At 61.5% G+C, this 48,623-nt stretch carries 43 protein-coding genes; 13 read left to right on the top strand and 30 right to left on the bottom strand.

Going from position 1 to position 48,623, the window contains the following annotated elements; genetic code table 11:
- Nucleotides 1-229 precede the first annotated feature (229 nt).
- The 6 genes from LAN70_02370 to LAN70_02345 all read right to left on the bottom strand — a co-directional run bounded on the left by LAN70_02370 (nucleotide 230) and on the right by LAN70_02345 (nucleotide 5,598).
- Nucleotides 230-460, bottom strand: a complete 231-nt coding sequence (locus tag LAN70_02370; protein MBZ5509992.1) for a hypothetical protein — start codon at nucleotides 458-460, stop codon at nucleotides 230-232.
- Between the two features lie 66 nt (nucleotides 461-526).
- The gene (locus LAN70_02365) at nucleotides 527-703 is read right to left on the bottom strand and encodes a hypothetical protein (protein ID MBZ5509991.1); all 177 of its coding nucleotides are present in this window, start codon (nucleotides 701-703) and stop codon (nucleotides 527-529) included.
- A 363-nt stretch (nucleotides 704-1,066) separates the two neighbouring features.
- The gene (locus tag LAN70_02360; GenBank protein MBZ5509990.1) at nucleotides 1,067-2,215 is read right to left on the bottom strand and encodes a hypothetical protein; all 1,149 of its coding nucleotides are present in this window, start codon (nucleotides 2,213-2,215) and stop codon (nucleotides 1,067-1,069) included.
- A 214-nt stretch (nucleotides 2,216-2,429) separates the two neighbouring features.
- Nucleotides 2,430-2,621 carry a hypothetical protein gene (locus LAN70_02355; GenBank protein MBZ5509989.1) on the bottom strand — a complete coding sequence of 64 codons (192 nt, stop codon included), beginning with the start codon at nucleotides 2,619-2,621 and terminating at the stop codon, nucleotides 2,430-2,432.
- A 755-nt stretch (nucleotides 2,622-3,376) separates the two neighbouring features.
- Complete coding sequence (locus tag LAN70_02350; protein MBZ5509988.1) at nucleotides 3,377-3,955, bottom strand: hypothetical protein; 579 nt, start codon at nucleotides 3,953-3,955, stop codon at nucleotides 3,377-3,379.
- A gap of 32 nt (nucleotides 3,956-3,987) precedes the next feature.
- Nucleotides 3,988-5,598 (bottom strand): RHS repeat-associated core domain-containing protein, encoded by a 1,611-nt coding sequence (locus LAN70_02345; GenBank protein ID MBZ5509987.1) that lies wholly within the window; start codon nucleotides 5,596-5,598, stop codon nucleotides 3,988-3,990.
- Between the two features lie 295 nt (nucleotides 5,599-5,893).
- Between LAN70_02345 and LAN70_02340 the strand changes: the two genes are divergently transcribed.
- From LAN70_02340 to LAN70_02330, 3 genes are all read left to right on the top strand, one after another.
- A complete protein-coding gene (locus tag LAN70_02340; protein ID MBZ5509986.1) occupies nucleotides 5,894-7,303 on the top strand; it encodes a B12-binding domain-containing radical SAM protein in 1,410 nt (469 codons plus the stop codon).
- 184 nt (nucleotides 7,304-7,487) lie between these two features.
- Nucleotides 7,488-7,823 carry a type II toxin-antitoxin system RelE/ParE family toxin gene (locus tag LAN70_02335; GenBank protein ID MBZ5509985.1) on the top strand — a complete coding sequence of 112 codons (336 nt, stop codon included), beginning with the start codon at nucleotides 7,488-7,490 and terminating at the stop codon, nucleotides 7,821-7,823.
- A gap of 106 nt (nucleotides 7,824-7,929) precedes the next feature.
- Nucleotides 7,930-8,223: a helix-turn-helix domain-containing protein gene (locus LAN70_02330; protein ID MBZ5509984.1), complete on the top strand. Its 294-nt coding sequence runs from the start codon at nucleotides 7,930-7,932 to the stop codon at nucleotides 8,221-8,223.
- A gap of 66 nt (nucleotides 8,224-8,289) precedes the next feature.
- Here the strand turns inward: LAN70_02330 and LAN70_02325 are convergent, their stop codons facing one another.
- The 3 genes from LAN70_02325 to LAN70_02315 all read right to left on the bottom strand — a co-directional run bounded on the left by LAN70_02325 (nucleotide 8,290) and on the right by LAN70_02315 (nucleotide 10,562).
- Nucleotides 8,290-9,054, bottom strand: coding sequence for a hypothetical protein (locus tag LAN70_02325; protein MBZ5509983.1), 765 nt, complete (start codon nucleotides 9,052-9,054; stop codon nucleotides 8,290-8,292).
- A 173-nt stretch (nucleotides 9,055-9,227) separates the two neighbouring features.
- On the bottom strand, nucleotides 9,228-10,121 hold the full coding sequence (locus LAN70_02320) for a tetratricopeptide repeat protein (GenBank protein MBZ5509982.1): 894 nt from the start codon (nucleotides 10,119-10,121) through the stop codon (nucleotides 9,228-9,230).
- A gap of 81 nt (nucleotides 10,122-10,202) precedes the next feature.
- Nucleotides 10,203-10,562: an STAS domain-containing protein gene (locus tag LAN70_02315; GenBank protein ID MBZ5509981.1), complete on the bottom strand. Its 360-nt coding sequence runs from the start codon at nucleotides 10,560-10,562 to the stop codon at nucleotides 10,203-10,205.
- A 210-nt stretch (nucleotides 10,563-10,772) separates the two neighbouring features.
- On the opposite strand from LAN70_02315, the gene LAN70_02310 reads away from it, so the two are divergent.
- Genes LAN70_02310 through LAN70_02300 form a run of 3 tightly spaced genes read left to right on the top strand, consistent with a single transcriptional unit; the run spans nucleotide 10,773 to nucleotide 16,236 of the window.
- Complete coding sequence (locus tag LAN70_02310; protein MBZ5509980.1) at nucleotides 10,773-13,157, top strand: efflux RND transporter periplasmic adaptor subunit; 2,385 nt, start codon at nucleotides 10,773-10,775, stop codon at nucleotides 13,155-13,157.
- Nucleotides 13,158-13,192: 35 nt separating this feature from the next.
- Nucleotides 13,193-14,095 carry an efflux RND transporter periplasmic adaptor subunit gene (locus LAN70_02305; GenBank protein ID MBZ5509979.1) on the top strand — a complete coding sequence of 301 codons (903 nt, stop codon included), beginning with the start codon at nucleotides 13,193-13,195 and terminating at the stop codon, nucleotides 14,093-14,095.
- Nucleotides 14,092-16,236, top strand: a complete 2,145-nt coding sequence (locus LAN70_02300; GenBank protein MBZ5509978.1) for an efflux RND transporter periplasmic adaptor subunit — start codon at nucleotides 14,092-14,094, stop codon at nucleotides 16,234-16,236. The genes LAN70_02305 and LAN70_02300 overlap by 4 nt, the downstream gene beginning before the upstream one ends.
- 85 nt (nucleotides 16,237-16,321) lie before the next feature.
- On the opposite strand, the gene LAN70_02295 is transcribed toward LAN70_02300, so the two are convergent.
- Entirely contained in the window at nucleotides 16,322-16,627 is a 306-nt protein-coding gene (locus LAN70_02295; GenBank protein MBZ5509977.1) for a hypothetical protein, read from the bottom strand.
- A 222-nt stretch (nucleotides 16,628-16,849) separates the two neighbouring features.
- Nucleotides 16,850-18,256 carry a sigma-54 dependent transcriptional regulator gene (locus LAN70_02290; protein ID MBZ5509976.1) on the bottom strand — a complete coding sequence of 469 codons (1,407 nt, stop codon included), beginning with the start codon at nucleotides 18,254-18,256 and terminating at the stop codon, nucleotides 16,850-16,852.
- A 227-nt stretch (nucleotides 18,257-18,483) separates the two neighbouring features.
- On the opposite strand from LAN70_02290, the gene LAN70_02285 reads away from it, so the two are divergent.
- Complete coding sequence (locus LAN70_02285) at nucleotides 18,484-19,230, top strand: PilZ domain-containing protein (GenBank protein ID MBZ5509975.1); 747 nt, start codon at nucleotides 18,484-18,486, stop codon at nucleotides 19,228-19,230.
- A 74-nt stretch (nucleotides 19,231-19,304) separates the two neighbouring features.
- Here the strand turns inward: LAN70_02285 and LAN70_02280 are convergent, their stop codons facing one another.
- The 6 genes from LAN70_02280 to LAN70_02255 all read right to left on the bottom strand — a co-directional run bounded on the left by LAN70_02280 (nucleotide 19,305) and on the right by LAN70_02255 (nucleotide 28,035).
- Nucleotides 19,305-20,759: a hypothetical protein gene (locus LAN70_02280; protein ID MBZ5509974.1), complete on the bottom strand. Its 1,455-nt coding sequence runs from the start codon at nucleotides 20,757-20,759 to the stop codon at nucleotides 19,305-19,307.
- A gap of 167 nt (nucleotides 20,760-20,926) precedes the next feature.
- A complete protein-coding gene (locus tag LAN70_02275) occupies nucleotides 20,927-22,108 on the bottom strand; it encodes an acyl-CoA dehydrogenase (GenBank protein MBZ5509973.1) in 1,182 nt (393 codons plus the stop codon).
- Nucleotides 22,109-22,240: 132 nt separating this feature from the next.
- Nucleotides 22,241-22,768 (bottom strand): L,D-transpeptidase family protein, encoded by a 528-nt coding sequence (locus LAN70_02270; protein ID MBZ5509972.1) that lies wholly within the window; start codon nucleotides 22,766-22,768, stop codon nucleotides 22,241-22,243.
- 36 nt (nucleotides 22,769-22,804) lie between these two features.
- Nucleotides 22,805-27,259: a DEAD/DEAH box helicase gene (locus tag LAN70_02265; GenBank protein MBZ5509971.1), complete on the bottom strand. Its 4,455-nt coding sequence runs from the start codon at nucleotides 27,257-27,259 to the stop codon at nucleotides 22,805-22,807.
- Nucleotides 27,260-27,407: 148 nt separating this feature from the next.
- Nucleotides 27,408-27,620 carry a helix-turn-helix transcriptional regulator gene (locus LAN70_02260; GenBank protein ID MBZ5509970.1) on the bottom strand — a complete coding sequence of 71 codons (213 nt, stop codon included), beginning with the start codon at nucleotides 27,618-27,620 and terminating at the stop codon, nucleotides 27,408-27,410.
- 1 nt (nucleotide 27,621) lies between these two features.
- Nucleotides 27,622-28,035, bottom strand: coding sequence for a hypothetical protein (locus LAN70_02255; GenBank protein ID MBZ5509969.1), 414 nt, complete (start codon nucleotides 28,033-28,035; stop codon nucleotides 27,622-27,624).
- Nucleotides 28,036-28,202: 167 nt separating this feature from the next.
- On the opposite strand from LAN70_02255, the gene LAN70_02250 reads away from it, so the two are divergent.
- Nucleotides 28,203-28,535 carry a hypothetical protein gene (locus LAN70_02250; protein ID MBZ5509968.1) on the top strand — a complete coding sequence of 111 codons (333 nt, stop codon included), beginning with the start codon at nucleotides 28,203-28,205 and terminating at the stop codon, nucleotides 28,533-28,535.
- Nucleotides 28,536-28,636: 101 nt separating this feature from the next.
- Nucleotides 28,637-29,272: an HAD hydrolase family protein gene (locus tag LAN70_02245; GenBank protein MBZ5509967.1), complete on the top strand. Its 636-nt coding sequence runs from the start codon at nucleotides 28,637-28,639 to the stop codon at nucleotides 29,270-29,272.
- Between the two features lie 174 nt (nucleotides 29,273-29,446).
- Here the strand turns inward: LAN70_02245 and LAN70_02240 are convergent, their stop codons facing one another.
- The 4 genes from LAN70_02240 to LAN70_02225 form a co-directional block, all read right to left on the bottom strand.
- A complete protein-coding gene (locus LAN70_02240; protein ID MBZ5509966.1) occupies nucleotides 29,447-30,328 on the bottom strand; it encodes a tetratricopeptide repeat protein in 882 nt (293 codons plus the stop codon).
- 49 nt (nucleotides 30,329-30,377) lie between these two features.
- Complete coding sequence (locus LAN70_02235) at nucleotides 30,378-33,020, bottom strand: PBP1A family penicillin-binding protein (protein MBZ5509965.1); 2,643 nt, start codon at nucleotides 33,018-33,020, stop codon at nucleotides 30,378-30,380.
- 264 nt (nucleotides 33,021-33,284) lie between these two features.
- Complete coding sequence (locus LAN70_02230) at nucleotides 33,285-33,626, bottom strand: DUF4845 domain-containing protein (protein ID MBZ5509964.1); 342 nt, start codon at nucleotides 33,624-33,626, stop codon at nucleotides 33,285-33,287.
- Between the two features lie 3 nt (nucleotides 33,627-33,629).
- Nucleotides 33,630-35,417, bottom strand: a complete 1,788-nt coding sequence (locus LAN70_02225; protein MBZ5509963.1) for a proline--tRNA ligase — start codon at nucleotides 35,415-35,417, stop codon at nucleotides 33,630-33,632.
- 83 nt (nucleotides 35,418-35,500) lie between these two features.
- Between LAN70_02225 and LAN70_02220 the strand changes: the two genes are divergently transcribed.
- The 3 genes from LAN70_02220 to LAN70_02210 are packed head-to-tail and all read left to right on the top strand — an operon-like array spanning nucleotide 35,501 to nucleotide 37,280.
- Nucleotides 35,501-36,190 (top strand): hypothetical protein, encoded by a 690-nt coding sequence (locus tag LAN70_02220; GenBank protein MBZ5509962.1) that lies wholly within the window; start codon nucleotides 35,501-35,503, stop codon nucleotides 36,188-36,190.
- On the top strand, nucleotides 36,187-36,921 hold the full coding sequence (locus LAN70_02215; protein ID MBZ5509961.1) for a hypothetical protein: 735 nt from the start codon (nucleotides 36,187-36,189) through the stop codon (nucleotides 36,919-36,921). The genes LAN70_02220 and LAN70_02215 overlap by 4 nt, the downstream gene beginning before the upstream one ends.
- 23 nt (nucleotides 36,922-36,944) lie before the next feature.
- Nucleotides 36,945-37,280, top strand: coding sequence for an MGMT family protein (locus LAN70_02210; GenBank protein ID MBZ5509960.1), 336 nt, complete (start codon nucleotides 36,945-36,947; stop codon nucleotides 37,278-37,280).
- Between the two features lie 94 nt (nucleotides 37,281-37,374).
- Here LAN70_02210 and LAN70_02205 read toward each other — a convergent pair whose 3' ends face one another.
- The 5 genes from LAN70_02205 to LAN70_02185 all read right to left on the bottom strand — a co-directional run bounded on the left by LAN70_02205 (nucleotide 37,375) and on the right by LAN70_02185 (nucleotide 42,192).
- Nucleotides 37,375-37,599 carry a hypothetical protein gene (locus LAN70_02205; GenBank protein ID MBZ5509959.1) on the bottom strand — a complete coding sequence of 75 codons (225 nt, stop codon included), beginning with the start codon at nucleotides 37,597-37,599 and terminating at the stop codon, nucleotides 37,375-37,377.
- Nucleotides 37,600-37,698: 99 nt separating this feature from the next.
- Complete coding sequence (locus tag LAN70_02200) at nucleotides 37,699-38,664, bottom strand: KpsF/GutQ family sugar-phosphate isomerase (GenBank protein MBZ5509958.1); 966 nt, start codon at nucleotides 38,662-38,664, stop codon at nucleotides 37,699-37,701.
- A 25-nt stretch (nucleotides 38,665-38,689) separates the two neighbouring features.
- Nucleotides 38,690-39,223: a thioredoxin family protein gene (locus LAN70_02195; protein MBZ5509957.1), complete on the bottom strand. Its 534-nt coding sequence runs from the start codon at nucleotides 39,221-39,223 to the stop codon at nucleotides 38,690-38,692.
- Nucleotides 39,224-39,583: 360 nt separating this feature from the next.
- Nucleotides 39,584-40,453, bottom strand: coding sequence for a 3-deoxy-8-phosphooctulonate synthase (gene kdsA / locus LAN70_02190; protein MBZ5509956.1), 870 nt, complete (start codon nucleotides 40,451-40,453; stop codon nucleotides 39,584-39,586).
- A 59-nt stretch (nucleotides 40,454-40,512) separates the two neighbouring features.
- Nucleotides 40,513-42,192 carry a CTP synthase gene (locus LAN70_02185; protein ID MBZ5509955.1) on the bottom strand — a complete coding sequence of 560 codons (1,680 nt, stop codon included), beginning with the start codon at nucleotides 42,190-42,192 and terminating at the stop codon, nucleotides 40,513-40,515.
- 221 nt (nucleotides 42,193-42,413) lie between these two features.
- Here LAN70_02185 and LAN70_02180 point away from each other — a divergent pair, with 221 nt between their 5' ends.
- A complete protein-coding gene (locus tag LAN70_02180) occupies nucleotides 42,414-43,466 on the top strand; it encodes a hypothetical protein (protein ID MBZ5509954.1) in 1,053 nt (350 codons plus the stop codon).
- 552 nt (nucleotides 43,467-44,018) lie between these two features.
- Here LAN70_02180 and LAN70_02175 read toward each other — a convergent pair.
- The 4 genes from LAN70_02175 to LAN70_02160 all read right to left on the bottom strand — a co-directional run bounded on the left by LAN70_02175 (nucleotide 44,019) and on the right by LAN70_02160 (nucleotide 48,614).
- The gene (locus tag LAN70_02175; GenBank protein ID MBZ5509953.1) at nucleotides 44,019-44,828 is read right to left on the bottom strand and encodes a hypothetical protein; all 810 of its coding nucleotides are present in this window, start codon (nucleotides 44,826-44,828) and stop codon (nucleotides 44,019-44,021) included.
- A gap of 152 nt (nucleotides 44,829-44,980) precedes the next feature.
- Nucleotides 44,981-45,523 carry a hypothetical protein gene (locus LAN70_02170; protein ID MBZ5509952.1) on the bottom strand — a complete coding sequence of 181 codons (543 nt, stop codon included), beginning with the start codon at nucleotides 45,521-45,523 and terminating at the stop codon, nucleotides 44,981-44,983.
- Nucleotides 45,524-45,533: 10 nt separating this feature from the next.
- Nucleotides 45,534-46,571: an ATP-binding protein gene (locus LAN70_02165; protein MBZ5509951.1), complete on the bottom strand. Its 1,038-nt coding sequence runs from the start codon at nucleotides 46,569-46,571 to the stop codon at nucleotides 45,534-45,536.
- A 3-nt stretch (nucleotides 46,572-46,574) separates the two neighbouring features.
- Entirely contained in the window at nucleotides 46,575-48,614 is a 2,040-nt protein-coding gene (locus tag LAN70_02160; GenBank protein MBZ5509950.1) for a hypothetical protein, read from the bottom strand.
- Nucleotides 48,615-48,623: the final 9 nt, after the last annotated feature.

Below are 48,623 nucleotides of genomic sequence, written 5' to 3'. Positions count from 1 at the left end.
GAGTAACGGCATCCTTCAACCCGGCGGGTTGTTCGCCAACGTGCGGCACGACCTTGACGATTAGTGCCGGCACTTCGGCTCCTTTAGGTACGGCACCAATTACGGTGACGGCGACTGCTGGTTCGGTCAGTCGCACGACTACATTTACGTTAAACGTTACAGCACCCCCGGACTTCTCGCTGAGCGCGATTCCGGCCAGCCAAACGGTAGTGCAAGGCGCGTCGGGGAGCTACCCCTTGACGATCAACCCGACGAACGGCTTCACCGGCGCGGTCACGTTGAGCGTGAGCGGCCTGCCGACGGGCGCGGGCGGCAGCTTCAACACCAACCCGGCGACATCGACCTCGACCCTTTCGGTAACCACGGACGCGGCGACCACGCCGGCCGGTTCATATACGCTGACCATCACTGGCGTCAGTGGCAGCCTGACGCACACCACGACCGTGACGCTTGTCGTCACCGCGCCAGACTTCACGCTGAGTCCCACGCCCGCAAGCCAGACCGTGGCTCGAGGGAACCCGACTAGCTACGGCGTCACGATCAACCCGACGAACGGCTTCGCGGGCCAGGTCACGCTGAGCGTGAGCGGCCTGCCGACCGGCGCGGGCGGCAGCTTCAACACCAACCCGGCGACATCGACCTCGACCCTTTCGGTAACCACGGACGCGACGACCACGCCGGCCGGTTCATATACGCTGACCATCACTGGCGTCAGTGGCAGCCTGACGCACACCACGACCGTGACGCTTGTCGTCACCGCGCCAGACTTCACGCTAACCGGTTCGCCCGCGAGCCAAACGGTTGTACCGGGCAGCCCGACCAGCTATACCGCCACAGTCACTCCGACGAATGGCTTCACCGGGCAAGTGACCCTCAGCGTGAGCGGCCTGCCGACCGGCGCCAACGGCAGCTTCTCGCCCAATCCGGCCACCTCGACGTCAACCCTGTCGGTGACGACCAGCGCCAGCACCCCGACCGGTACCTATACACTCACATTCACCGGCGTCAGCGGGAGCTTGACGCATACCGCCAACGTCACGCTGGTGGTTGCTACTGTTGTTTCAGTTCAGTCTCTGACGCTGAGTCCGGCCAGCGTAGTGGGAGGATCGGCGAATTCGACGGGAACAGTGACGTTGAATGCTCCTGCGGCGGTCACGACGACAGTAACACTGTCGAGCGGCAACACGGCTGCGGCTACGGTTCCGGCCAGCGTATCCGTGGCAGCGGGCGCGACCACGGCCACGTTCACGGTTACGTCCAAGGTGGTGAGCACGGCAACCAACTCGGTCATAACCGCGACATTGTTCGGATCGGCTACCGCGACGTTGGCTGTGAATCCGTTCTTGATTACCGCCCTTACCCTGAACCGGACGAGTGTTGTTGGCGGAACCACCAGTGCAACCGGGACGATAACGTTAAATGCTCCTTCGGCAGGAACGACTGCGCAAAGAACCGTAACGCTAGCGAGCGATAACACCGCGGCGGCGACCGTTCCGGCCAGCGTGACCTTTACGGCAGGGGCAACCACGAAAACCTTTACCGTGACCAGTCTGGCGGTCTTAGTACCTACTGTGGCGAATATCTCTGCAACGCTTAACGGAAGCAGCCTAAGTGTTGCGCTTACGGTTACGCCGCCCGCTGCAGTACAGTCTCTGAGCCTGAGCCCGGCCAGCGTGGTGGGGGGAAGCAATTCAATTGGAACCGTGACCTTGACGGTTCCTGCGGCGGGCTCGACGTCGCAAAGGACAGTAACGCTGACCAGCAGTAACACGGCTGCGGCCACCGTTCCGGCCAGCGTGACCGTGGCGTCGGGCGCAACCACGGCGACGTTCACGGTGAAGTCTCTCGTAGCGGCCACCGTGGCCAGTTCCGTGATTACCGCGACCTTGAACGGATCGGCTACCGCAACGCTGACGGTGAATCCGCTAATGGTAACCGCAATAACCCTGAACCCGTCCAGCGTGAAGGGAGGCTCGGCGAATTCGATCGCCACCATTACTCTGAATGGCGCCGCGGCGGGCACGACCGCGCAAAGAAAAGTGACACTGCTAAGTTCTAACACGGCTTGGGCCACAGTTCCGGCCAGCGTGACCGTGGCATCGGGCGCGACCACGGCCACCTTTACGGTGACCAGCAAGGTGGTCACAGCGATCCGAACGCCAAGCATCTCTGCATCCATCAACGGCGGGATGCAGAGTGCAACGCTGACGGTCACTCCGTGATTGCAGTTTAAGGCCGTAGCAAGCGCGAGGTTTGTTGGGCGCTCTTGCCGACAGAAAGGGCCGAGCTACGCGGCTCGGTCCTGGCGCGTGGCCCACCCTTCCATCCCTACCCGAATGTGGGTGGCCCACCCTTCGCGGTTTTCGAAGGGTGGGCAAAAGCGCTGCTTGCGCCCACATGCTTCACCGTAGTCGGCCAATCATTCACCTTCACCACACCGGCTTCCGCGCAAGCGTACCACCGAAAGCTGCTCCAAGCCCATAGCCCGGCGCGCTCACCAACCCGCGCCTCACCGGATTGCGGTGCATGTAGCGCAGCTTCTCGCTCTGCTTGCGCGCGCTCCATTGGTTGAAATCGTAGAACCGTCGCTGCCAGAAATGATCCACCGTCGCGTCGAACAATTCTCCTTGACCGGGCCGAGTTCGCTTTTTTCGCAACAGCCTCCTGGCCACCCGCCTCGGATGATGAGCACTTCACGTTATTCCGAACGTTTCAATCTTTCCCATGTAGACACAGGCTTCCCAAACAACACCAACTCCCCAGGCTTCGGCACTCCGGTATATCTAAAATGGTCGCGCGCACACTTGTTTGGTCCCACTACCCCGGTTTTCAAAATCTCAGCGATCGAAATCGTCATGATCGGCATGCACTGGTCGACATCCAGGATGTCGCCATAGTGGGGTACGATCCCTTCGGGAGCCGGTTGCGAGAGATTGAGGACTGCAACGCCATGAGCATCCGTCACGCCAGATGCAACCGCGGGGTTCTGCCCCCGGTAGCGTTCTCCAGCCCTAGTCAGCTTGTTTGGGTCGAGGAGATAGACGATTGTCCCTTTCAATGGCTTGCGATTCTTCGCATTTAGGACCCGGACGATAATCGTACTATTGGCCTGGCCAAAGCACGTTGATAATAGAGCGGCGGCCAACGCAGCTGCGAAAAGCTGACGCGCGAACTTTGTCGCCCTGAGTGGCTTGGCTAGAACCTGTGATTGGCTAAACGGAATATCTCTCGGTCCTAGCACACCGAACCGGTTACGTGTCACTTGACAACGCCTTCGCTCTTATCGAGGGCCAGCCCCCTACGGTACAAAAACCGCATTGACGAGGTGGAGCGGGAGTCTTCCTGTTCCGGCATTGTTGAGCCGGCCCATTGTCTACTACGGAAATTCCTTGCGAGTTTTGTCCCAGGCTGTGAGCTTTTTGTTCAATATAACGATTTGCCCCGGTGTGCGTGATCCGGACATAGGAGACATCGCAGCTTTGCCGTCCAACTGTGGAGCCGGTTGCCAGAAGCCTCCGACGTCAAGCACCTCACGCGGAGAAAAGCGTGGAGAAACGGCAGCGGCTAGATCACCTGCGAAAATGTTCAGATGGTCCGGCAGTGGCACAGTAAGACGGACAGTGACTGTTCCGCTCTTGTCCGTCTTCATGTTCATTTCGGATACGACCGTCTTCTCGGCATGCGCCACGCCGAGGTCGGTCCCGTTCCATAAGGTCACGACCACGCTCAAGTCCTTTATCGGCTTGCCTGTTTTGAAATCCACGAACAGGATTGTAATTGCCGGCTGGGGCTGCGGTGGTGCTGCCAAAGCTGTCACAGCGAGCAACAATAGTACGACGTGGACAACTCGTCTGACGCGCCGAAAATTTAAACTCGACAAGCTGGCACTCGCCCCCGCTGTAGCCAAGCAGTTCAGCCACCGAGCTCGCGCCTGAAATGGTTCAATTGGGATCATTCGCATCTCTCCCACCTACGCATCCCTCCCACCTAATGAATTGTGCAGCCGCTGTTGATAGAACACGTTGCGCCACGACTAGGGCCGGAGGGGAAAAGCATGGCAGGCATCTGAACCAAGTAATGCAGGGGGTTGAGAGGTCCGAATGGATCGATATGTGCATCCATGCTCTGACCGCCGACGAGGTGTGGCGTATCAAGAAAGAATCCCGAGTACCAAGACGGTCTCCCGTCTCCTGTCAATGGGTCTTTATGAAGGAAGGTTAAAGGGTCAGACCAGAAACCCTGGAGATTGCTCTGATTCACAGTGGCGTTCGAATCCTGTAACCACACAGAAGAGACAAGGGCTGAATTCATCCACCCAACTTCAAATGGATGATTGGGGTCGCACCCTTGATTGCGGCAGATAACTTCAAAGGCTGCAAACACTTGACTCTCGGGTAGAGCAGCAATCCCCGTTCTCCAATCGGCGTACTCATCCCAACTGGCAAACGGTGGTGGATCGTACTGCCTCCCATAGAGCGACCCCGAATACCTCCACTGGAATGGCGATGGTGGCATGAACGAAATGCTCGTCCCGCCGCCCGAATCGAAGCTCCAAGACAAGCCAGGCACCCTCCCCTGTATTGCGTCAAAAATGTCATAGCCGAAGATTACACAACCTGCACCGGCGCAAGAGGGAGCTTCCTCTTGGATCTTGACTCCATCGCGGCCTAAGGGATCGACCGAGCCGGTCGGGTTGTTCATCACATACGCATACCGGTTCAGGGACTGCGGATTGGACAAATCCACCGCCGCCAGCCCCGCTGGGTCCGGACTCATCCAGCGGCTCAGACCGCCCCGGTACTGCCGGAACCAGAAGTGATCCAACGCCGTCAGACTGTCGCCGGTCTCGGCATCGTGCTCCTGGCCGGTGAATTTGTAGTTGTTCGTGGTGGCCGTCGGGTTCCATTCAACGCCATAGGGCAGAAACGTTCCTGACCAAACCGGGGCGCCAGCCCACGCTGTCAGCAGCCGCGCTGAACCCAGGTGATCGCCGCTGTAAAAGTGCGCGTTCTCCACATAGGGCCCTGCCCCTCCCCAGGTATCGATCTGATAGCTCCGGCTCGACCCGGAGGTTCCCCAGACGTTCAGCGAGACGGTGTTCTGATTCGTGTAAATCGGACGCACCGTGCCCTCGGCGCTCACCAGGGCGATGTCCTTATACAAAATCTGCCAGCTGCTCCCCGGCGTGGTGTTGCCGTCGGCCAGCAAGCTGATGGATGATATCGCTTTCCCGGCGTACTGGCTCAGGTCAATCCGGCGCAGATGGTTGGTATTGCTGATGGTGTCGCTGTTCATCTGCTGGCCGTCCTGATCGTAGGTGTACCAATTGGTATTGGAAGCGTCAGAGAAGGTGATCATCATTCCGCCCTGCGCCCCGTTTTGCTGCCATTGCTGGAAGTACAGTTTGTCTCCGTTCTGGATGACGTACCCGGCATATCCTGCGGCGTTGGGAAAATCGAAGCCGGAATACTGCCAACCGCAGTTCGAGCAATTAGTGCCCAAAATCTCGATGCGGTAATGGTAGCTGTAGGCACGAATAATTTTACGCCCAGCGGCGTAAACGTAAGCGGTGATGCGTCCCCTTCCCCTGCACCCCATCCCCTCAAGGAACCGGAGCCAAAAGTGTCAAGCATGTCCCCGGTCTAAACTGTCAAGGATGTTCCCGGCTGTTCAATCTCTTGCGCGCTGCGCGCTGAGGGCACGCCGGCCACCTCACCGAAGTCGCCCGGGGCCAGAATTCTGCCGCGCGCCGCGCGCGGAGCACACTGAGGGCAGGGTCGAGATTGTCACCTCCAAGCAACGCACATCCCGGCTACAGTTGCAATGTGCCTGCCATACTCGATTCCTTCCGGCTGTGGCCGCGATTTTCGGCGTCGCACTCACTTACGCTGCTATGCCAAGACTTCTGCTGATCACCGCTTCCGCACCGGAGATTCGCGCGGTGCGCAAGGCGCGTTTCCTGAACTTTCAGCAGATCACCATGCCGTATCTAGCCGCCAGGGTCCCTCCAGGTTGGGATGTGATTCACATCGACGAAGAGGCTGAACCCATCGACTGCAGTCTGGAAGTCGATGTCGTCGCCATTACCTTTCACACACCGAGCGCTTATCACGTTTATGACCTTGCCATGCGCTTCCGGTCGCGAGGCATCTGTGTGGCCATGGGCGGCCCTCATGTAACGCTGCTGCCGGAAGAGGCCAGCCGCAACGCGGATGTCATATTTATCGGAGAAGCCGAGGGGTTGTGGGAACGGTTCTTGAGCGATTTTGTAGCGGGCTCCCACCTTCGTGTGTATCAGCCGGCCGGCGCGCCGTCTCTCGCCGGTATTCCCATGGCCCGCAAGTCGCTATTTCACCGGCGTGACCATACCGGCGGCGTTCTCTTTGCCACTCGCGGATGTCCCCACCGCTGCGACTTCTGCACCATTGCTGTGATGTATGGCCAGGGCACTCGCAAGCGGCCCGTAGCCGAAGTCGCGGCGGAGTATGCCTCGTTCAACGGGAAAGTAATCATCTTTTGGGACGACAACATCGCCGGGGACATGGAGTACGCCAAGGAACTATTTCGCGCCATCGCTCCCTATCGAAAGTGGTGGAGCAGCCAAGCCAGTATTCAAGCGGGCCGGGATGATGCCTTCCTGGAAGCGGCAGCTCGTAGCGGGTGCAAGCAGTTGTTCCTGGGACTGGAGTCGATTTCCCAAGCAAGCATGTCGGAAGTGAAAAAGGGGTTCAACCGGGTCGGAGACTATGCTCGGATTATCGACCGCATCCATGCCCACGGAATCGCGGTGCAAGCGGGGGTGGTTTTTGGCTTTGACCACGACCCGCCCGAGATCTTTGAGGACACCCTGGATTTCCTGGAGGAAACGGGCGTCCAGAATGCGACCTTCAACATTCTCACTCCATTTCCCGGTACGCCCCTGTTTCGAAAGCTGGAGGCGGAAGGACGCATCTTGACGCGCGACTGGCGCCGCTATAACAGCCGCAGCGAGGTGGTCTACCAACCGAAGCGCATGAGCCGGGCAGAACTCCTGGCCGGTTTTCGATACGCGAATGGCCGTTTTTACTCTCTTCGAAGTATGGCAAAGCGGCTGTCGCGTTCATCAGTTCAGATCTGGTGGACATTGCCGTTGAACCTGGCGTATGGCTATTCCTGGTGGAAGCACAAGCAGGCCGCCGTACAACAAGCGTCGCCGGCGGACTTGGCGGTTCGTGACGCAACATCGGGGGCTGGCCCACGCTTTCAAACAAAACGATTTTCGGGGTTGGCCCACCCGTGTCGCTCGCGGGTGAGCCTGCCCTGAGCGCAGTCGAAGGGAGCGACAGGGTGGGAGACGCTGTCGATTACGCGGCTTGCCCGCCACTCCCCTACGTGCCCGCTGCCGGCCGGAAAACGATCTCGACATAACAATTCAGCGGCGTCAGCCGCCCACCGGCGACAACCTTTTCCATTGACCTGCTATCTTACATAGTGGTATATACCACTATGTGGTATTTATCGAATCGCGCCCGTTCACGCAGAGACTAGCCCAGCTCGCGAGAGCATCTTCGGAAGAGGTTCTTTCTGCGATTCAGGACGAGCTTCTCAAAAACCCGGAGCGGGGCAGGTTAGTTCAGGGGACCGGCGGCGTGCGCAAAGCTCGCACCGGCAACCCAGGGCGGCAAAAGGGCAGTCGCGGAGGATTCAGGTACTTCTTCCTGTACCTTTTGCGGAAGCAGCACATTCATCTTCTGGCGCTTCTCGACAAAGGCGAACAGGAGGACATTTCCAAGGAGGAACGGAAAGTCTTGCAGGCTCTGGTCGATCAGATCAAGAAATCATGAAGAATCTGGTCTTCTTAACGAAGCAGTGCGACGAGGAGACGGACGGAGTATGACGAGGAAACGGCGTAAGGTATTTGGACAACTGCGGACGGCGTTAGAGGAGGCATTGCGATACGAGCGCGGTGAGCGGGTCGATTTGCGTGTCACCGCGATCCCGCCGCTCGCAAAGAGCATGCCACCAAGCCGAATCAAGAAAATTAGAGCAGCGTTGCATGCGAGTCAGCCCAAGTTCGCACGACTGCTGAATGTCAGCACGCAAACAGTCCAAAGTTGGGAACAGGGCGTGCGCCAGCCACGGCAAGCCGCACTGAAGCTCTTGACGATCGCAGATAGGTACCCGCAAGCATTGCTCGATGTGCCGGGCACCCTACCTTTTGCGCAGCAAAGGGTGGGCAATTAGTTCTGCGCGCGCTCAACCACTTGCTGACTGGGGCGCCAAGCGAACATTCCGAGAAGGATCCGTGCCTTATTGCGAGGGAGGCTTAGCCTGTACGGCGAAATCCACGCCGCGCTCTTCATTCGCTTTTCGCGTGGCGTCGAGATCGAGGTCGGCGAGCGGAACCTTGCGCGCGCGCTCCTCGGAGAAAATCCACAGCACCTGCCCGACAACGGCATAGTTGTGGACTTCCGCCTGGTGTCCGTCGCGGTAGATGAGCACGGTCGGAGGCGCGGGTGGCTCCGGCTGCGGGCGCGTGGCAGGAACCGGCCGCGGCGTCTCAGTCGGCGTGCTCAGCGCATATTGCTGGCGGTCGGCCGCCTGCTGCTGCCGAACTTGGTCCAGTTCCGCTTGCAGGCGGTAGAGATCGCTCTGCAAGCCGGCGTCGTGGTCCGCCATGTATGCCGGAGCAGAGTATGTCCCCACGGCGGCGTTGGAGTACACGAAGTCGCTCTGAAGGCCGACCCCATAGTAGGGATACGCGGTATACGGATAGATCGAATACGGATACGAATAATAGGGATACGGATACGAATACGCGTAGGCGTACGGGTAGTAGAAGCGACGGGGATGGAATGGCCGCCGGTTGACGAATCCACCGAAGCCCGGATTACGTCCGAAGGCAACGCCGCCGCGCATTCCGAAGCCAACGCCGCCGTTCACGATGACTCGTCCGCTGGAGCGGGTGCCGACCGCAGCGCCGGCACGTGGAGAGGAGACTCCGCGGCGCTGGGCACACAAGGGTAGCGCGGTGACGACGATCAGGAGCGCGGCCGTGAAGATGCTCCGCCGCATGCACATATTATACGTCCGGTTCAGCCCTGACAGCGAATATTGGGACGAACGTCGCGGGACAAGCCGCGCTGGCTGTCAGTCATCGGTTATCGGTTATCGGTTAAGAATGGCGCCCGCGACAGCTTTGAAGGACCATCGAGAACCGTTAACCGACAACCGAAAACCGATAACCCTCAGTCCAGCTTCTTCTTCGCAATTGGCCGGGCGAAGGCGTTGGTGGGGTTGTGGCTGTTGACGCCGAGGACCTTGTGGTAATACTCGATGGCCTGCGTCTTGTCGCCGGATTTTTCGTATGCCTGCGCCAACAGGACCAGGATAAAGGGATCGCGCTGGTCGGCCTTTAGCAGGGCGGCGATGGCGGCCTTGGTGTCGCCGAGATAGAAGGCGACGTATCCCTCAAGGTAGGGGAAAAACGGCGCCTGCTGGAGGTTGGTGCCCTTGTCGAGGATGGCCTTGGCGGCGGCGACGTGCTGCTGGGCGTCGGCGCGCTTGCCGCGGCGGGCGGCGATGCGGGCCTGCGCGTGCTCCCAGCGGAAGTTCCACAGGTCAATGCCTTCGGGCTTGATGTCGCTTTGTTTCAGGCCGGCTTCGTGGCCCATCGCGTACCATTTCTGCGCGTTGTCGAGATCGCCGGATTCCAGGTAAATGCGGGCCAGTTCGTTGGCGACTTCGCCGGCGGCAAAGAAATTCTTGCCGGCAATGTCCTCGTCGTAGAGAGGCTGCTCGTAGCGGGCGGCGTCGGCAGCCTTGCGCTCGAAGGCGTAGGAGAACGCCATGTTGCGCATGGCCTGCGCCTTCGATTCCGGCGGCGCCACCTCGATGGCCTTGGCAAAGTGCTTACGCGCGTCGTCGTACTTGCCATCGAGATCGAGCACCACGCCGGCGCCGAGATGGGCCTGGTAAGAGCCCGGATCGGCCTTCAACACCTGGGTGTACAGGGCGAGCGCCTGGTCCTGGTGGCCTTCGTTGTTGAGCTTGCGCGCTTGCTTGATGAGGTCGTCGTTGGACTGCGCGAGCGCAGTGAACGACAGAAGGAGGATCGCGGCGATCAGTTTCGCGGTTTTCATGGGAGCCGAATTATCGCGGGGAGAAACTGAAATTGCAAATCGCAACACGCGGTCGAGGGCGAGCGCGTTCCACCACATATCTCAGCCGGCGGCGGCGGTTTCGGGGCTGAAGGACTGGACCGCGGCCATTTCGTCCTGGAAGACCTCGAACACGCTGAGCAGCCCGAGAATCTTCAGCGTCTGGGAAACCAGTTTGGAGGGATTGACCAGCTTAAGGGCGCCGCCCTTCTGCTTGAGGTTGGACTGGTACCGGACGAGCACGCCCACCCCGCTGGAGTCGGCCATGGGGACCTCGGTCATATTCAGCACGACGGAGAATCCGGATTCGGCCACGATCCCGTCGAGGGTGGAGCGGAGTTCGTCGACCGCTTCGCCGAGCTTCAATTGTCCTTTCAGTCTTACGGTGTGTACTTTGCCGTACTTGCGAACGTCAATATCCACGAAAACCCTCCCGGTCCCGACCCGGCCATTCTATCTGCAATCGCGCAACCGCGCGAACCCGGCTGTGGTGGCCATGGTTCGTTGACACCAGGGTACGCGTTTGTTAGAGTCCGCAGCACGTTACGGTAGTTTTTTGATATTTGCAAGCCTGTTGCTCGCGCTCCCCCAGCCGAGCAGGTGGGGACCTCACAAATCCTAAGGAGTCGCTGCATGGCGACGCAAAGACCCGCTGTTTCGACCCCCGAAGGCGACTTCGCCGGCCTGCTGCTGGCGGAGCGGGAGGTCGCGCCGCGCGCGGAAGTGATCGCACAACAAGCCGCCGCCCTGCTGGAAGGCTGCGCCATCAACGTCTACGTGTACAACGAGGATGAAAGTCCGGCGTGGCCGGTCAAGGGGCGCGTGGGCGAGGCGACGGTGGAGGAGTCGTACGAGGCAGCGACGCTGACTCGACTGGCGGAGACGCGCGAGCCGCTGCTGTTTTCCGGGACCTCGCTGGCGCGCGAGCATTACGCCCACCTGGATGTGCGGCGGACGATCGCCTCGCTGGCGTACGTGCCCATCCTGCTGGACGAGGTGCTGATCGGCGCCATCGAGGCGATCAGCTTCGACCGCGTGCTGGATGAGAATGACATCGAAACCTTGGACGAGTTGACGGAACTCTCCGCCCTGGCTCTGGCCACCGGCCTGGCCTACGAAAACGAGCGCAACAGCAACCTGGATTCGATTACCCGGCTGACGCAGCTCTACGACGTGGAAAAAGTATTCAATTCCACGCTGCAGATGAGCGAGCTGATGCCGATCATCTGCGCCAAGGTCCGCGAACTGCTGAACACGCAAGCGGTCAACCTGTACATGGTGGGAGACGCCGACCTGGTGCTGATGGCGCGCGATGGCGAAGACGAGACCGTGGAACTGGAGAGCGGCCCCGAAGCGATCGTGAAGCAGGTGGGCGACACGGGCGAGCCGGTGGTGATCACGGACGCGGCCGATGCCCGGCTCGCGGCACGCAATGGAGACCTGGAGGAGGGAAAGATCGTCGGGCTGATGGCGGCGCCGGTGGTGCACGAGGATTCGCTGGTGGCGGTGCTGGAATGCGTCAACAAGACCGACGGAACCGAGTTCGACGAGGACGACCTGTTCTTTCTGACGATGATGACGCAGACGGCGGCGGGGGCGCTGCACAACGCCAGCCTTATGGAAGCGGAGAAGAAGATCGAAATCCTGGAAACGCTGGTGGAGGTCAGCAACGAGATCACCTCGACTCTGAACCTGGAGCGCGTGCTGCAGGTGGTGGTGAACGCACCACAGAAGATCATGACGTATGACCGGGCGTCGGTGGCGCTGGAGAGCAAGGGGAAGCTGCAACTGAAGGCAGTCTCGGGCATGACAGAGGTGGTACAAGGTGACCCCAAGATACGCCTGCTCCGGGAAACCCTGGAGTTTGCTTCGCAATACGACAAGCCGCTGCACGTGGTGGCGCACGGCGACACGGTGGAAGCCGATCGCGAGGAAACGCGGCAGAAGTTCTTCAACTACTTCAAGGAGACGGGCGTACGCGGGTGGTACTCGGCGCTGCTGATGGATGACCAGGGCAAGCTGGGGGTGCTGTGTTTTGAAAGCACCGACCCCGACTTCCTGAGCGAGGTGCATTTCGAGTTTATCAATGTGGTGGCTTCGCAGGCGACGGTGGCGCTGCGCAATGCCTCGCTGTACGAGGAAGTTCCGCTGATCGGTTTGCTGGAACCGATCATTCAGAAGAAAAAGCAGTTCATGGCGATGGAGAAAAAGCGACGCGGAGCGTATGCCGCGCTGGCGGCCGCCACCATCCTTTTTCTGATTTTCGTGCCGCTCCCCATGCGCGTGTCGGGCGAATCTACCGTGGCGCCGCAAAGCAGCGCCACAATCCAGGCGGAAGTCCCGGGGGTCGTTCATAAGGTGTACGTGCACGAGGGGGATCGCATCGCCAAGGGGACGATCCTGGCCGACCTCGACGACTGGGATTACCGGGCGGAGCTGGCGGCGGCACAGGCCAAGCGAGAGACCGCATTGGCGGCGATGAACCGAGCGCTGGCCGCCAACGACGGCACCGAAGCGGGCATCCAGCAGGTGCAGGCGGAGTACTGGACGGCGGAATCGAACCGCGGGCGCGAACGTCTGGAGAGAACCAGGTTGCGCTCGCCCATTGACGGTGTCGTCGCCACGCCGCACATCGATACGCTGGGCGGAACCAAGCTCGCAGCCGGCGACACGCTCGCGAAGGTCGTGAACACTTCGCACGCGACCGTAGACGTCGCGGTGGATGAAACCGATGTCCCGCTGCTGGAAGCGGGGGAGAAAGCAACGGTGAAGCTGGACGGGTTTCCGTTGCGACGGTTTGTGGGACGTGTGGATCTCATCAGCCCGATGAGCACGGCGGTGGAGGACAAGCGCGTTTACTTTGCGCGCGTTGACATACCGAATCCCGAAGGAATCATCCGGCCGGGCATGTCGGGAATATCGAAGCTGAGTGTGGGGTGGAAGCCGGCCGGCTACGTGATGTTCCGCGGCTTCGGCATGTGGCTGTGGGCGAAGTTGTGGGCATGGTTCGGCTGGTGAGGAGTCCGGGGGATCGGGACATGGCGGAGGGATCTGTGAAACGTTTGGCGGTTTTGCTTGCAATGGGCGCGGCGGTTGTGACGTTGATGACGTCGTGCAGCAGCGATCGGACTGCGACCGTGAGCGCCGCCGCCGCGCCACCGCCGGCGACCGCTCCCGCGCGGCAAGCGGCGGCCAAGCCCAATCCTGAATACTTTGAAACTTCCGGGCCGCTGGTGGTCGAAAACCAGGTGGACGTGGCGGCGCAGCGCGAGGGCGTGGTGGCCAGAATTCTGGTGGACGTGGGCACACGGGTACGCAAGGGACAACTGCTGGCGCAACTGGATGACCGGCAGCTAACGGCGGATCACGAGGCGGCGAAAGCGAAGGCGGAGGGCACGCGCGCCGATTTGCAGCACTGGCAGGCCGAGCTGAAGATGCGCGAAGCCGACCTGTGGCGCGCGGAGCAGATGTGGAAAGCGCAGTTGATCACGCAGCAGCAGCTCGAGCACGATCGTTACTCGGCGCAGGGCGGCAAGTACTACCTCCAGCACCAGGAGGAAGATCTGAAGAACGCCGAGGCGGCCGAGAGATCGGCGCAACTGGAGCTGGATAAGACGCGCATCGTTGCACCGTTCGCCGGCGTGGTGGCCCGACGCTATGTTCGCGCGGGCCAGAGGATCGCCAACAACGAGCGCCTGTTCTGGGTGACAGCGATTGCGCCCCTCAATGTTAAATTCACCTTACCGCAGGAGTTTGCCGGAAAGGTGAAGCTCGGTGATCTGGTGCAGGTGGCACTAGCGTTCGATCAAGAAGCGAAGCACGCCGCGAAGGTCATTCTGGTCAGCCCGGTCGTAGACCCCGCCAGCGGAACTATCGAGTTGCAGGCACAGGTGGTGGGCGAACCGGGGCCGCTCCGTCCCGGGATGACGGTGAATATCAAGGTAGAGCAGCGATGAATCTGGCCCGAGTCCTGGAAGAGTCAGTTAGCGATCTGCCGCAACTGAGGCCGCGGCAGGTCCGACCGCGTCTCCACCCCAAGCTGGTGGTGAGGGAGCACGAGGAGCACGACGGCAGAATCTACACCATGTGCGTCCCGGGTGGACGCCCGCCGTGCTATTTCCGACTCACCGAAATGCAACACAGCATTGTGCAACTGTTCGACGGCGAACGCACGCCGGAGGACGTGGTGCAAGTTGCCGCCGACCGCTTGAGGCTCAACCTGTCCTTGGACGACCTTAAGACATTCGTGCAAGCATTGGAGGATGCTGATTTCTGGTACCACACGCCGCAGGAAAAGAGCGTGGCGCTGTGCCATCACCTGATGCAGGAACGCAAGCGCCGGCGGAAACCGGAAGGCGACTTGGCGCAGATCGTTCTCACTTCCTTTGATCCAAACCACTACCTGACATGGGTGAACAAGCATTGCGGCTGGATCTACTCGCGCTGGTTCACCGGCTGGTCATTCTTCATGCTCTTCGTCTGTTGCCTGATTCTGGGCTCGCACTGGCGCCAGGTGTGGGCCGACAGCTTGGATTTCTACAACTTTGGCGGGCGTGGTTTCGGCCACTTCCTAACTTTCCTGATCATCTTCCTGCTACTCGGCGCGGTGCATGAAACCGCACACGGGCTCACGTGCAAACACTTCGGGGGCGACGTCCATCGCATCGGCGCCATGTTGGTGTACATGACCCCGTGCATCTTCTGCGACGTGACGGAGGTGTACGTATACGGCGACCGCTGGGAACGCATGATGACGACCTTCTACGGCGTCTGGTCGGAAGTAGTGATGTGTACGTATGCCAGCGTCATCTGGTGGGCGACAGCGCCCGGGACGTTGCTGCACGAGGTGTCCTACTACGTGGTTCTATCCGGTGGGATTCTGTGTGTGCTGGTGAACTGGAACCCGTTCGCCAAGATGGACGGATACATGCTGTTCACCGAATGGTTCCGCATGCCCGATATCAAGGCGACCTCCACGAATTGGCTGATCTCCTGGATTCGCGTCAAGGTGTTTCACATGGCGGGCGAGGTGCCGTCCGTTTCCCGCTTGCGTGCAATCTGCTATACGGGGTACGCGCTCTTATCGGGATTCTATTGCTACGGCCTTCTGCTTTTTTTTGTCCGAATTCTGTATCACATCGTTTACTACTACACGCCGCAGTGGGCCTTCCTTCCCGCCGGGCTGCTGGCGCTGAAAATCTTTCGTTCCCGAATTGTGGAATTGGGGCTGTTTATGAAAGACCTCTATCTCGACAAGAAAGAATTGTTGCGGACATACAGGAAGCCCATTTTCGCGGGCACGCTGGCATTGGCAGCGCTCGGTTTATTGCCCTTGCGCCGCGACCGGGTGACCGAACGATTCCTGCTCGAGCCGGTGCAACGGGCGGTGTTGCGGGCGCAGGTACCTGGGCGCGTGGTGGAGGTGGAAGCCGATGAGGGGGAGCGCGTGCCAGCGGGCGCGGTGCTGGTGAGAATGCGCGACCTCCGGCTGCGCTCAGACGCGGCCCGGACGGCGGCGGAATATGAACTCGCCGAAGCCCGCGCCTTCCGCGCTCAGATGCACTATGCCGACTACGGCAGGGCCGAGCAGGAGAGGCGCGCGGCCCGCAGTGCCGCGATCATGTCGCGCGAAAAGGAGCAACAGCTCACCGTAGCCAGCCCGATCGCCGGCGTAGTCATAACCCCACGACTGCGCGACCTGCTCGGGTCGTATGTCGCGGAGGGAACTGAACTCGCCGAAGTAGTGGACACATCGAGCCTGCGAGCGAGAATCCTTGTTCGAGAGTCGGAGATGCAAAAGCTGCAGACAATTAACGGCATCAGGCTGCGAATGGACGGGCACTGGACCTTACTGACGGGAACCGTGATCTCCATCTCCCCGGCAGCGCAAAAGCCGGATGCCGGGCTCATAGGGAAATCGGAGTATCAGGGAATAACGTTGCCCGATTTTTTCGTTGTCACTGTCGCGTTGGAGAATCGCGAAGGAGAACTTCGTGACGGTATGACGGGAACGGCAAAGATCTACGGGCGGCGGCGCAGCCTCCTAGGAATCGTTACCGAACCGCTGTTGACTGCGGCGGCACGGCGCGTCTGGTAAGGCAAAGATTCGCAAGGGGTGCATTTAGCTGCACCCCCTTTGCGAAGTTACGCCGCTTTGTCTATCACTCACTACATCAAGCAAACTAAATCTTGCTGTTCGTCAGTGGGCTGTTGCTCAGCGGGCTGTTGCTCAGCGGGCTGTTGCTCAGCGGGCTGTTGCTCAGCGGGCTGTTGCTCAGCGGGCTGTTGCTCAGCGGGCTGTTGCTCAACGGGCTGTTGCTCAGCGGGCTGTTGCTCAGCGGGCTGTTGCTCAACGGGCTGTTGCTCAGCGGGCTGTTCGTCATCCCGGCACCCGCGACCTTCTGTTTGCCACCCACCTTTGACTTTTTGGTCGCTAGCAGGGCCTTCTTGGCGGCGGCGCGGCTCTTGATCAGAGATTTCTTCTGCATGTCCATCCCTCAAGTTGAATTTAATTCCTTGAACCCCGGTCTGGGCTGAGTAACTGCAAGCTCCATGCCAATTCGATCCAAGTTGGGTCGGAAGCCAGTTCGAACGGGGAATCAATAGCATGGAGCCGCAATTTCGCTTGCACTGATGAGAAATTCACAAGAACGATCGCAGAACGGTTAAAAATTTTCGCCTAAGGTTTAATTTTTAACCTCTGCGAAGGGTTAAATCCCGTACTTGCGGCATAGATATTTCATCTTTTGCGGGTCAACGTGCAGCAGCGCCGCAGCGCCGACCTTCTTGCCGGAAGCGCGGCGCAGGGCAGCCTGCAGGTAGGCGACTTCGATGCGGGCAATTTCCTCGTCGAAATCGATCCCCTCTTCGGGAATCAACAACGATTCCTGCTTTGCCGTGCTGGCAAAAAGCAATTGCTGGGGAAGGTCCCTGGGCAGGACCACCGGTCCCGGAACCATCAGCACAAGGCGCTGCATCAGGTTCTCCAACTCGCGCACATTGCCGTTCCACGCGTATTCCTCGAGGATGTCGATGACCTCCGGATCGAGCCGCTTGAGCGGCACGCGGTTGCTGGCGCAGTAGATGTGGAGGAAGTGATCGGCGAGCAGGGGGATGTCGTCGCGACGCTCGCGCAGCGGAGGCAGAAAGATCGGCACCACGTGGATGCGGTAATAAAGGTCCTCGCGGAAGCGCCCAACGCGCACCATCTCCTCGAGGTTTTCATTGGTTGCGGTGAGGAGCCGGAAGTCCACGTGCTTGCTGGTGCGGCCGCCGAGCCGCTGCACGGTGTGCGATTCCAGGACTCGCAGCAGCTTGGTTTGCAGTCCCGGGCCGAGGGTGGCGATTTCGTCGAGGAAGAGCGTGCCGGTATCGGCGAGCTCGATCTGGCCGGGCCGGGAGGCATGGGCGCCGGTGAATGCGCCTTTTTCGTGGCCGAACAGTTCCGATTCGATCAGGGCTTCCGGTAAGGCAGCGCAATTGAGACTGATAAAGGGCCGCTCGCGGCGCGGTCCGACAGCCACAATGGAACGTGCCACTAGTTCCTTGCCGGTGCCGCTTTCGCCGCGGATCACGACCGTCACATCGCTGTGGGCGACACGGAGAATGGCGTCATAGACGCGGCGCATGGCCTCGCTGCCGCCGATCAACTCGCAAAACGAGAACCGGCCGGCAATCTGCTCGGTGACGCGCCGGTTCTCGATCTCCATGGCGCGCTTGTCCAGCGCGCGGTCGAGGACGATTTGCAGCTCGTGGAAATCGACCGGGGCGGCAAGGAATTCATCCACAGGCACGTTGGCAGCGGTGAGCCGCAAGGCGTGATCGTGGCTCCGGGTCAGCGCGACCAGGACCAGGTCTTGGTTGATGCCGCGGAGCTTGGCCAGCAGGTCGATGGCAGCGCCGGGCTCTATACCCTGGGTGTCGAGATCGAGCAGGACCGCATCGAGCGTGGTCTCGCTTTGCAGAAGCGCCAACTGCGACCATGAATCCAGCATGCGGACATTGAAGGAGGGCTCGAGAAACTGATGGACGTCAGGCGAAACCGCGGCATCGGTCGTGATGAAGGCGATGCGGCGCGGCTCGGGCGCACGAGCGGCGGCGGCAGAACGGATGTCCATGGCCGGTTCCCCTTCCGGATGGGCGATCGAGGGTGGCGAATTATGTCAGATTTTCACCCCCAAGGGAGAAAAATTTATCTTTTCGATTGCCGGAGCGCCTGCCAGGCGGGAACCTGGAGGTTGCGGACGATCCGCCTGCGAGCCAGGAAACAGTTGACAGCGGAGTTCGGCTGCTCCAAACTTGCATTCTCCTCCCCAAAACTGCGGCCGGGCGAAAAGCGCCCTCCATGGGTACTTTCACAATGTTGCAGACGCGAAGTGAGCCCAGAACCTCGCATGAGTCGCCGGTGCGCGTGTTCGGCATGGACAGCGCAGGGAAACCCATCAATCAAACCGGATGGACGGTGGACATCAGCCGGCACGGGGCGCGCCTGAAGGGACTGGGCTGCTGGAGCGGGCCGGGCGAAACCATCGGAGTGCGCCAAGGGATGGAGAAGGCGCGCTTCAAAGTGGTATGGATCGGGAAGCCAGGCACGCCGCAGGAAGGCCAGGTGGGGCTGTTCTGCATCGAAACCGGGAAATTCATCTGGGGAGTTCCAGCGCCGGCCACCGAGGCGCGGACGACGCTTTCGTTGGCAGGCACGCTGCAAACCAGCGGCGTGCAACGGCCGCCGATCGGGACTGCGCCGCACAGCTTCGGCGGGCGCAATAACCGGCGCAAGGATGCGCGCTATTGCGCCAGCGGCGGGGCGAAAGTTCAGGAAATGGGGTCGCCGGCCGGACAATGGACCATGATCCACGACATCAGCCTCGGCGGCTGCTACGTCGAGACCACCACGCCGCTCCGCCCGGGAGTGCAGGTAGAAGCGGCGGTGCACATCGGCGACATTCAAATCGCCGCCCGGGGTGAGATCACCGTGGCACACCGGATGGTCGGGATGGGCGTGCGCTTCACCGACATGACACCGTTGAACCGCCAGCGGCTGGAATCCCTGATCGACCAGTTGATCCAAAGCGGGGCGGCAGAAGCGTGAAATACAGTTGTCAGTTATCAGTTCTCAGCGTTTCGCTGCGGGGTAACACCCAGCCAGCAATTTCCACTCAATCCTTAGCTTCCATCTCCCTGCAGCGCCCGGGCGGCGAGTTGCACCTGCTGGTGCATCTTCTGCAGCGAACTGGTGATGGCCGTGGCCTTGTCGGCCAGGCCTCGTTGCTCGGCAACAACTAAGAGGCCGCCGCACTGCTCCTGCAAATTCTGCGCCGCGCCGATGAGGAATGCCAGAGCATCGGCGTGGGGCTTCCACAAGTACGCCGAACTCTGTTTGCTGTCGAATTCGTGCAATTCCGACCGAATGCGGGCCTGGATGGCTACCGTCTGGCGCAGCGCGCCGGCGCAGTCGGCACGGAAGCTCTTTTCGGCCCCATAGTCGGCGCGAAAAGCGTCAAGCTCAGCGTTGCTTAGCACCACGTTCCCGTTGCGCAGCGGCACGACATTGGCGGATTTGGGGTCGGCGGCGAGGACGAAGTTGCGGATGGAATTTTCCATGGTGCGCAGCTTGCCCTGTTCGAGGGCCGGATTGACGCCGGCTGGGAGGGCTCCGCCGACGCCGGGCGCGTGCGCGGTGCGTCCGGTTAGGACACCGGGGACGGGCGTATGGGCCGCGGCGGCTGCGGCGGCGGCATGAGGATGCGCGCTGGTGCGCGAATCCACCGCTTTTTTCAGCTTCGAAATTTTGCGGAATTGTTCCTGCGCGCGGCCGTACTCGGTCTGCATGATTTCGGTTTGCTGCTCCTCGACCGCGGTGAGATGCTGGACGGTGATGTCGCCGTCCACGCGGCTCATGATGCTGCCGCCCTGCTGCTGCACGTTGCTGGCAAATTTCTTGATCTGCTGCGCGGTCTGCTTGAACAACTGGTCGAAGCGGCTGCCGAAGTAGACGTTGTAGGCGGCAATGGTGGAGAGCGCGCGCGGGTGATAGAAGGAATCGCCGAGGCGCTGCTTGATCTCGCGCACCCGCTGGATGACGCCGGAATCCATAAGCTGGTCGAAGTGGCCGTAATCGTCCACCTCCTGGCGGATGAAGGGAAACTCGCGGACCAACTGGCGGTGCTCCTCGGGCAGGGCGGCGGATTCCTCGGAGGCGAGGATGGTGTAGATCTCCTCTTCAAATTCCGAGGGCTCCTCCACGTTCATTTCCATCGGGATCTGCTTCTCGTGCGGGACCAGCGAACGATACAGGAAGGTAACGATGAAATCGGTCTTGTCGCGGTCGGGTTCGAAGCGCGACCTCTTGCGGACGAAGTGGCGCAACAGGGCCTCGGCGGTTTCCTGGGTAGTGGATTCCTTGAGCGCGTCGCGCACCATCAGTGGAGTGATCGCCAGGTCGAGCAGGTTCAGCCAGCGCTCCAGGTCATGAATGGATCTCTCGACGGCGCCCTCGGCCCCGGCCGCCGCGTCGTGCGGTACGGGCACGGGATGGCCGAGAACATCCTCCAGCAGTCCGATGTAGAAAGCATGGACCGCCGCCATGTCGAGCAACTGCTCCACCTGAGTAGGTTGCATCGCATACTCCTGCTGAAGGGTTTGGCCGATCGGGAGTTAGGAGAGTCTAGTGCAGACGAACAGGCGCGGCAAGGGGGAGTAACTGGGTATAGGCAAATTGGGTAATTGAGCAAGTAAATGCGAACCCCCCTTCACTCAATTACCCGATTACGCGATTTCACTTCCGACTACTTGCCGCCCAGCACGAGCTTGGCGATGGTCGCCAACTGCATGTTCGACGTGCCCTCGTAGATCTTGCCGATCTTGCAGTCGCGGAAATATTTCTCCACGGGATAATCCTTGGTGAAGCCGTAGCCGCCGTAGATCTCCACCGCCAGCGAGCAGACGCGCTCCGCCACCTGCGAGGTGAACAGCTTGGTCATGGCGGCTTCCTTGACGAAATTCATGCCGGCGTCCTTCATGCGGGCGGCGTTGTACACCATCAGGCGCGCCGCCTCGATCTCCGTGCCCATCTGCGCAAGCTGGAACTGGATGCCCTGGAATTCGGAAATCGCCTTGCCGAATTGCTTCCGTTCCTGCGCGTACTTGAGCGCGTGCTCCCAGGCGCCGCGCGCTACGCCCATCATCTGCGCCCCGATGCCGATGCGGCCTTCGTTCAAGGTCTCGATGGCGATTTTGTAGCCCTTGCCGACTTCGCCGAGCACGTTGGATTTCGGCACAGGGCAATCTTCCAGAATCAATTCGCAGGTGGAGGAGGCGCGGATGCCGAGTTTGTCCTCTTTCTTGCCGACGGTGAAGCCCGCAAAGTCTTTCTCGACCAGAAACGCGGTGATTCCTTTGTATCCGGCGCTCGGGTCCACGGTGGCGAGCAGGATGAACAGGCCCGCTTCCTTGGCGTTGGTGATCCACAGCTTGCGTCCGTTGAGGACGTAGTCGCTGCCCTTGAGCTCGGCTTTCGTGGTCAGCGCGAAAGCGTCGGAGCCGCTGCCGGCTTCGCTCAACGCGTACGCGCCCACTGTCTCGGTGGCCATTTTCGGCAGGTAGCGCTTTTTCTGGTCTTCGTTGCCCCAGCGCAGCAAGGCGTTGTTCACCAGCGTGTTTTGCACGTCCACCACGACGCCGGCGGAGGCGTCCACGCGCGACAGCTCCTCGACGGCGAGAATGGCTTCGAAGAATGTTCCGGCGCCGCCGCCGAACTGCTCGGGAATCTCGATACCCATCAGGCCGAGTTGGAAGAACTGGTCAATCAGCGCGTGGTCGAACACGCCTTTCTCGTCCATTTCGCGGGAGAGCGGCGCCACTTTTTCTTCCGCGAACCGGCGGACGTTGTCGCGAAAAAGCTGCTCGTCTTCAGTGAGCGCAAGCAGCGGCGCGGGAGTTTCAGAGCGTGGTGCGGCGACTTCGGGCATGGCAAATCCTTGGAAGAAGAATGACGACAGGCGAACTGAGGATTGTAATACGGAAGCTGTCAGCTTTCAGCCGTCAGCGATCGGCAAAAACCGGCACAAGGCTCGTTTTGAACGGACGTTCGAACTAAGTGGCTACGGACGGATCTCGATCGGCGTACCGTCGGGAACCGCGCGCCAAATTTCATCCATTTCTTTGTCGGTGACCGCGACGCACCCATCTGTCCAGTCAATGAAACGATGCAGACGGCCCAACCAGCCCAATCCGTTTGGAAGACCATGGATGAAAATGTCTCCCCCAGGTGATACGCCGCGCTGACGCGCCGCTGCGATTTGCTCCGCGGTCGGATAGGACACGTGCATAGAACGATAGAAGCGGCTGCCTGGATTGTGCCTATCGAGAATGTAGTTGCCTTCGGGTGTCTTGTGATCACCCTGTTGACCCTTATTGCCGACGGGACTACGGCCGAGGGCAACCGAGTAAGTTTTCAGCTGTGTGTTCCCGCCATAGAGAGTCAGTGTGCGTTCCGACTTCACGACCAAGACTCGATCAGCCCGAGCATTGAGAGGCAACGGTTGAGAATGAACGCTGGCGACAATCACTATTGCAACGAGAACCGCAATAACGAACCCGAAGGCGAAGCGTGCTAATCGAGACTTCACGCGGGAATTATAAGGTTTGCAATTGCGGGCGGGGAGTTAATCCCCGGTGGCTGTACTCGGAATGGCAAGCTCGGCCGCCATCTGCCGCTCCTCGCTGGCGACCGCCACGCCGTCGCGATAGGTAACCGTTTTTCCGGAAATCGCGGGCACGCGTTCGCCGGGAACCACGATGCCGACCAGGTTCAGCGGATCGGCAGCCGAGATGGTGATGATCTCGCCTGCGGGTTCCGTGCGGCGCAACGCGCGCAGCGATTCCACCGCCACCGGCAAGGCGTACTGCTCGCCGAGGAAGCCGCTGACGAAGCGGCCGCCGCGGATGTCGCCGCGCGCTTCCATGCGGCGGAAGGCCTGCACCAGCTCGCGCCATTTCGGCAGGATGGCCTCGCGCGCCAGCAGGTCGCGGAAGACCACGCCGTAGCGCGCCAGCAACATGGCGCAGGTGGCTTCGATCATCTTGTTGCGGTCGGGCTGCTCGATGGGATACAGCACCGACCAGCGTCCGGCGGAGTGTCGCGGGCGCGACGTCCTGCCGCTTCCCTGCCCCGAGCGGCGGCGCGGATCGATCAGCGAGCGCAGGTTATCGAAGCCGTCGGCAGTGACGAGCCCGGCGGCAACGAGTTCCCACAGCCCGGTTTCCACTTCCGATTTCAGCTTGCCGGTGCCGCGCACGATGTCGGCGAAAAATGACGCGCCACGCTGCCGCAGAAAGGTGAGCACGTCGCGCGCTCCATGGCTCAGGCCGCGCGCTTCCTCCTCGACGGATTCGGGACGGCGTGGCGTCATCCAATCCGCCTCTTCGCGCACGAAAAACGTGATCGGCGCAACGCTGGTGGGAATCACGCGGCGGCGGCCGTCGTGCGAGTCCTCCAGCGTGGCCGGGTGTGGCGACAACCGTCCCCAGCCGATCGCCCCTGTGAGGCAGAGCTGGTCGAGCTGCTTGGGATCGTAATCGGAGAGGCGGCGCGCCAGCACATGGCGCTCCCAGGAGTTCGCCGGCACTTCGAAGCCCTGCAACTGCCGCAGGACTTCCAGAAGACCGCGTTCGCCGGCCAGTTGCGAGCCGGACGCGACGTGCTGCCAGCGCAGCAGCCAGCGCATGAACTGCGCTTCCGTGACCGGCTCGATCTCTTTGCGCAGCGCGCCGAGCGTCAGGCGGTGAATGCGCGCCAGCAGGCGACGATCGCACCACTCCACGGTCGACGGCTGACGGTCGGCGGTCGGTGGCCGGAACGAGCCGCGCAGAATTGCTCCTGATGACTCCAGACGAAGCAGCGCCTGGTCAATCTCGGTTTCAGGAACGGCAAGCAGCGACGAGAGTTCCGCAGCCGTCGTCGGCCCGATGTGCTGCATCCAGCCGGTGAGCATCTGGAGAAGCGCGTCGGAGCGGTCGATGGTCGATGGCTCATGGCCGATGGCGACCGGTTCGGGGTCGAATGTTACTTCCGGATAGACGGCACGGAATGCAGGGCCGCGTTCGGCAGCGAGCCAGAAGGGATGCCCGCTCACGTGAGCAATAGTGGCGCGCTTCGAAGCGAGCAACGGCGCGAGAAATGGCGTCCATCCTGCTGCGCTTCCCTCAGGGGCTAAAGCCCCCATTTCATTGGCAAGTTTTTCGGCACGGCTGAAGCCGTGCCCCTCCGAAGTTAAATCCTCCGGCAACGCGATCAGCGTGAGCAGTGCGTCGTGCAATTCGTCGGCATCGCGCACGTCGGGCCAGGCTTCCTGCTGCACTTGCGCGATGGCGGCGGGATCAAGACGTCCGACCTCCTGCAAAACGGAGTCCGGCAGCACCTGGCGCATCTGCACGGCGCGAGCGCGACGCTCTTCCAGCGGCGCGTCGTCGAGAAAGGCGTACGGGTTCGCGTTCAGAATTTCGTGCGAGAACTGCGAAGGGACGGGCGTATCCACGGCCAGGCAGCCGATGGAGCCGTCCTGGATGCCGCGCAGCACGGCGCACAGTCCGTCAAGGTCCATGGCCTCGTGGAGGACGTCCTTCATCACTTCCTTCACCAGCGGATGGTCGGGAATCTGGATGTCGCCGGTGATGTTTTCGCCGCAGGCGGCAACGTCGGGAAAGACCGAGGCGAGCAGATCGTCGGCGAGGATGCGCTGCACCTGCGGCGGGATTTTCTTGCCGCCACGGAAGCGCAGCAGCGCGAGCGCGCGAGTGGCGTCCCAACGGAAGCGAGTGCCGAAAACGGGCGCGCCGGTGAGCACCGCCTGCTCCAGCACGCTTTGCACCGTCTCCGGCTGGAGGAAATTGAAAACATCGGCCAGCGGGAAACTGTGCTGCTCGGCGAGCGCGATGTTGAGGCCGTCGTCGGTAGCCGCAGCCTGCAATTCAAAATTGAAGCTGCGGCAGAAACGCTTGCGCAGCGCCAGCCCCCACGCCTTATTGATCCGGCCACCGAAGGGCGCATGAATCACCAGTTGCATGCCGCCGCCTTCGTCGAAAAAGCGCTCGGCGATGATGGTCTTTTGCGTTGGAACTTCACCCAGCACGGCGCGTCCGGCGACCAGGTGCTGGATGGCCTGCTCCGAGCCGGCAGCGTCGAGGCCACACTCTTCTTTTAACCACTCCATGGCTGCGACGACTTCGGGCAAACTGGTGGAGAACGCGACCGGCGAAGTTTTCCCCAGCCGGGCGCTGAGTTCTTGGCGCAGCAGAGCAACGTGTTCGGAAAGCTCGGCAGTGCGCGCCGGAGCTTCGCCCAGCCAAAACGGAATTCCCGGCGGCGCGCCGTGCGCGTCTTCCACCAGGACGCGGCCGGAGGAACTCTCGATGCGGCGAATGCGCCACGAGGTGTTGCCCAGGACGAAGATGTCGCCGGCCATCGATTCGACCGCGAAGTCCTCGTCCACGGTGCCGACCATGGTGCCTTCCGGCGAGGCGACGACCGTGAACAACGCATTGTCCGGAATCGCGCCGCCGCTGGTGATGGCCGCCAAGCGCGCGCCCCGGCGGGCACGAACGCGTCCGTTGATGCGATCGCGATGCAGGAATGCGCCGAAGCGGCCGCGGCGGGCCGAGATGCCCTCGGAAAGCATTCCTAGGATGGCGTCGAAATCCTGGCGCGCGAGATTGCGATAGGGATAGGCGCGGCACATCAGCGCGAAAAGATCGTCTTCGCTCCATGACCCGTTTTCGCTCTGGGCATCGACCTTGCCGTCGACCGTCGACTGTCGACCGTCGACCGAGCCCGCGCATGTCGCCACGATCTGCTGCGCGAGAATGTCGAGCGGCGCATCGGGAATCAGGATGCGGTCAAGCTCGCCATGCTTGATCGCCCGGATGAGGGCGGCACATTCGAACAATTCGTCGCGCGTGGTGACGAACAGGCGGCCCTTGGGAATCGCGCCACGCCAGTGACCGGCGCGTCCGACACGTTGCAGGGCGACGGCGATGGACCGCGGCGAGGCGATCTGGATCACCAGATCGATGGCGCCGATATCAATCCCGAGCTGCAGGGATGCGGTCGCCACCAGCACTCTGAGTTCGCCGTTCTTGAGCTTGTTTTCGGCGGTGAGGCGCAGTTTGCGCGACAAGCTTCCATGGTGCGCGGCAACGGTTTCCGCGCCCAACTTTTCCGCGAGATGATGCGATACGCGCTCCGCCATGCGCCGCGTGTTCACGAACACCAGCGTGGAGCGGTGCTTCCGAACCAGTTCGGCTATGCGCTCGTAGATCTCGTCCCACATCTCGTTGGACGCCACCGCGCCGAGCTCAATGCCGGGGACTTCAATCTGCAAGTCCATGGCACGGCGGTGACCGACGTCCACGATGGCGGGCATGTGTGGCACGGGTCTCTGACCCGTGAGGAAGCGCGCTATCTCCTCAATCGGCTTCTGCGTCGCCGAAAGCCCGATGCGCACCGGCGCCGCGTGCCCACTGCTTTCGATCAGGGCGTCGAGACGTTCCAGCGAAAGCGCCAGGTGCGAGCCGCGCTTGTCGCCGGCGACCGCGTGGATTTCATCCACGATCATCGTGTCCACATCGCGCAGCATGCGGCGGCTCTTCTCCGCCGTCAGCAGGATGTAGAGCGATTCCGGCGTGGTGACCAGGATGTGTGGCGGGCGCTGCAGCATGGCGCGGCGCTCGTGCATGAGCGTGTCGCCGGTGCGAACCGCGGTGCGGATTTCCGGCATCAGCAGTCCGCGCTCGGCCGCCAGTTGAAGAATTTCCCCCAGCGGCACTTCGAGGTTTTTCTGGATGTCGTTGCCCAGCGCCTTCAGCGGCGAGACATAGAGCACCTCGGTGCGGTTCTGGAGATCGCCGGCGAGCGCCTGCCGGACAAGGCGATCAATGCAGGCGAGGAATGCAGCCAGCGTTTTGCCCGACCCGGTGGGCGCGGCAATCAGCGTGGCATGCCGCGCCAGGATGTGCGGCCAGCCCTGCTCCTGCGGCTCCGTCGGACTGCCGAACTTCGCCAGGAACCAATCGCGAACCACAGGATGGGCCCAGGCCAGCGCGTTGTCACCCCGGGAAGACATTCTGCTCATTGTATGTGAAATTCTGAGTTTCGCCAATTGTTCGCTCTTGAGGGTCCTGTCCTAGCAAATTGCGAGACTACACTTCTTGAGAGGGCGCAACCGACCCCTTTAAACCCTCAAATGTGGGGCGCCGAGCGCTGTAATCCGCTCATTGGTCCTTGGAATAGTGGAATACGCTTTCCAGCGGCTTGCCGAACACGGCAGCGATTCGGAATGCGGCTTCCAGCGAGGGCGAGTATTTGCCCTGTTCGATTGCGTTCACGGTTTGGCGAGTGACGTTGATTTTTTCAGCTAACTCCTGTTGCGTCATCTCTCCATGCTCGAAGCGCAGCCGTCGGATTTCGTTGCGGATGGCGCCCATGTCAGGCTCCACGCCGGTATTGGATGATCTGGCAGGCTGAGCGCATGATCTCCGCTGTCACCAGAATGAACAGCAGGGCGTTGGTGTTAAAGAGGATGGGGGGATTGAACGCGCCGAAAAAGCAGGCGAGCGCGACGCTCGTCGCGAGCCCGGCATAGGCGACGCGCATGGCCCGGAGCTCGATCAGTTTGTCGCGTTCGTCGCGCGGAGCCTTGGCTTCCCTGGGGTTGAAGATGGCGACCGCGACCGTCAACGCGATCTGCACAACCACCAGCAAGATGATTGTCTCCAGCAGTCCGCCGAAGTGGGAGCGGCCGGGCTGCGGGCCGGCATGAATGACCGACCAGAAGTAGAAGCCATAAATGCCCGAAATCGAGAGCAACGAGATCCAGGCGCTTTTTTCGCGGAACGACATGAAAACCTCCTCGGCATGTCTACCTTTCGCGACACAATGTATGATATTTTATACTCGATGTCAAGTATGTTTTACTTAGTGCGAAAACTCTGGGGTTTACTCACTTGTAAATTCTCTGGCACTCGACCTCCGGCGTTGCTCAACTCGATTGCTATCATGCAGTACATATGGCTCTCGCGCTCAAGGACATCATCCGCTGCCCCAAGTGCGGTGGCGCCGAGATCGTCTACTCGTGCGAGCCGAAGTGCTGCTTCAACCACGTATGCGCCGATTGCCGCAGCACGTTCGAGATCAACACCGTAAAGACAGGGCAGACAATGACTGCAACCACGACCGTGGAGGAACCCCAGTCTGGCGAGCCGACCACCTGCTGCGCGTCGTGCGAGAGCTTGCGGGTCGCAGTGCTGAGTTCCGAGAACAACATGACGCTGCTCTGGTGCGGCCAATGCGGCGCGATTTCGAAGATGGTGATTGAGGAGTTTGTGGCAGGCAGCTTCTAGGTTATCGGTTGTCGGTTGTCGGTTGGCGGTATTCGGTTACAGAGGAAAGCCACAACCGAGAACCGAACACCGAAAACCGACGACCATTTACAATCCCACGCATGTCCGAAGAACGCGCGCGCAAGATCAAGCTGCTGCTGATGGACGTGGACGGCGTCATGACCGACGGCTCGCTGTGGTTCTTTCCTGCTCCCGCCGGAGCGCGGCAGGAAACCAGGAGTGCCGCCGGCAAATTCGCGGACGCCGGCGGTTACGCCATCTCCAGCGCCAGCTTTGTAGAAGCCAAAGGGTTCCATGCGCACGACGGCACCGCGATCTCGCTGGCGCGCCTGGGCGGGCTCAAGACCGGCCTCATCACCAAGCGCATCTCCGACACGGTGGCGCTGCGCGCCCGCGACCTGCGCCTCGACCATGTCCACCAGGGAATCGCCGACAAGCTCACCGTCTTCCACCAAATCCTGCGCCAGGAGAAACTCTCCGCCGAACAGGCCGCTTACATCGGTGACGACATCATTGATCTGCCGATCATGGAGCATTGCGGGCTGGCGATTGCGGTGCCGAACTCGCGTGCGGAGGTGCTGCAGGCCGCCCATTTCGTCACCGAACATCCCGGCGGACACGGCGCCGTGCGCGACGCGGTGGAATTCATTCTCAAGGCGCAGGGAAAGCTGCAGCAGGTAATTGACAGCTACCTACAAGGCAGGTCGCCGGAAAAAAAGACGGGCAAAAAAAATTAAGCCCACCGAACGCTCGCTTGGGGCGTGCTGGTTAAGCGTTCGGCGGGCCACCGTTTCCCCTTACTCACCTGTTGCTTTCAGGAGGCACCTGTATAGACGCCACCGCGCCGAAAAAGTTGTCTGCAAATTGTAAAGAATTGTCTATTTACAGATCGCCAGCGCGCGCCCCCTACCTTATTGCGGAATTACCGCCGGTTTGCTGCTCATCAGCTCCGCGAAGCGCGGATCTTTTCTGAGCGTGGCAAATTCCTGGTCCTGGTAGACGGAATCAATTTCCTTGTAGCCGTCTTCCATGGCTTTGCGGAGGTACACCAGGGAGCGGTCGAGGTCGCCGGACTTGGCGTAGATGCGCGCCAGCACGAAGGAGTAATAGGCGCGGTCCTCGGGTGAGGACATGTGCGCCGTGATGCCGGTTTGCGACCGGTGTTCGAAAACCTCGGGATCGATCTGCATGGCGCGCGCGTACTCGTTGATGGCCGCGGGAAATTCCTTGAGCCCAAAGTAAGCGGTGCCGAGGTTGCTGTGGTACGACGCATTCTCTTCGCGGATCGCCAGCGCCTTCTGGTACTCGCTCACTGCCTTGCGATAGTTCTTGAGTGCGCCGCCGGGAACCGACCTGCCGGCCCGATCGGCGAGGGCCTGCTGCTGGGCGCCGGAGATGTAGTACACCGCCCCGCGGTTGTTGTAAGCCTCGGCCAGCTCGGGGTCGAGCTTGATGGCGAGATCGAAGCTCTTGATGGCATCTTTGTGACGGCCGAACTGCAGTTCGGTAATGCCGATCTTGTTCCACAGGCCGGCGCTGGGAGCTTTCTTGATGGCAGCGCGGTAGTAATCAATCGCGTCGGCATAGGACTTCTCGGCGCGAAGCTTGTCGGCCTGGATCTCCAACTGTGGTGCGCTTGCCGAATGAGATGGCGGACCGACGCGCGCCGGCCGACGCGCCGCTTCTTCCCTGGCCGGCGGATTCTGTGTCCCGGTGGGCGGAGTCTGTGCCGCCGATGCACCCAGGAAAATGGTGAGGGTCGCAATCGAGAGCAGCGCCGTATGACGGTCCATGGCGAATCCTCCCTGCACCAAGCACGGCTCGGACCCCTTGCTCCCCGACTCAGTGCGGTTTGTTGCCGCCGTCCTTCTGCTCTGGCGGTGAGGACGGCTTGTCGTCGCCTTTGAAGATACCTACTATTTTGCCGAAAAACCCCTTCTTTTTGTCTTTCGAATCCTGGGAGGCCGGAGCCGGACCGGCTGCCGGCGCGGGCATCGCAGGGCGCACGGTCGTGCTGGTGGCGCCAATGATGGGCGGCGGGGGCGTGGGAGCGGGACCAAAGATGCGCGTCAGGATGCCGCGATGTTCGCCCATGGCCTGGTCGCAACTGTCCTTGGGCTCGGTACCGGCAATGAAGGCCACGGTGTAGGTGTCCGGACAAGCCTCGGTCGCCAGGCGGTTGGTGGCCTTATCGAGCCGAACATCCACCACGCCGGCCGGCTCCTGGAACGGCTGCACGTCCCTGTACGCGGGCAGCTTGACGGCGCGCTTCATGAACTCGGCCCAGATGGGCGCGGCCGTACTCGATCCGCTCAGGCGGAGATCGCTGTAGTCGTCGTACCCGACCCATACGATGCACAGCAGGTTGCTGGTGTATCCGGCAAACCAGGCGTCATGCGAGGTCCCGGTTTTTCCCGCCGCGGGCGCGCTGAAGCCCAGGCCGCGGACGCCGGCCGCGGTGCCGTTGTTGATCACGCCTTCCATCATCGTGGTCATGACGTAGGCCACGCGCGGGTCAAGCACCGGGGTGCGCTCCGCCTGGAAGTTTTCCACCAGTTCACCGTGAGCATCGCGCACCGAGCTGGCCAGCATCGGCGAGACGCGCACGCCCCCATTGGCGAAGACGGTGTAGGCGCCGGCGATATCGAGCGGGGTAGCGTCATAGGCGCCCAGCGCCATCGCGGGCGTCGGCTGCACCGACTTGATGCCGGCGGCGCGCGCCAGCGCCGCCACTTTGTCGTAGCCCACCTGCTCCGCCAGCTTCACCGTCGCGTTGTTCAGCGACTGCGCCAGCGCGAAGCGCGCCGAGACCACGCCGTGATACTCGTCCTTGTAGTTGCGCGGCTCGTAAATCTGGTCGCCATAGGTGTAGGTGCCGGGCGAATCGTCAATCAGCGACGCGGGCGTGATCGCATTCCCGTCGCCGTTGAGGGCGGTGTTGACCGCCGCGGCATAGACGAACGGCTTGAACACGGAACCGGTGGGGCGCCGCGCCACCGCATGATCCAACTGGCTGAAGCCGTAATTACGGCCGCCGACCAGCGCCAGCACGTCGCCGCTGTGCGGATCGATCGCAATCAGCGCGACCTGCGGCATCGGGCCGGGAACGACCTTCACCTCGGTCTTGGCATTTTTGCCGCTGCCGACCTTGATCCGGCGCGTGCGCAACCTTTCCGCCTGCGCGTCCACCTGCTTGATCCCTAGCTGCACCGCCTCGGCGGCCGCTTTCTGCAGGTCGGGATCGAGCGTCGTATAGATCCGGTAGGAGTTCTCGCTCAGGTCGCGTTCGCTGTAGCGGCTGAGCATGCTGTCCTTCACCAGGTCCACGAAGTACGGCGCATCGCTGGCCTCCACATTCGGGGGCGCAAGCTTGAGCGGCGCCGCCTTGGCTGAATCGGCCTGGGCGCGAGTGACGGCGCCGGTGTCCACCATGGCCTCCAGCACCAGGTTGCGCCGTTCCTGGGCGCGCTCGGGATGCCGGTACGGTGAAAGATAGCTGGGACGCTGGATCAGGCCGGCCAGCAGCGCCGCTTCCGGCAGGCTGAGGCTCTGGATGTCTTTATTGAAGTAGGAGCGCGAGGCCTCGGCGAAGCCGGTGATGGTGTACGAGCCGCGCTGCCCGAGGTCCACCTGGTTGGCGTAGAGCGAGAAGATCTGCTCCTTGGAGAGCTTCTGCTCGAGCTCGATGGCGATCAGCATTTCGGTCAGCTTGCGCTTGATGGTCTTCTCCGGAGTGAGGAAGAACATGCGCGAGACCTGCATGGTGATGGTGGACCCGCCCTGCCGGCGTGCGCCGCCCTGGCGCATGTCAACCCACGCCGCCTGCATGAAGCGCCAGTAGTTCACACCGCCGTGCTGGAAGTAACGGCGGTCTTCGACGGACGTCACCGCGTCCACCAGCACCTTGGGGATGTCCTTGTATTCCACGAGCTGGCGCTTGAAGCGCTGTTCCGTGTCCACCGCCGTGATCATCGTGGGTTCCAGCTCGTAGGCGGAGAGATCGCGACCGTTGGCGCCTCCGGTGCCGACAATGCGCTCAATCTTGCCGCCGGACTCGCGCACCACTGCCCCGTCCTGGTTGTGGTAGGACTCGGGGCCGGGATGGATCTCGATGCCGCGCGCGAGCAGCCGGTAGCTGCCGACGCCGCTGGACTGGTCGGCGTCAATGTAGCCGGCACGGCGCAACTGGTTCGCGATTTCCTCCGCGGTAATGCCCTCGCCGACCCAGACGCTGGCCGGACGCGCGTAGATTTTCGTCGCATTGGTGAAAATTTGGCCGTGCAGGCGGCGGTCGATGATCCTCTCGTACTTGACGTAATAGCCGACGAATACGCCCAGCACGACCAGCGTCACCACCAGAAAGAACGTGGTGGCGACCCGCACGATCGGATCGGACAGGCTGAAATGGCTGACCGGGGCGGGCGACGAGGAACGCGCATCCCTGGCGGGGGCCTTGGCCCGCGGAATTTTAAGCTTAATGGCCACTCTGAAGCCCTGCGCCCGATATGGCGCGGTTCCCTTCCATGATGCCGGCTGCCACTCCTCCACCTGATTCAGACGGCGGCGCGCCCAAAAACGTTATCCAGCCGCTGCCACGATCGAAGGGCACGGCAAATCGTGGACTCCAGGCCAGAATCTGCGCTTATTGTAAATCATCGCCGCCGCCGAGGAGATGGGCTGTCCAGCCAGTGGTTGTGAGTCGGTAGTAACAATCGCTGCTCGCAGGGACGGGCCGCGGACGAGGTTCGGCTAGTAGCTCTTGTTTTTCGAGGAAGGATGGAAATTCAGGTCCACCGGGTACACGGGCAAGTCCACGTGCACGGTGTAATCGAGCCAGATCGCCACCGATTGGCCGTTGCGCTCCACGTTAACCTGTTCGCGAGTGACGGGAACATCCAGTTCTTTGCACTTTTTCCAGATGGTATCGCGCATTTCCTCGACCGATTTTGGAGTGTACGTGTTCATGCGCGCCTCGTCGGTGATCGCGTCCTGAAGCTGATAATTGTTGTAATACGGCGGAACCAGCTTCCACACCGAGACCACAACGGCGACGATGAATACGATCCCAAAGACCGCCCGAAGAGTTTTCATGCCCTATGTCCCCCTCCGGTCAGGGTGGACCCGGCTATTCCGGAGCATCTTTTCAAGGATGTCAGTAATTTCCGGGATACTAGCATCCAGAGACTTGCGTGTCGAGCGCTGAAACACCTCAACTTTGCCCTCCGCCAGCTTCTTTCCGATGGTGATGCGGAACGGTATGCCGACCAGATCCGCATCCTTGAACTTCACGCCCGGACGCTCGTCGCGATCGTCGAGCAAGACGTCGAAGCCGGCGGCCTGGAGCTGCTGCGCGATCTCCCCCGCGGTGGTAAGCAGCTTGGCGTCCGACACATTGGTGGGCGTGACCACCACTTCGAACGGCGCAATCTGCGGCGGCAGGAAAAAGCCGTCGTTATCGTGGTTTTCCTCGATGGCCGCGGTCAGGATGCGCTCGATGCCGATCCCGTAGCTGCCCATGATGGGAGTGACTTCCTTGCCGTCCTTGTCGAGCACGCGCGCGCCCATCGATTCCGCGTACTTGTAGCCGAGCTTGAAGATGTGTCCGATCTCCACCGCCTTGGCGACCTTGAGCGGCGTGCCGCAGTTGGGACAGCCTTCACCGGCTTCCACCGCGCGCAGGTCGGCCCACATCTCGTCGGAAACAGGAAAATCCCGCTGCGGCGTGACGTTGCGCAGGTGGTAGTCCTGCTTGTTGGCGCCGGCGATCAGGTTCTTGCGGCCCAGCAGCGCGCGCTCTACCAGCACCTTGGCCTTGATTCCCTTGTACGCCCAATTCTCCGATCCGATAGGGCCGAGAAATCCGGCGGGCGAGCCGAACACCGCCTCGATTTCCTCCGGGCGCATGGGACGAAAGTCGGTGGTGCCGAGGGCGCCGGATAATTTCGCTTCATTGAGCGAGTGGTCGCCCCGCAGGAAGGCAACCACCGGGACCTCGCGTGGCTTGCCGCCTTCAGCGTCGGTCGCCATCAGCGCCAGCGTCTTCATCTTGTTCTTGGGCGACACGCCGAGAAACCTGGCGACCTCCTCGATCGTTTTCATCCCCGGCGTGTGCACCAGCGCGGGCTTGCCGTCGCCCACGTCGGGATAATCTTCCACCGCATCCAGCCGCGAGGTCGCTTTCTCCAGGTTCGCCGCGTACTTGCAGCTCGGACAGCTCACCACCAGGTCTTCGCCGGCGTCGGTGTACACCATGAACTCGTGCGACTGCGAACCGCCCATCGCGCCCGAGTGCGCTTCCACCACCACGTACTGCAATCCGCAGCGGTCGAAGATGCGGCAGTAGGCGTCGTAGTGCTTCTGATAGGACACGTCGAGTCCCGCCGCATCCAGATCGAAGGAGTACGAATCCTTCATAGTGAATTGCCGGACGCGCAGCAGGCCCGACTTGGGGCGGGGCTCGTCGCGGAACTTGGACTGGATCTGGTACCAGATCTGCGGAAGCTGCTTGTAGCTGCGCAGCTCGCGGCGCGCGATCGTGGTCATGACCTCTTCTTCCGTCATGCCCAGGCAGAGATCGGCGCCCTTGCGGTCCTTCAGGCGAAACATGTTGTCGCCCATCACCTGCCAGCGCCCGCTCTCCTGCCAGATTTCCGCCGGATGCAGCGCCGGCAGATTGAATTCCTGCCCGATCTTGTCCATCTCCTCGCGCACAATCTGAGTGATCTTGAGCATGGCGCGCTGCCCGAGAAAGAGGTGCGAGTAAATTCCGGCGGCGAGTTGGCGCACGTAGCCCGCGCGCAGCAGGTACTTGTGGCTGGCGACCTCGGCGTCGGCCGGGGCTTCGCGCAGCGTCGGGATGAATAATTGCGACCAGCGATACATGAACGTGCTCTCCGCGATCAGTGAATCTCTGATTCTAAACGATTGATGTGCATGGGCCAATTTTCGAAAGTGGCGTAACATTCGTGACCATGGACTGGTCTTCTCCGTGGATTTGGGTGCCAGTACTTGCGATTGGTATCGTACTGGTCATCGGAATTCGTACTTACAGTAGCCGCAAACGTAACAAGAAAGTACGGCGAGTGCTGGTCGGGATGGGTTTTCGCCCCGGGCCTCGTAAGGCTTTTTCGAAAGCAGCCAAAAAGAAGCTGCCACTGCTTCGCAAAGGCCACAGCGGCATTTTCTCCAGAGTATTCGTCAAGGAAGGCCCTGCGGAAATCATCGTTTTCGACTACAGATATACATTTGGCATACCTCTGTTGGCTGCGCGTTACGTTTGGCAAACCGTGGTTGCGATTTCCGTGCGAGATACGGGTCTGCCAGATTTTCAACTGGCGCCCGCGACATCCCTCGACAAAGTCGGATGGAAAATTGGGTCGGATCGGATTCGAACAGGTGACGATCAGTTCGACGGGCGCTATTGGTTGCGAGGACGCGATGTGCGTGGTATCGAATACGTATTCAGACCTCCGATTCCACACATCATCGCGTCGCACGATCCGGAACACATGCTGTCCGTAGAACACGGAGGCGACTGGTTACTGGTATTTGCAGAAAGCAGCATGCTCGATCCTAGCGCCATTCCACGATTAATCACTACTGCCGGTGAGCTAGGTAATGAACTGTCAAACGGTCAGCATAAAGTAACGCGATGATTTTCTTGCTCGCATGCGCACTGGCGCCGCAGAAAATCCGTTTCAACTCTCCGCCCTGGCTGTTCTGGACGATGTGGCTGGGCTTCCTCTGCCTGGTCGTGCTCATGCTGTACGTCAAATCACGGGAGACGAAAAAACGGCGCGAGGGTCTGCAACAATTCGGGATGGAAAACGGTTTTCTCTTTTCGGAGAAGCTCGACGATGAGCTGGCCGCGCACCTGGCGGAAATTCACTTCAACGCCGCACAACTGGAATATGCGCCGCACTACAGCAATGTGCTCCAGGGCAGCGCCGGCGGTGGCGACGCGGTCATCGCCGATAGAACCGTTGGCGCGGGGAAAAGCCGGACCATAACCACCGTCGTCGCCTTCAACATGAAGACGCCGCTGCCCACCTTCATGGTCTGCTGGGAAAACGTGCTTTGGCGTTTGGCGGATAAGGTCGGATACTCGGATATCCGCATTGACGGCGCGCCGGACTTCTCAGAGCGTTTTTTCCTTCACGGAAAGGACGAGGCGGCGGTGCGCGCGCTGTTCACCCCGGAGGTGACGCAGGCGTTCGAGCAGTTGGATACCAAGGTTCATTTCTCCGTCAGCGGGTCGGGCCCGTGGCTGGTGGTGTATCGCCCGGGCCGATTGATTCCGGTGCAGCAACTGCGCGATTTTCTGCAGCCGGCGGAGTCCTTGGCGAATGCGTTCCGGCGCGCCAGATCAACCGATGTGTTTGGGTGAATCGCGATCACCCGCTGATCACCATGAAGAATGGAATGTTCCAAAAGATGCTGCGCCAGGTGCGGCGCATTCCCCGCGGCAAGGTCGCGACCTATGGCGACGTCGCGTATGCCGCAGGATTCCCCGGCGCGGCGCGTCAGGTCGCGTGGGCGCTGCACGGCTCCAGCGGATTGCCGTGGCAGCGTGTGGTCGGCGCCGGCGGCAAAATCCTGCTTACCGGCGAAGCCGCCATGGAACAGCGCTTCCGCCTGGAAAATGAGGGCGTGAAATTTGTCGGCTTGAAGGTGGACATGCGCGCGCACCACTTCAGCTTTTTCGTAAGGTCGAAGACGAGGACGGCGAGGAAGAAGCGGCGGTGAGAGCTGGTCGTTCGGTCTTTCGGTCTATCAGTCTATCGGTCCATGCGTCTAACGGCAGTTTCCGAGTGACCGAAAGACCGATCGACCGACAGACCTATTCCCCTGCCAGGTGCGTCAACAGTTCCTTGCCCACCTTCTGCAATTCCCCAAACAGCCGCTGATATTCCACGAACAGCCGGTTCAACTCCAGCGAACGGTCGGGCGAGAGCTTGGCGCGCAGCATCATGTCGCGCACATGGACGGGGTTCGGAAGGACCGCGTCTTCCTTGAGTTCCTCGAGGGCGGTGTTGATGTCGTAGTGATACATAGGAATTTGCAATTGGTAATTCGTAATTGCCCGGCTTGCTAGTTGGTCGGATGAATCCGAAGTGTCTGCGGATACAAATCAAATTGCAAATTACCAATTACAAATTGCAAATTAGACCATTTCCGTGCCCCACAAATCATGCAGGTGAATGATGCCTTCCAGCCGGCCGCCGTCGCCCACCACCGCCAGCGACGTGATCTTTTTCTGTTCCATGACGTTCAGCGCGGCGGCGGCGAATTCGTCGGGGCAAATCGTCTTCGGGTCGCGCGTCATGCATTCGCCGGCGGTCAGGTCGAGCACGTCCTTGCCGCGCCGCTCCAGCAGACGCCGCAGGTCGCCGTCGCTGATGATTCCCAGCAGCTTGTCACCATCGGTGACCAGGGCCACGCCCAGCTTCTTGCGCGACATTTCGTAGATCACTTCCGACATCGGCGTCTGCGGCGTCACCCGCGGGATGGCATCGCCGGTGTGCATCAGCCGCGAAACCCGCGCCAGTTTCTTGCCCAGCTTGCCGCCGGGATGCAGGTCGGCAAAATCTTCTTCCTTGAAGCCGCGTTTCTCCGCCAGCGCCACGGCCAGCGCGTCGCCGAGCGCGACCATCGTCGTGGTGGACGCGGTGGGCGCCAGGCCGAGGCTGCACGCCTCCTGCGCGACCGAACAATCGAGCGTGATGTCGGCCGCCTGCGCCAGCGTGGAGCGCAGTGCGCCGGTCATCGCCACCAGCTTCACATCGAGCCGCTTGATGTTAGGCACCAGGTTCAGGATCTCTTCCGTGTCGCCGCTCTGCGAGAGCGCCAGCACCACGTCGCCGCGCACGATCATCCCCAGGTCGCCGTGCACGGCTTCCACCGGGTGCATGAACAGCGCCGGCGTGCCGGTGGAGGACAGCGTCGCCGCGATCTTGCGCGCCACCAGCCCGCTCTTGCCCATGCCGGTGACCACCACGCGCCCGCCGCAGGAGTACAGACAGTCCACCGCGCTGGCAAACGCCTCCGCCATCGGTCCGGCAAGGCGGTCGGCGAGCGCGCGCAAGGCCTCAGCCTCGATGCGGACCACGTTTTCGCCGATCTTGTGCATGAGGAAACGACCAGATGTTAGCAGATCACCGCGCCCGTGCCGGTTTCCACTTCTTCAGGAACGCGATCAGGTCGTCGGGATCCATACTGCGCGCTTTTTCGAACTCCCCGTGCTGCTGGCTGTAGAGCAGGGTGCCGTCGGGCGCCAGCACCGCCAGCGCAGGCACGCCTTTATCGATTGGTACTTTGTATTTCTGCGCCACATCCAGGTTTTTGTCCATCTGTCCGATGTCCACGTGCACCACGATGAAATTGCCGCCTACCAGCGGTGCGACGTCGGCCTGGTGAAACGCCGCCTCCAGCACATGGCAGTCGTAACACCAGTTGCCGCCGAAGTCGAGGATCACGCGCTTGTGCATGCGCGCAGCCTTCGCCAGGGCCGCACGGATTTCCGCCTTGGCGTCGGCATCTTTTTCGTACAGGTGCGGATTCAGTTTGCCCACCGGTCGCATCTTCAGCACCGGGGTGTGACTGCTGGCGACTATGCGCCATCCCTGTGGCTGCTGCTGCCAGCCTTGCTGTTCGAGCACGTACCGCTCCCGTGTGCCCGCCGCCGTCATGATGCGAAACGAAACTTCGATTGTGACCACAACCAGTCCCTGCTTGTCGTCGGTGCTCGCCACCTTCGTCGCCAGCCCGATCATTCCGGCAGCTCTCGTCTGCCGCCAGAATTCGATCTCGGAGCTGATGGGCAGTTGTTGCTTGCCATCGGAAGACAGCACGTAAGCCGGCGGGTTGCTGGAATAGAGACTCTGGACCGCGGCGTCGTCACCCACGGTGAAACCCGTTTTCCAGCGCTCCAGCGCGGCCGCCAGTCCGGGCGGCGTGGTCTGCTGTGCGGCGCAGACCAGCGTGATTGCGAACATGAATGCAAGCAGGCGGATGATTTGGCGCATGATGGCTCTTCCTGAAAAATCCAGTTATACCGCATTGCTGCGGGCTGCGGTGACCGCCGCGTGCACGGCTTGCAGTTCCTGCAGCACCGGGCGCAGCCATTTCAGGTCGAGCGCGTTGGCGCCATCGGAGAGCGCGGCTGCGGGATTGTCGTGCACTTCGATGAACACTCCATCGACCCCGGCAGCCACCGCGGCGCGCGCCAGGATCGGGATAAATTCGGGCTGGCCGCCGGACTGAACCACACCATCCCCACCCTGCGCTTCGCGCAAGGGTGGGCCACCCGATGACGGCAGTTGCACGGAGTGCGTCGCGTCGAACACCACCGGCGCGAACTGGCGCATGATGGGCAGCGAGCGCATGTCGACCACCAAGTTGTTGTAGCCGAACGATGACCCGCGCTCGGTGAGCAGCACGCGCTGGTTGCCCGACTCGCGTACCTTCTCCACCGCGTGCCGCATGTCCCACGGCGAAACGAACTGCCCCTTCTTGATGTTCACCGCGCGCCCGGATTTCGCCGCCGCGATCAGCAAGTCGGTCTGGCGGCAGAGGAAGGCGGGAATCTGCACCACGTCCACATATTGCGCGACTTCGGCCACATCGTGCGCGTCGTGCACGTCGGTGAGTACCGGCACGTGCACCGTATCGGCCACCTTGCGCAGGATTGCCAGCCCTTCCTTCATTCCCGGGCCACGATAGCTCTTCACCGAAGTGCGGTTCGCTTTGTCGTAGCTGGCTTTGAAGATGTACGGCATTTTGAGCGCACGCGCCACCCCGGCAATGCACTCCGCCATCTTGAGCGCGTGCTCTTCCGACTCAATGACGCACGGCCCGGCGATGAGGAACAGCCCGCCGTCGCCAATCGTCACGTCGCCGACTTTGAAGGAAGAAGACATTAGCCGCAGATTAACGCAGATCAACGGGGATTCTAACGACAACCCCAGAGATTAGGCCACTACGAACGGCTGACCTTCTCCGGCCTCAAAAACATCTCCACTTCCGCCGCGCTCCTCTGCTCGCGGCGCCGCTGCCGGTTTTCGTACGCCGCCTTGATGAACGCTACAAACAGCGGATGCGGCTCCAGCGGCTTCGACTTAAACTCAGGGTGGAACTGGCAGCCGAGGAAGTACGGATGCTCCTCCTGCGGCAACTCGACAATCTCAACGTAGGTGCCATCCGGCGTGGCGCCGCTGATGCGCAGGCCGGCGGCAATCAGCGGCTGCTCGTACTCGCGGTTGAACTCGTAGCGATGCCGGTGGCGCTCGCTGATTTCATTCGTGCCGTACGCCTGCGCCGCCAGCGAGCCCGGCTCCAGCTTGCAGATCCACGCGCCCAGGCGCATGGTGCCGCCCAACTCTTCCACGCCGCGCAGTTCGCGCAGCTTGTAGATGATGCGGTGCGGCGTGGCGGGATCGAACTCGCTGGAGTTGGCGTTCTCCAGCCCGACCACGTTGCGCGCGAATTCAATGCACGCCGTCTGCATGCCCAGGCAGATGCCGAAGTACGGAACCTTGTGCTCGCGCGCGAAGCGGATTCCGTTCAGCATGCCGGCAATGCCGCGCTTGCCGAAGCCGCCCGGCACCAGGATGCCGTCGTAACTCTCGAGCTGCGATTCGTATTCGGGGCCCTTGGTCTCCAGCCCCTCGGCCTCGATCCAGGAGACGTTCAGCTTCAAATTCTGCGACAGCGCGCCATGCACCAGCGCTTCCTTCAGTGACTTGTACGAGTCCTCGTATTCCACGTACTTGCCGACCAGCGCGATCGAGACCTCGTCCTTCGGATTGTTGACCCGGCTCAGCAGCTCTTCCCAGCGGCTGATGTCGCGCACTCCGCCGTCAATGTGCAGGTAGCGCAGCACCAGCTTGTCGACGCCCTCGCGCGCGAAGGTCAGCGGCACCTCGTAGATCGAGTTGACGTCGATGGCGGTAATCACCGCTTCTTCTTCCACGTTGCAGAACAGCGCGATCTTCTGCTTGATGTCCTTCGACAGGAAGCGGTCGGTGCGGCACAGCAGGATGTCGGGCTGAATGCCGACGCTCAGCAATTCCTTCACCGAGTGCTGCGTCGGCTTGGTCTTCAGTTCGCCGGCGGCGCCGATGAAGGGCACCAGCGTCACATGCACGAACAGCGTCCGTTCGCGCCCCAGGTCCTGGCGCATCTGGCGAATGGCCTCGATGAACGGCAGCGATTCGATATCGCCCACCGTGCCGCCGATCTCGATAATGCACACGTCTACATCCGTCGAGACCTTTTTCATCGCCGCTTTAATTTCATTGGTGACGTGCGGAATCACCTGCACCGTCTTGCCCAGGTAATCGCCGCGCCGTTCCTTGGCGATGATCTGCTCGTAAATCTTTCCCGTGGTCCAATTGTTGTCGCGGGTCAGCTTGGCGTGGGTGAAGCGCTCGTAGTGGCCGAGATCGAGGTCGGTCTCCGCGCCGTCGTCGGTGACGAAGACTTCTCCGTGCTGAAACGGCGACATCGTCCCGGGATCCACGTTGAGATAGGGATCGAATTTCTGCAGGTTGACCTTGAGGCCCCGGCTCTCCAGGAGGCATCCGATTGACGCCGCCGCCAGGCCCTTGCCCAGGGAAGAAACCACACCACCGGTTATGAAGATGTATTTGGCCGACACGCTTCGACCTCTCGCGCTGAATTTTTGAAGGATACTTCGCCCAGGCCGTGGTTGGGGTTTGCCTGGGAACCGCTTGTGGGGTGCACGACCAATTATGCCAGAAAAAGGTGCGAAAAGGAACGCCTCACAATGCACCAATATAGGTGCAATAGCGACGCGACTTTCGCGTTGTTCCGTGGTCTAACCATGCAGAGCTTCGGAAGAAAGCGGATAATTTGATCATGCGCTGGCCGGTTTTGTCTCGGGGTCTCGTCGTCGCCTTTGGCCTGCTGATCTCCCTTTCCTCGCCGGCCCAGCGCACTGGCTCGCCAAAATCCAAGCCGCCGGCCAAGCCCGCTGCGGCGGAGCCTGCCCCCAAGCCTTGCCCCTTCTCCCTTCCCGACAGTCCCTCGCACCGCATCGTGCTCAAGGACGGCAACTACCAGACGGCAAGCAAATGCGAGCTGATCGGCGAGCGCGTGCATTACATGAGTACCGAGCGCTCCGAGTGGGAAGACCTTCCAGTCTCCCTGGTGGATTGGGACGCCACGAATAAATACGAACTGGGCCAGGGGGAGCCAAAGAAGAGCGCCGAGGCCGCCGCCGTGGACGCCGAGGAAGAGGCCGAGCGCCGGCTGGAAGAGGAGAAGTCCCCAGAGATCAAGCCCGGCCTGCGCCTGCCCTCGCAAGGCGGCATCTTCCTGCTCGACGTTTATCGTGACAACCCGGAACTGATCGAACTGGTGCAAAACGGCGGCCAGCTCAATCAGAATCGCAAGAGCAACATCCTGCGCGCCGCCATCAATCCGCTGTCGAAGGCCAAGCAGACGATTGAAATCAAGGGTCCGCGCGCGGCGGTGCAGGCGCACGTCCCGCAACCCGCGATTTACGTCAACATTGACGCCGACCAGGATGCCCGCACCGGCCCCGGTGCTCGGGACCTCTCCGACCATTTCCGCATCGTGCGCGCCACCTCCAAGAAAGATGCGCGCGTGGTCGGCGCCGTTGAAATCGCCGTGTATGGGAAAGTGAGCCAGAAGCAAAATTACGTCCAGACCCGCTCCGAGACGCTGAACAGCCAGTGGACCAAGGTGGTCCCGGTACAACCACTCGACCCCGGCGAGTACGCGCTGGTGGAGATGCTGGGCAAGGACGTCAACATGTATGTCTGGGATTTCGGCGTCAGCCCCTCCGCGCCCGAGAACGCCAGTGCCTGGAAACCTGCGCCGGTGGCCAACACCGAAACCGGCACGCGCGAGAGCCCGGCGCTGAACAAGCGACCGCCGAATGAGTAAGTGGTCAGTGGTCGACAAGGCATGGAAGCAGTCGGTCAGTAGCTCAGTGCGTCAGTTTGTCAGGAACTACTTACTGAATAACTGACACCCACGGTTGCGACAATGTTCGTGCTACGACTGTGAGTACGGGAATTGTATGTCAGCAGCGGGAGGTGGAGGGATACGGCGGGACTTCGCGGGTTAAGCGCCGCTGAATCAGTGACCTGTGAGGCAGGAAGTCGGATGAACCGCCGAACCGCAAAACGGGAATTACGTGTCAGCAACTCAGCTATTTCGGCACATCGTTTCCTACAGAATCAACAACTTAGAGAATTGTAAAGCGGCAATCCAACGGCAACGCCTTCTGACGCCCGTGCGGAGCCTATAACCGTCTGAGCGCACGGGAGTTACAAGGCGGCAACGGTCGAAAATCGCGGCAGACAAGCGGCAATCCAACGGCGGTGCTCGTGGGACGAAAAATGCAACTTTTCGAGGACGTGATACCTTGGCTGGTTCGGCAAAAAAAAAGCCGGCGCGGAAGCGCCGGCATCACCGGAGACACGGTCCGGCGGTCTAATCTTCCAGTCGTCCTGGCCTCGGCAGGTCGCAGTCCTGGAGATCGTAGTAGGCGAGCGTTTGCAGGATCCCGCCGCGGACCCGAGGTTCCCACACGCCCTCACATTTTCGAATCTCTTCGATGAAGGCGGAGCGGTCGCCCGCAACCGCGAGCGCTGGCGCCAGCGCCACTGTTTTTTTGCGACGCTTCGCCAAGGCGAGAAACCACGCATCGATGCCAACCCGGCCAATCTTAAAGTCCCCGTCTGAATGGACCCCGATCTCACGCCCTTCGGTGCCGAACTCCGTCACTGCCTCCGCGATCAGCAGGCTCGCCGGTACGCCCGTCGTGCGCTGTGCCACTTGCGCCGGCAGCACAGCATGAGTGAGGAAGTGTGCGAAGTAGATGTGATCCACGATCTTGTTCGGGAGGAGATTTTTCTTTGCGAACCGCGCCGGCCATAAATCGATGACGCCATCGATCGAGTGCCGCAGTTGGAGCATCTCGCCCTTGTCCGAATTCCTGGCCGCTCCTAGTGCAGCCCCGGCAGCGATCAGCAGCTTGGCATCGTCCTCGTTCCAGGTTTGTCCGATCAGCAGCACGTCTCCGTTCGGTTCGCGAATCCCGATGTCGAAGTAGTCATACTCAGCGTCGGGCCGCGCTGTGATTTCCCACTGTGTATCGCCGGCCTTCAATGATCGCCGCCTGACTTTTTCACCCGTAGCAGGACCCGGCGGCGGGAGTTTTGCGATGAAATGGTGCGCCAGGCGCGTCTTTCGCGGGGTTGGGGGTTTTGCGGTTTTCTTCTCTTTCCGACTCGGCTTCATATTGTTGCCTCCGTGCGGCGCGCGGGGCGCCGCCTCTGAGGCACGCTAAGTAGATTAAAATGCGGTCAACGTGTTGCGTGCCAATCCCACGCTTCCCGCCAGGCTTCGTCGGGTGTTTCATGCACCCGGCGGAGCCGCTTTCAGTCTGAAGTCTACGCCGCGCGCCGGCTGCGCTTCGCGCTGGACCTCCACAACCCAGCGCGCTTGAGCAGGGCCTTCAGCGCCCATCGCACGGGCTGCAATTGCGACCAGGTGCGCAGCGCCGTGCCTGAATTCGGCGCCAGCGGCGAACTCGGGCCGGTGAGCCACGCCTCGAACTGCGCTCGCGTCCATCCGAGGCGCTGCCACATCTCTTCGACCGCGGCCAAATCGCCGGCTGAAGCCATCACCTCGTCATTGCCGCTCCGATCGCGGCGACCGTGCGTTGCGAACGCGCGTGCGTGATGCCGATCGCGTGGACGTATCCAGCGCTTCGGCGGTTCAACCGCTTGCCCGGCCAGGCCCTTCAGCATGTCGATCAGGGTTCCGGCTTCGCGGTCACTAAGATCGGAAAAGGAATCGATCTTACGCCCGATCGCCTTCGTTGCCCATGCCAGGCGCTCCGCGCGCGGATCGGCGCCGCCGAAGTCGAGGGATCGAGGGGCGCACATCTTATAGAGCGTCTGCAGGGTTCGAAGTTGCGCGGCGGATGGCATCGTGTCTCCTTTAGTCTCGCGCATCCGCGCGTTCGCTGCGGGCGGCGCGCCTCTGTTGCGATACCTGGATGGCCCCGAAGAGACGGCGCGCGTTGATGTAGGTAGGGATCTCGTCCGCCGCGGGCAGCGGGCGCCGGCGGCGGCCACGGCTCATGAGCAACAGCGCCCCGAGATCGTCGCGCCGGGAACGCTCGATCAGGTCCTTGCGCTCGGCAGCATTCAGCCACGGCATTTCCGCGCGCAAGATGACCTGCGATTCTTCTTCGCTCAGTCCGGGGAGTTCCTTGCCTTTGCGAATCCGGTCGTGCCACTGCGCCAGGTCGAAGCGCTCGAAGGTGAGGTTCAGGTTGTGCGAGCCCATGAAGAGCATGCCGACATAGGGCTTGTGATCGAGCAGTGGGCGAATGGCCTCCAGGCAGGCGGGCGAAAGGCGCTGCGCTTCATCGAGCACCAGCAGCGAGCGCCGGCCGGCGAGCGCGTAGCGGATCTTCAGCACGAGCTGGGTTTTGCTGCCGCTGGGGAACAGCCCGCATCCGGCCGCAATCTGTTTCAAGAATTCCAGCGGCGCGATCTGGTCGAGCGGTTCAACCCAGATGACGCGGCGCGCCTTGCCGTTCAGGTTCGCTTCGGCCGCCTCCACTTCGTTCTTCAGCGCGCGGCCGATATACGACTTCTGCGTTCCCGGATTGCCGTGAACGTGGTAGGCGAAGCCATTGTTGAGCGCCGAATAAAATGCTTGGCGCAGGAATTTGTAATCCAGGGTGTGGGTGTAGAGCTTGCCGGTGGGCTCGTCGTCGAGATCCTCTTTGTCGTCGGAGATGGCAGCGTCGATCGCGTCCATGAGCGCCGACTGGTTGGCGGAGACGTGGCCATAGCGGCCGAGCCGGAAGTGCGAGATGGCGACGCGGGAATAGCCGGTGAGCATTCCGAGGTCGCGGTCGGTGAGGCCGTGCGCCGCCATGAAGGTCTGCATGCGCGCCCGCAGCCGGGTTTCATCGGGCTGGGGACGCTCTGCGAGCGCGGCTTTGAATGCGACGGAAAGAGCCATTGGTCAGTCCCTCCCTGCAAACCGCTCGCCCAGGTCGTCAATGAACTCGACGGGCTCTCGCACCGCGAGACTGCCGCCCACCGCCGCGGGGAGCTGGCGCGGCATGGCGACCGCGGCCGCCGCAGGGCCAATGCCGGCGCGGCGCCGCCGCACGTCGAGTTCACTCTCGATTCCGTAGCCGAGGATGGCGATCGTATCCTTCGTCGCGCGCCTCAGCTTCCGCTGGAGCTTCATGCGGACCTTGATGTCTTCGTGTGAAACCGGACCTTGCGCCATCAGCTTCTGTGCCACCAGCCGGCCGATCAGGCGGCCGTCCTGGTCAAGCGCAAGCGCTTCGCCAAGGTTGGTCGGGTCGCATGCGACCAGGATGTCGTGTTCGATTTCCATAAAAAGGCGCACGCGCGAATCGTTGTCGGCGGGCTCATATCGCGCGTTGTAAATCTGGACACAGCCGCCCTCGGATACGCGCCGTTTTTGCCGATCCCAGAGCAGGGCGTCCAGCGCGGCGGTGTCGGCTACCGGCTTGCGCTGGTCCGCAGGCAGCAGCGCGTCGAACACAGCTTGCGGCGTGCGTCCCTCCATGCCGAGCCCGCGATGCGGAAGGTCGTTGTTGTATTCGCGTATGAAGTCGCGGGCCAGCACAACAAATTCGCTCGCCGGCGGCAGCGGTGACGTCGGCGCCTTCCCTTCTCTCCATGCCTTGTGACGCGCGAGGTTCTCGCTGCAATCTTCGGGGCGCGTGGTCGGTGAACTGCCGCAGTAGAAGCCCTTCCACAGTTTGTCGAAGCGCTCGTGGAGCCGGTTTCCGAACCACGATTCCACCGGCTTCGCTTGCGCGTTGTAGGGGATCGCGTTCGTGATCTGGATGCCGAGCCGGGCGAGCACGCCTTCGGTTTCGGGCTCCAGCGAATTCTCACGCCCCAGCTTTTTGTAATCAGCCCCGTTGTCGAGATAACCTGTCTCTGGGACGCCGTTCTCCACCAGCGCCAGGCGCAGCGCAGAACCCGCGGTGTACGAGCTGGGCGTGTGATACCAGACGGCGCCAACGATTTTTCTCGACCGCAGGTCCATCCAGCAGGAGAGCCACGGACGCACAGCATCGTCGTGGCCGATGCCGGGGAAGTAGCCCGCGTTCTGCACCCACACGTCATGCGTCATGTGGTCTGAGCACCAGCACTGGTTCACCCGCAGATCGATGTAGCCGCGAACAATGTAGGGCGCGCAACGCTCGTGGTATTCGGCTTCGCCTTCGCGCGCCATGATCGCCAGCGGCTTCGGCTGCGCGTTAAGAAACTGGCGAACGGTGTCATAGTTCAGATCGCAAACGCGGTCGCTGTCTTTGCATTTGCGCCTCAGGGCGTCGCCGAACTCGCGCTTCATGGCTTCATAGGTGAGCTGACAGGAGAGGCGCTCATGGAAGTACTTGCGCTGCGCGAAAACGGCTTGCTCTGGGTGCTCCTGAAACCAACGCGATTTGTTTTTGTCGGCGCGGATGCCATCGGCCAGCCCGGCCAGGCCGAAGTGGCGGAAGCGGCGGACCCATCGAAAAATAGTCCGCCCCGAAACGTCGTGCTGCTCGCCCAGGTAATCGGCCCATGCCCGTTCCGTGTCGATCATCCGCCCGTCGCCCAAGGTGATGGTCATCGGCGAGCGCGCGTGCAGCCGCCGCTTTACTTCCATCATTGTCTTGACCGGAGCCAACCGTTGCTCGGCGATTTTCCGCTGCTCGGGGCTAAGTGCGATCCGCGCGTTGCCGGCCTCCGCGTCCGATGGCAGGAACAACGCGGACTGCGCGGCCGGTGTTGTCAGCGCCTGAGTCGTGTCGGCGGCGGTGGACGCGGCGAGCTGGAGCCGGTACATCTTTCGCTGTCCCTCGGGCGGCAAAGAGGAGGCCGCGTATTCGAACGCGCGCCGGCCGTTGCGCTCGCGGCCAGGACGCTCGCGAAACACAACCTCATTATGTTGACGCTTCTCCCTGATTGTGCGATCGGACCAGTTCGTCAGCCGAATCAGGGTTTCGTGGTTGAGCCAAAGTTCACTCACGCCCGACCG

The sequence above is a fragment of the Terriglobia bacterium genome, assembly GCA_020072845.1.
Lineage (GTDB): Bacteria > Acidobacteriota > Terriglobia > Terriglobales > Acidobacteriaceae > JAIQGF01.
This window is presented reverse-complemented; position numbering and strand designations above follow the sequence as displayed.

Coding starts and splice junctions, on each gene's coding strand:
- LAN70_02260 (MBZ5509970.1), bottom strand. CDS start 27,620: ATGGGCGCCATCCGCAACGAAATCCGACGGCTGCGCTTCGAGCATGGA.
- LAN70_02225 (MBZ5509963.1), bottom strand. CDS start 35,417: ATGTATCGCTGGTCGCAATTATTCATCCCGACGCTGCGCGAAGCCCCG.
- LAN70_02255 (MBZ5509969.1), bottom strand. CDS start 28,035: ATGTCGTTCCGCGAAAAAAGCGCCTGGATCTCGTTGCTCTCGATTTCG.
- LAN70_02290 (MBZ5509976.1), bottom strand. CDS start 18,256: ATGGACATCCGTTCTGCCGCCGCCGCTCGTGCGCCCGAGCCGCGCCGC.
- LAN70_02310 (MBZ5509980.1), top strand. CDS start 10,773: ATGGCGACGCAAAGACCCGCTGTTTCGACCCCCGAAGGCGACTTCGCC.
- LAN70_02350 (MBZ5509988.1), bottom strand. CDS start 3,955: ATGATCCCAATTGAACCATTTCAGGCGCGAGCTCGGTGGCTGAACTGC.
- LAN70_02365 (MBZ5509991.1), bottom strand. CDS start 703: ATGGTCAGCGTATATGAACCGGCCGGCGTGGTCGTCGCGTCCGTGGTT.
- LAN70_02245 (MBZ5509967.1), top strand. CDS start 28,637: ATGTCCGAAGAACGCGCGCGCAAGATCAAGCTGCTGCTGATGGACGTG.
- LAN70_02265 (MBZ5509971.1), bottom strand. CDS start 27,259: ATGTCTTCCCGGGGTGACAACGCGCTGGCCTGGGCCCATCCTGTGGTT.
- LAN70_02195 (MBZ5509957.1), bottom strand. CDS start 39,223: ATGACGGCGGCGGGCACACGGGAGCGGTACGTGCTCGAACAGCAAGGC.
- LAN70_02175 (MBZ5509953.1), bottom strand. CDS start 44,828: ATGAAGCCGAGTCGGAAAGAGAAGAAAACCGCAAAACCCCCAACCCCG.
- LAN70_02210 (MBZ5509960.1), top strand. CDS start 36,945: ATGAAGAATGGAATGTTCCAAAAGATGCTGCGCCAGGTGCGGCGCATT.
- LAN70_02295 (MBZ5509977.1), bottom strand. CDS start 16,627: ATGCAGAAGAAATCTCTGATCAAGAGCCGCGCCGCCGCCAAGAAGGCC.
- LAN70_02320 (MBZ5509982.1), bottom strand. CDS start 10,121: ATGAAAACCGCGAAACTGATCGCCGCGATCCTCCTTCTGTCGTTCACT.
- LAN70_02230 (MBZ5509964.1), bottom strand. CDS start 33,626: ATGAAAACTCTTCGGGCGGTCTTTGGGATCGTATTCATCGTCGCCGTT.
- LAN70_02180 (MBZ5509954.1), top strand. CDS start 42,414: ATGCGCTGGCCGGTTTTGTCTCGGGGTCTCGTCGTCGCCTTTGGCCTG.
- LAN70_02340 (MBZ5509986.1), top strand. CDS start 5,894: ATGCCAAGACTTCTGCTGATCACCGCTTCCGCACCGGAGATTCGCGCG.
- kdsA (MBZ5509956.1), bottom strand. CDS start 40,453: ATGTCTTCTTCCTTCAAAGTCGGCGACGTGACGATTGGCGACGGCGGG.
- LAN70_02200 (MBZ5509958.1), bottom strand. CDS start 38,664: ATGCACAAGATCGGCGAAAACGTGGTCCGCATCGAGGCTGAGGCCTTG.
- LAN70_02280 (MBZ5509974.1), bottom strand. CDS start 20,759: ATGCAACCTACTCAGGTGGAGCAGTTGCTCGACATGGCGGCGGTCCAT.
- LAN70_02275 (MBZ5509973.1), bottom strand. CDS start 22,108: ATGCCCGAAGTCGCCGCACCACGCTCTGAAACTCCCGCGCCGCTGCTT.
- LAN70_02170 (MBZ5509952.1), bottom strand. CDS start 45,523: ATGCCATCCGCCGCGCAACTTCGAACCCTGCAGACGCTCTATAAGATG.
- LAN70_02250 (MBZ5509968.1), top strand. CDS start 28,203: ATGGCTCTCGCGCTCAAGGACATCATCCGCTGCCCCAAGTGCGGTGGC.
- LAN70_02165 (MBZ5509951.1), bottom strand. CDS start 46,571: ATGGCTCTTTCCGTCGCATTCAAAGCCGCGCTCGCAGAGCGTCCCCAG.
- LAN70_02325 (MBZ5509983.1), bottom strand. CDS start 9,054: ATGCGGCGGAGCATCTTCACGGCCGCGCTCCTGATCGTCGTCACCGCG.
- LAN70_02215 (MBZ5509961.1), top strand. CDS start 36,187: ATGATTTTCTTGCTCGCATGCGCACTGGCGCCGCAGAAAATCCGTTTC.
- LAN70_02345 (MBZ5509987.1), bottom strand. CDS start 5,598: ATGGGGTGCAGGGGAAGGGGACGCATCACCGCTTACGTTTACGCCGCT.
- LAN70_02240 (MBZ5509966.1), bottom strand. CDS start 30,328: ATGGACCGTCATACGGCGCTGCTCTCGATTGCGACCCTCACCATTTTC.
- LAN70_02285 (MBZ5509975.1), top strand. CDS start 18,484: ATGGGTACTTTCACAATGTTGCAGACGCGAAGTGAGCCCAGAACCTCG.
- LAN70_02300 (MBZ5509978.1), top strand. CDS start 14,092: ATGAATCTGGCCCGAGTCCTGGAAGAGTCAGTTAGCGATCTGCCGCAA.